General features: G+C 46.4%; 48 protein-coding genes, 1 tRNA gene and 1 pseudogene. 21 read left to right on the top strand and 29 right to left on the bottom strand.

What is annotated here, in order from left to right:
* Positions 1-934: 934 nt before the first annotated feature.
* On the bottom strand, positions 935-5,488 hold the full coding sequence (locus Q4Q57_RS17510; protein ID WP_311891548.1) for a biotin carboxylase N-terminal domain-containing protein: 4,554 nt from the start codon (positions 5,486-5,488) through the stop codon (positions 935-937).
* 121 nt (positions 5,489-5,609) lie between these two features.
* Between Q4Q57_RS17510 and Q4Q57_RS17505 the strand changes: the two genes are divergently transcribed.
* Positions 5,610-6,521 carry a LysR family transcriptional regulator gene (locus Q4Q57_RS17505; protein ID WP_311891547.1) on the top strand — a complete coding sequence of 304 codons (912 nt, stop codon included), beginning with the start codon at positions 5,610-5,612 and terminating at the stop codon, positions 6,519-6,521.
* Here Q4Q57_RS17505 and blaOXA read toward each other — a convergent pair.
* Entirely contained in the window at positions 6,518-7,405 is an 888-nt protein-coding gene (gene blaOXA / locus Q4Q57_RS17500) for an OXA-548 family class D beta-lactamase (RefSeq protein WP_311891546.1), read from the bottom strand. The genes Q4Q57_RS17505 and blaOXA overlap by 4 nt on opposite strands.
* 333 nt (positions 7,406-7,738) lie before the next feature.
* Between blaOXA and Q4Q57_RS17495 the strand changes: the two genes are divergently transcribed.
* The 10 genes from Q4Q57_RS17495 to Q4Q57_RS17450 all read left to right on the top strand — a co-directional run bounded on the left by Q4Q57_RS17495 (position 7,739) and on the right by Q4Q57_RS17450 (position 19,296).
* Complete coding sequence (locus tag Q4Q57_RS17495) at positions 7,739-8,908, top strand: hypothetical protein (protein WP_311891545.1); 1,170 nt, start codon at positions 7,739-7,741, stop codon at positions 8,906-8,908.
* 247 nt (positions 8,909-9,155) lie between these two features.
* The gene (locus tag Q4Q57_RS17490) at positions 9,156-9,815 is read left to right on the top strand and encodes a SprT family zinc-dependent metalloprotease (RefSeq protein WP_311891544.1); all 660 of its coding nucleotides are present in this window, start codon (positions 9,156-9,158) and stop codon (positions 9,813-9,815) included.
* Positions 9,816-9,988: 173 nt separating this feature from the next.
* Positions 9,989-10,765, top strand: a complete 777-nt coding sequence (gene endA / locus Q4Q57_RS17485) for an endonuclease EndA (protein ID WP_409438197.1) — start codon at positions 9,989-9,991, stop codon at positions 10,763-10,765.
* Between the two features lie 8 nt (positions 10,766-10,773).
* Positions 10,774-11,505 carry a 16S rRNA (uracil(1498)-N(3))-methyltransferase gene (gene rsmE / locus Q4Q57_RS17480; protein WP_311891543.1) on the top strand — a complete coding sequence of 244 codons (732 nt, stop codon included), beginning with the start codon at positions 10,774-10,776 and terminating at the stop codon, positions 11,503-11,505.
* 90 nt (positions 11,506-11,595) lie between these two features.
* Entirely contained in the window at positions 11,596-12,549 is a 954-nt protein-coding gene (gene gshB, locus Q4Q57_RS17475; protein WP_311891542.1) for a glutathione synthase, read from the top strand.
* A 74-nt stretch (positions 12,550-12,623) separates the two neighbouring features.
* Positions 12,624-13,943, top strand: coding sequence for an alkaline phosphatase (locus Q4Q57_RS17470; RefSeq protein ID WP_006083001.1), 1,320 nt, complete (start codon positions 12,624-12,626; stop codon positions 13,941-13,943).
* 171 nt (positions 13,944-14,114) lie between these two features.
* Complete coding sequence (locus Q4Q57_RS17465; RefSeq protein WP_311891541.1) at positions 14,115-15,158, top strand: methyltransferase; 1,044 nt, start codon at positions 14,115-14,117, stop codon at positions 15,156-15,158.
* 478 nt (positions 15,159-15,636) lie between these two features.
* Complete coding sequence (locus tag Q4Q57_RS17460; RefSeq protein ID WP_311891540.1) at positions 15,637-17,325, top strand: FapA family protein; 1,689 nt, start codon at positions 15,637-15,639, stop codon at positions 17,323-17,325.
* A gap of 226 nt (positions 17,326-17,551) precedes the next feature.
* Positions 17,552-17,929 carry a DUF4144 family protein gene (locus Q4Q57_RS17455; RefSeq protein WP_311891539.1) on the top strand — a complete coding sequence of 126 codons (378 nt, stop codon included), beginning with the start codon at positions 17,552-17,554 and terminating at the stop codon, positions 17,927-17,929.
* 224 nt (positions 17,930-18,153) lie between these two features.
* Entirely contained in the window at positions 18,154-19,296 is a 1,143-nt protein-coding gene (locus Q4Q57_RS17450) for a site-2 protease family protein (RefSeq protein WP_006083005.1), read from the top strand.
* Positions 19,297-19,437: 141 nt separating this feature from the next.
* Here the strand turns inward: Q4Q57_RS17450 and Q4Q57_RS17445 are convergent, their stop codons facing one another.
* From Q4Q57_RS17445 to Q4Q57_RS17430, 4 genes are all read right to left on the bottom strand, one after another.
* Complete coding sequence (locus tag Q4Q57_RS17445) at positions 19,438-20,901, bottom strand: efflux transporter outer membrane subunit (protein WP_311891538.1); 1,464 nt, start codon at positions 20,899-20,901, stop codon at positions 19,438-19,440.
* A gap of 7 nt (positions 20,902-20,908) precedes the next feature.
* Positions 20,909-22,942: a MacB family efflux pump subunit gene (locus tag Q4Q57_RS17440; RefSeq protein ID WP_311891537.1), complete on the bottom strand. Its 2,034-nt coding sequence runs from the start codon at positions 22,940-22,942 to the stop codon at positions 20,909-20,911.
* Positions 22,943-22,944: 2 nt separating this feature from the next.
* A complete protein-coding gene (locus Q4Q57_RS17435; RefSeq protein WP_311891536.1) occupies positions 22,945-24,177 on the bottom strand; it encodes an efflux RND transporter periplasmic adaptor subunit in 1,233 nt (410 codons plus the stop codon).
* Between the two features lie 466 nt (positions 24,178-24,643).
* The gene (locus tag Q4Q57_RS17430) at positions 24,644-25,423 is read right to left on the bottom strand and encodes a TOBE domain-containing protein (protein WP_311891535.1); all 780 of its coding nucleotides are present in this window, start codon (positions 25,421-25,423) and stop codon (positions 24,644-24,646) included.
* A gap of 205 nt (positions 25,424-25,628) precedes the next feature.
* On the opposite strand from Q4Q57_RS17430, the gene modA reads away from it, so the two are divergent.
* From modA to modC, 3 genes are read left to right on the top strand one after another with little or no spacing between them, the layout of a single operon-like run.
* Entirely contained in the window at positions 25,629-26,420 is a 792-nt protein-coding gene (gene modA, locus Q4Q57_RS17425; RefSeq protein ID WP_311891534.1) for a molybdate ABC transporter substrate-binding protein, read from the top strand.
* 1 nt (position 26,421) lies between these two features.
* A complete protein-coding gene (modB, locus tag Q4Q57_RS17420) occupies positions 26,422-27,159 on the top strand; it encodes a molybdate ABC transporter permease subunit (RefSeq protein WP_311891533.1) in 738 nt (245 codons plus the stop codon).
* Positions 27,153-28,238, top strand: a complete 1,086-nt coding sequence (gene modC / locus Q4Q57_RS17415) for a molybdenum ABC transporter ATP-binding protein ModC (protein WP_311891532.1) — start codon at positions 27,153-27,155, stop codon at positions 28,236-28,238. The genes modB and modC overlap by 7 nt, the downstream gene beginning before the upstream one ends.
* Positions 28,239-28,324: 86 nt before the next feature.
* Here the strand turns inward: modC and Q4Q57_RS17410 are convergent.
* Positions 28,325-28,411, bottom strand: a tRNA-Leu gene (locus tag Q4Q57_RS17410).
* Between the two features lie 146 nt (positions 28,412-28,557).
* A complete protein-coding gene (locus Q4Q57_RS17405) occupies positions 28,558-30,147 on the bottom strand; it encodes a bacteriohemerythrin (RefSeq protein ID WP_311891531.1) in 1,590 nt (529 codons plus the stop codon).
* Positions 30,148-30,461: 314 nt separating this feature from the next.
* Here Q4Q57_RS17405 and Q4Q57_RS17400 point away from each other — a divergent pair, with 314 nt between their 5' ends.
* Positions 30,462-30,593 (top strand): DUF3149 domain-containing protein, encoded by a 132-nt coding sequence (locus Q4Q57_RS17400; RefSeq protein ID WP_006083014.1) that lies wholly within the window; start codon positions 30,462-30,464, stop codon positions 30,591-30,593.
* Between the two features lie 141 nt (positions 30,594-30,734).
* Here the strand turns inward: Q4Q57_RS17400 and Q4Q57_RS17395 are convergent, their stop codons facing one another.
* The gene (locus Q4Q57_RS17395) at positions 30,735-31,346 is read right to left on the bottom strand and encodes a superinfection exclusion B family protein (protein WP_311891530.1); all 612 of its coding nucleotides are present in this window, start codon (positions 31,344-31,346) and stop codon (positions 30,735-30,737) included.
* 168 nt (positions 31,347-31,514) lie between these two features.
* Between Q4Q57_RS17395 and Q4Q57_RS17390 the strand changes: the two genes are divergently transcribed.
* Positions 31,515-33,146 carry an ATP-binding protein gene (locus Q4Q57_RS17390; protein WP_311891529.1) on the top strand — a complete coding sequence of 544 codons (1,632 nt, stop codon included), beginning with the start codon at positions 31,515-31,517 and terminating at the stop codon, positions 33,144-33,146.
* An 86-nt stretch (positions 33,147-33,232) separates the two neighbouring features.
* Here Q4Q57_RS17390 and tcdA read toward each other — a convergent pair whose 3' ends face one another.
* Positions 33,233-34,042 (bottom strand): tRNA cyclic N6-threonylcarbamoyladenosine(37) synthase TcdA, encoded by an 810-nt coding sequence (tcdA, locus tag Q4Q57_RS17385; protein ID WP_220776173.1) that lies wholly within the window; start codon positions 34,040-34,042, stop codon positions 33,233-33,235.
* Between the two features lie 424 nt (positions 34,043-34,466).
* Between tcdA and Q4Q57_RS17380 the strand changes: the two genes are divergently transcribed.
* Both Q4Q57_RS17380 and Q4Q57_RS17375 read left to right on the top strand, forming a co-directional pair.
* A complete protein-coding gene (locus tag Q4Q57_RS17380; RefSeq protein ID WP_071938617.1) occupies positions 34,467-35,531 on the top strand; it encodes a porin in 1,065 nt (354 codons plus the stop codon).
* A gap of 435 nt (positions 35,532-35,966) precedes the next feature.
* Positions 35,967-37,064, top strand: coding sequence for a porin (locus Q4Q57_RS17375; RefSeq protein ID WP_311891528.1), 1,098 nt, complete (start codon positions 35,967-35,969; stop codon positions 37,062-37,064).
* 175 nt (positions 37,065-37,239) lie between these two features.
* Here Q4Q57_RS17375 and parC read toward each other — a convergent pair whose 3' ends face one another.
* Genes parC through nudF form a run of 7 tightly spaced genes read right to left on the bottom strand, consistent with a single transcriptional unit; the run spans position 37,240 to position 45,185 of the window.
* Positions 37,240-39,516, bottom strand: a complete 2,277-nt coding sequence (gene parC / locus Q4Q57_RS17370) for a DNA topoisomerase IV subunit A (protein WP_311891527.1) — start codon at positions 39,514-39,516, stop codon at positions 37,240-37,242.
* Positions 39,509-40,681, bottom strand: coding sequence for a PQQ-dependent sugar dehydrogenase (locus Q4Q57_RS17365; protein ID WP_311891526.1), 1,173 nt, complete (start codon positions 40,679-40,681; stop codon positions 39,509-39,511). Before Q4Q57_RS17365 ends, parC begins: the two co-directional genes overlap by 8 nt.
* A 54-nt stretch (positions 40,682-40,735) precedes the next feature.
* Positions 40,736-42,622: a DNA topoisomerase IV subunit B gene (parE, locus tag Q4Q57_RS17360; RefSeq protein ID WP_311891525.1), complete on the bottom strand. Its 1,887-nt coding sequence runs from the start codon at positions 42,620-42,622 to the stop codon at positions 40,736-40,738.
* Between the two features lie 56 nt (positions 42,623-42,678).
* Positions 42,679-43,254, bottom strand: a complete 576-nt coding sequence (locus tag Q4Q57_RS17355; protein WP_220592036.1) for a YqiA/YcfP family alpha/beta fold hydrolase — start codon at positions 43,252-43,254, stop codon at positions 42,679-42,681.
* 26 nt (positions 43,255-43,280) lie between these two features.
* Positions 43,281-44,120, bottom strand: coding sequence for a 3',5'-cyclic-AMP phosphodiesterase (gene cpdA / locus Q4Q57_RS17350; protein WP_106649492.1), 840 nt, complete (start codon positions 44,118-44,120; stop codon positions 43,281-43,283).
* A 15-nt stretch (positions 44,121-44,135) separates the two neighbouring features.
* Positions 44,136-44,576 (bottom strand): DUF1249 domain-containing protein, encoded by a 441-nt coding sequence (locus tag Q4Q57_RS17345; RefSeq protein ID WP_311891524.1) that lies wholly within the window; start codon positions 44,574-44,576, stop codon positions 44,136-44,138.
* A gap of 6 nt (positions 44,577-44,582) precedes the next feature.
* Entirely contained in the window at positions 44,583-45,185 is a 603-nt protein-coding gene (nudF, locus tag Q4Q57_RS17340) for an ADP-ribose diphosphatase (protein ID WP_220592034.1), read from the bottom strand.
* A gap of 244 nt (positions 45,186-45,429) precedes the next feature.
* Between nudF and tolC the strand changes: the two genes are divergently transcribed.
* Positions 45,430-46,737 carry an outer membrane channel protein TolC gene (gene tolC, locus Q4Q57_RS17335; RefSeq protein WP_006083027.1) on the top strand — a complete coding sequence of 436 codons (1,308 nt, stop codon included), beginning with the start codon at positions 45,430-45,432 and terminating at the stop codon, positions 46,735-46,737.
* 87 nt (positions 46,738-46,824) lie between these two features.
* Here tolC and Q4Q57_RS17330 read toward each other — a convergent pair whose 3' ends face one another.
* Genes Q4Q57_RS17330 through Q4Q57_RS17320 form a run of 3 tightly spaced genes read right to left on the bottom strand, consistent with a single transcriptional unit; the run spans position 46,825 to position 49,027 of the window.
* Positions 46,825-47,562 (bottom strand): TIGR04219 family outer membrane beta-barrel protein, encoded by a 738-nt coding sequence (locus tag Q4Q57_RS17330; protein WP_006083028.1) that lies wholly within the window; start codon positions 47,560-47,562, stop codon positions 46,825-46,827.
* Between the two features lie 2 nt (positions 47,563-47,564).
* Positions 47,565-48,533 carry a DUF2333 family protein gene (locus Q4Q57_RS17325; RefSeq protein WP_106649489.1) on the bottom strand — a complete coding sequence of 323 codons (969 nt, stop codon included), beginning with the start codon at positions 48,531-48,533 and terminating at the stop codon, positions 47,565-47,567.
* A gap of 11 nt (positions 48,534-48,544) precedes the next feature.
* Complete coding sequence (locus Q4Q57_RS17320) at positions 48,545-49,027, bottom strand: copper chaperone PCu(A)C (protein WP_220592032.1); 483 nt, start codon at positions 49,025-49,027, stop codon at positions 48,545-48,547.
* Positions 49,028-49,060: 33 nt separating this feature from the next.
* Between Q4Q57_RS17320 and Q4Q57_RS17315 the strand changes: the two genes are divergently transcribed.
* Positions 49,061-49,798: an enoyl-CoA hydratase gene (locus Q4Q57_RS17315; protein WP_311891523.1), complete on the top strand. Its 738-nt coding sequence runs from the start codon at positions 49,061-49,063 to the stop codon at positions 49,796-49,798.
* Positions 49,799-49,920: 122 nt separating this feature from the next.
* Here the strand turns inward: Q4Q57_RS17315 and Q4Q57_RS17310 are convergent, their stop codons facing one another.
* The 3 genes from Q4Q57_RS17310 to dusA form a co-directional block, all read right to left on the bottom strand.
* Positions 49,921-50,121 (bottom strand): PspC domain-containing protein, encoded by a 201-nt coding sequence (locus Q4Q57_RS17310; RefSeq protein ID WP_311891522.1) that lies wholly within the window; start codon positions 50,119-50,121, stop codon positions 49,921-49,923.
* Positions 50,122-50,265: 144 nt separating this feature from the next.
* Positions 50,266-50,556, bottom strand: coding sequence for a hypothetical protein (locus tag Q4Q57_RS17305; RefSeq protein WP_006086053.1), 291 nt, complete (start codon positions 50,554-50,556; stop codon positions 50,266-50,268).
* 209 nt (positions 50,557-50,765) lie between these two features.
* Complete coding sequence (dusA, locus tag Q4Q57_RS17300) at positions 50,766-51,785, bottom strand: tRNA dihydrouridine(20/20a) synthase DusA (RefSeq protein WP_311891521.1); 1,020 nt, start codon at positions 51,783-51,785, stop codon at positions 50,766-50,768.
* Positions 51,786-51,906: 121 nt separating this feature from the next.
* On the opposite strand from dusA, the gene Q4Q57_RS17295 reads away from it, so the two are divergent.
* On the top strand, positions 51,907-52,971 hold the full coding sequence (locus Q4Q57_RS17295; RefSeq protein ID WP_311891520.1) for a site-specific integrase: 1,065 nt from the start codon (positions 51,907-51,909) through the stop codon (positions 52,969-52,971).
* Here Q4Q57_RS17295 and Q4Q57_RS17290 read toward each other — a convergent pair.
* From Q4Q57_RS17290 to Q4Q57_RS17265, 6 genes and pseudogenes are all read right to left on the bottom strand, one after another.
* Positions 52,968-53,180, bottom strand: a complete 213-nt coding sequence (locus tag Q4Q57_RS17290) for a hypothetical protein (protein WP_011847761.1) — start codon at positions 53,178-53,180, stop codon at positions 52,968-52,970. The two genes, Q4Q57_RS17295 and Q4Q57_RS17290, sit on opposite strands and share 4 nt — an antisense overlap.
* Before the next feature lie 25 nt (positions 53,181-53,205).
* Complete coding sequence (locus tag Q4Q57_RS17285) at positions 53,206-55,176, bottom strand: hypothetical protein (RefSeq protein WP_311891519.1); 1,971 nt, start codon at positions 55,174-55,176, stop codon at positions 53,206-53,208.
* Complete coding sequence (locus Q4Q57_RS17280; RefSeq protein WP_311891518.1) at positions 55,169-56,077, bottom strand: hypothetical protein; 909 nt, start codon at positions 56,075-56,077, stop codon at positions 55,169-55,171. Before Q4Q57_RS17280 ends, Q4Q57_RS17285 begins: the two co-directional genes overlap by 8 nt.
* Positions 56,074-56,406, bottom strand: a complete 333-nt coding sequence (locus Q4Q57_RS17275; RefSeq protein WP_311891517.1) for a hypothetical protein — start codon at positions 56,404-56,406, stop codon at positions 56,074-56,076. The genes Q4Q57_RS17280 and Q4Q57_RS17275 overlap by 4 nt, the downstream gene beginning before the upstream one ends.
* Positions 56,407-56,410: 4 nt before the next feature.
* Entirely contained in the window at positions 56,411-56,710 is a 300-nt protein-coding gene (locus Q4Q57_RS17270) for a hypothetical protein (RefSeq protein ID WP_012089172.1), read from the bottom strand.
* Positions 56,703-57,206 (bottom strand): annotated as a pseudogene (locus Q4Q57_RS17265) (hypothetical protein); the annotation flags it as partial. The gene Q4Q57_RS17270 and the pseudogene Q4Q57_RS17265, both read right to left, overlap by 8 nt.

Raw genomic sequence — 57,206 nt, 5'->3', positions numbered from 1 at the left:
TTGCTTCATCCCGAAGGAATCAGCGGCTCAATGAATTCTGATTTTTTGTTTCTCGCACTCCCTATAAAAGAAGTGCTAAAACAAACTGTACATATTGCTATGAACACTCATTGTTACATTGATTTAAATTTTTGACTGCCAACCCTAAGGTTAAGCAGTTTCGATTAACTCAACACCTGTGAGTGTCCACACAGATTTCTTGTTTTATCTTGTTAAAGAGCAACTCAATATCCGTAAGAGGAATTGAGTACCACACTGAGCGTCGAACGCTTCCAGTTGGCTAGGGCTGCGTATTCTACGCATTTCCCGTTCTGCGTCAAGGAGTTTTTGCAAACTTTCTCAACACTCATCAATCAGTAAACTCGTCGATGAACTGTCACATCAGGCTGCTTAACGCTGTCTGCCGTGTCAGTGGATGCGCATTATAGGGAGCTGGAGATTTTGTGCAACCCCTATTTTAAGGAAATTTGCAGTTAATTCATATCTTTCAAGCTAACCACATCATACCCACCACTTACCCCCAAAGTTATCCACACACCGCTCATTTTAGACTCAGTTTCAACTTAAAATGAGGTTTGATGAGCCTCTATTACTACGAATAAAGCATGGAGATTCCGTTGATTCTCGAGGCTAGAGGTGGATTCTTGATGCAGCTTGTTCTAATAAATGGGCGAACGACAGATTAAAGAAACTCTTTGCCGACTTAATCAGAAATACAGGTCGTATTGCACAAAGCTGATATTGGCCACTTGTTAGTTATGAGCTTATCTATTAAAGCTAAGTTGATTCATCAAAGACGTCATGCACATTATGAGCGGCATGCTCGCTTGCCTATATTTAGTGACATAAAATTTAGTGGCAATAATTTTGAAGCAAAAAAATACCCGCCAATGGCGGGTATTTTCTTATTTAGCTATGGCGTTAAACGCTAAGCTTATTCTTCTACTGGCGAGACCACGAACAGTAAGTCACCTTGAGACACTTGCTGACCATTGCTGTTCAGGATGCGCTCGATGCGATACTTCTTATCCTCAGGGTACAGAATCGCACTCTGACGGTTAAAGCCGGCTAAGGTCACTTGCGAGAACATCTTCATCGCTTCTGTGAGTGCTAGCGTTTGATCGACTGTGACTATGTCACCTTCTTTCACAAAATCCGCTTCACCCGGTGCAGAAGAGGTATAGAAGATACCTGCGCCTTGGGCTAACACTTTCAGTTCGTTACTTTCACCAACGCGCAGTGACTCAGTGTCCACTTCCACAGTTTCAGCGGCGGCTTCCATTTCAGCGATCAACGCAGGAATGTCCAGCTCAGCCATTAAACGTGGCAGATAGTTAGTATCGTAAACACCTTCGTTGAAGGTACCGTCTTTCAGAATAAGCTTGAGTAACGGAATGTTAGTCGCGATGCCTTTCAGCACTACGCTGTCTAAGTATTCGTACAGTTTGGCAATCACATCCTCACGGTTTTCACCGCGCATGATGATTTGCGCAATCAAGCTATCGTAGTATGGCGATACTTCTTTACCTGGCGCTGCAATCGAAATGATTTCCACATCTGGATGTTCAGGGAACACACATTCAGTGATCTTGCCTGGATTTGGGATCAGTTGCAGTATGCCATGGCTATCGAGCGCCGCTTTCTCAGCCGTCACACGTACTTCCATCGCATAACCAATTTCTTTCGGCTCCAACGCTTCAATTGAACGGCCAGCGGCGATATCAAACTGCGCGCTAACGATATCAATACCTGACGTCGCTTCCGTTACTGGATGCTCAACCTGCAGACGCGTGTTCATTTCCATGAAGTAGACTTCGTTTGCATCTAAGTTATAGATGAACTCAACGGTACCTGCGCCCATGTAATCGGTCGCGTCACCTAAAGCACGGGTATAAGCCAGTACTTGTCTCTTCAGCTCATCTGGCAACATAGTTGAACCAGACTCTTCGACCACTTTTTGGTTGTTACGTTGAACCGAACAGTCACGCAAACCTAATACTTTGGCGTTGCCGAACTTGTCACGCAGTAACTGCACTTCGATGTGACGTAGTGATGTCACATATTTCTCTAGGTACAAGTCACCGTTACCGAAGGCGGCGGCCGCTTCAGTTGCGGTTTTTTGGAATAAACCAATCATGTCTTCAGGACGTTTCACTACCTGAATACCTTTACCGCCACCACCTTGTACTGCTTTAAGCAGTACTGGATAGCCAATTTCGCTCGCCACGTTAACGGCTTGCTCAGCATTAGTCAGAATACCGTGAGAACCTGGCACTACAGGTACATTTTGCGCTTGCGATGTCTTAATCGCGTTCGACTTGTTACCCATAGTCGTCATTGAATGCACGCTAGGACCGACGAAGTTAACACCGTTATTCACACACAGTGCAGCAAACTGCGGGCTTTCTGATAGGAAACCGATACCAGGGTGTAATGCATCCACTTGCTCATACTCGGCCACTTTCAGCACTGAGTAAGCATTCAAGTAACTTTCATCCGAGGTGTTACCACCGAGACAAACTAACTTGTCGGAATCTTTGAGCATGTCCGCTGGCACTGATGTCATATCAGGATCCGACGCCACTAATACCACATTGATATTATTGTCATGCGCCTTACGGATCAATTTCACCGCAGTACAACCACGGGCGTGAACCAATACTTTGTTAATTGGCTTCATTAACTGGCGTGGATCGTTCTGCACGATCACTTCTTCTTCAACAGTTGCTTCAACCACTAAGGTCGACAGTGCATTGATGATCACGTCGTTAATTTTTGCCGAAGGCATTGGCATCAGAGGATCGATACCCGCTAACTGAGAGTCTAAATTGTCGCTGAAAGGGTTATGGACTAAGCCCGCCATTGCGCCAGGTACTTTTGACAAGTAGTTAGACAAGGTTGCCGTTGATGGCAAGTAAGCTGGCACTACCATTTGGCCTGCGAATGGCATGTTAGTGCCAGACAGGTAGTAAGTTTGCACTAATGGGTGAGTCACAAAACTCGCCTGCGCACCACCAGTACAGTCACCAAAACCAAACATCAGTACAGGCAATTCGTTATCACGAATAAAGCGCGTGATACGGTCGTTCACCACAGCCATAGAGAATAGCGCCGCGGCACCTTCTTTAGTCTGCATCCCGCCTGAACTGATAAAGCACACAACGGGTAATTTACGCTTAGCACACTCGATCAACAGCGCTGAGAATTTCTCGGCACTGGCCATATCGAATGCACCGGCTTGGAATGCAGTGTTAGACACTGCCACACCCACACGCACTTTTTGACCTTTTTCTTTAAAGTCAGCAATACCTGTGATCAAACCACATGGGCGAATGCCTTTATCTAATGCGTCTTCAATCGATAAACGGAAGCCTGGGAAGTTGAGCAAGTTAGCCGACATTTTGTCGCCGTTGATCTCTTCGAAATGGGTAAAGAACTGCTTCACCACATTTTCCCAAGTCATGTTGCCTTTACGTTTTTCGTCACGCAGCACTTTTTGGATCAATAGATCCTGATAACCCATGGTCAAGCGGTTCCAGAAGTCCTTACGACGACCGATACGCACAGGGTTGATCGCGCCAGTGTACTTGCTGGTATCGCTTTCACTATCGAAATACTCAGGCAGTAAACGCTCGAAGAAGTAGGTCAGTACCACGAATAGACTGTCGTTAAGTTGTGGGAAACCCACACTCTTCCACTGCTCTACTCGCACCAACAAATCGGCGCGGTTCGATTGACCCATAAAATACTTGAGCCACTTATAGAACTTAGCTTTGTCGTTCGAGGTATCTTGCGTCGACAATGCATGGTCAATTGACTTGTGCAACAGGTTGTTCACTGAGTTACGTGACAAACTCTTCGACATCATGGCTTCTTTCGCGATTGACGCTAAGCTGCCGACAACGTTGTCATACAAGGCATTGAAGATCAGAATGTTATGGCATTGCCAAATAAAGTCTTCACGCAGTTCTTCATTTACTACCACATCCAGCACAGTCAGCTGATTCAGCTCAGGCCATTTAGCTTGAGTCACAGACTTTGGCAAACTTTCTAAGTGCTGAATCAGCCCTTTAAAGTTGTTAGCCGCATTGCTCTTCCAGCGGTGATACAAAGACCAGCTGATGTTAAATAACAGCGCCTTACGTGCTTTCTTATAGTTCTCTTTTGGTTCACCCAAAATCAAACGTGTCAGCATGTTACGCTCGGTAGAGACTTCGTCACGTTTAGCGACAAAGTTAGTCCACAATTTATTCAAATCTTCGTCATAAACTAGCTTGTCAGGGTTAGACAACCAAGCTTGGAACACACGGTCTTGTTCCTGTTGAATACGTGCCAACAGATCACCTTCTGGCACGCTAGCACGTGACAGACGACCATATTGCTCTTGAGAAATAGAATGGATACGGCTACGTAGCGTTAAATAACGCAGATAGCGATAGGCGCTACCGAACAAGTTATGGTGACTGGTCGGGCTCGTTGCCACAGCCAATTCTGCGTTCAGTTCCAAAGCCATCAAGTTTTTAGATGGATTAAGAAAACGAGTTAAACTGCGATCATAATGCTCACGTAAATCTTTAGATTCACGCACAAAATTCATCGCTGCACGCTCAACCGCTTCTACGCTGCTAATAATAGCGCGGCGCAGATTGTGCTGACGCTCGTCGCGATCGCCTGGTGAAAAGTCGATGATACCGTCGATACAACCTGAGGTATAAAGCTCTTCTGGTGATACACCCACAGATTTCGCACATTCTTGCCAAGATAAGTTGTACTTACGGGCAATACTTTGCAGACCTTGTGGCTGGATCGTGTTGAAAATACCGTCACGCAACGACAACAGAATGTTCGCAGCCGCTAATGGAATTGCGCCACCAGAATAACCAGCACCAATTACGATACCGACTGTCGGTACGTCAACGTTGGCACTTTCTGCGATGGCTTTAGAAATTGAATGCGCTTGGTTTTGGCTGTTAGCGATTTCGCCAGCATCCGCCCCTGGGGTATCAATTAAATAGATAATAGGCATAGACAATTCGGCGAAATGACGAATTGCTTTACAAGCGGCGTAATGATGCTCAGGCATCCAAGCACCGTTAGCGGTAGTGCGTTCTTGGGCAATAAAGCCAATACGACGAGTGCGTGAACCAAAGTTCAGCTCGACCTCAGCACTGTAAAAAGAGCCCAAGTGAGTTTCCGTAATCAAACGACCTTTAAGATCGGCAATAATACGTTTTGCACCAGGACGACCTTTATCTTGGGTCGGCTGGATCACTTTAGCAACGTAACCGTCGACATCTAAAGATGCCAAGTCTTTTAAGTTTGCTTGAATAGCATCCTCATTTAAAAGACCTTTAATTTCTTCCGATAAACTCTGTTTACTGTGCTTAGGAAACAGAGAAAAATCTTTTGCCAAATGCTCGGCCTGTAAAAAAAGCGGATCGGGCGTTTGGGCTTGAGTCATGTGTTTGGGCTGATTATTGCTGGTCATCAAAAGATCCTCTGCTTAGCCTCTGAAAATTTTTAGCCAATAAATATAACTTTGTTATCCCGTCAAATGCCATTAAACTGCATAGGACGCTTTGTTCCAAATATGAGACAGTGGGAATAACATGCCAGATTTAAACGGTATGATGCTATTTGCAGCCGTAGTTAGAGCGAAGGGATTCTCCCAAGCTGCACGTGAAACCGGCCACCCAAAATCCACCATAAGTCGCAAAATCGCGCAGCTAGAAGAACAACTTGGCGTGCGATTACTACAACGCGACACCCGTAATTTGAGTTTGACCCAAATCGGGGCACTCTTTTATCAACACTGTGATTCGATTCGCAATGAGGTAGAAGCGGCCAAGGCAGTTATCGAGAATACTCACGATGATGTGTCAGGATCATTACGCATTGCAATCCCAGTGTCATTTAGCCAAGAACTTATCGCTAACCTCTGTAGCGGATTCATGCGTTTATATCCCAATGTTGAATTGGATGTCCAGTTTACCGACAACGATATTGGTTTGGTCGGCGAAGGATATGATATAGCCATCAAATATGGCCCACTTCAATCATCGGACTTAGTCGCACGATTACTGTTTGAACGCCAACCGATTTTAGTCGCGAGCCCAGGTTACTTAAAACTCAAAGGCACGCCCGCAACGCCAAAAGAACTCAGCCTGCACAGTGGTATTTTATTGGGGACTTCTCGCTCGGCGCCGATTTGGCCACTGGGTAAAGGTTCGCGTAAAACCATGGCGAACTTCCAACGTAAAGTGCGGGTCAATAGCCCTATCATGGTGAAGCAATTAGCCATGGATGATTTTGGCATCGCCATGTTATCCAATTCGGCCTGTAAGACCGAACTTGCCAATGGACAACTAGTACCGATTTTACAGGAATGGCCGATTGAACCGTTTAAGGTTTACGGGGTTTATTCGAGTCGACGCCAACTGGCCACCAACATCAGCGTCTTCTTAGACTTCTTCGTAAAACGCTTTAGCAGCCAAGAAAGTCTGCAATCCCTCATGGGCTAAGGAATTACGCGTTCCCGTTTTAAGATTTCCTTAGTAATGGCTTGACGCAATGGTAAACCTGCGGCGTCGGGAATATCCATATTCATCGCAAAAAACCATACATTATCATCGAGTTCAACCCAACCTACCCACCAGCCAATGCTTGGCTCCGCTCTGACTGCATAACCGGTTTTCGCACGGATAATATAGTCAGAATTCGCTTCAGTCAGCATGGCTTGCTTAACAATACGTAAACTGCGCTCAGAAGCGTGTATCTTATTGTGATAAAGTCGGCGCAGGAAATCGATTTGCTCAGTGGCAGAAATCCGAATACTGCCATCGAGCCAAAAGCTATCTAAGTTACCCGAGATATCCTCATTGCCATAATCGAAAGAGGCGATCATCTTCGACATCCGCGCCTCACCAATTTGGCGGGCAAACTCTTGGTAGACGGGCACAACCGAATACTTCATCCCAGTAATCAAGTTATGGTCACGATTCCAAGTGGCGATATCACGACTTTTACCATCCCATTTAAACACTTGGTGCTCATCCTTCACCACACCCAGCTCAAGCGCAATCAAACTGTTAGGGATTTTAAAGGTCGATGCCGGTAAAAAACCTTGATTGGCACGTTTGAGATTGTTGGTATATCCCTGTTGCTTGTTTTCGTTCCACAGCACCACCACGCCCGAGGCTTGTTGGGACTTAGTTTTTTGCGATTTAGCTTGTTGTTGCTTAGCTTGTTGCGATTCAACTTGGTGCTGAGTAAAAATGGCATCCCAACTGCGGGTTTCTTGCCACTCCGTCTTCGCCGCTGTTGAGGCAAAAGTTGGGGCAGCTATGATTGACGACGCTAACAGTGAGGACATCACCAACACAGTCGATATGGCGAACGAACGCATAAAGTCTCCTTGTAGAAAACAAAAAATCCAATGAACTAAAAAAGTGCTTAAGGCTATCACTTAGCGTGTTTGCATGCCCTAGCAAACTGCTGACCAATTGTGGCAAAAAAGAGGCAAGTAAGTTCTGCCACAGAAGTACTGATGCCAGCTCCGCCGCCTTTGAAATAGAAGATGTTGAGATAGAAGATATTGGCATAAGATGACGAAGATCACTGAGCATAACTTTATTACCCTCAGCTTGTAGTGCATACTTTTTGGCATAAGAGCCTTCCGCAGGACGAGATGGACATCATTTCCAATCAATAACGTCTTATCACTACAGGGAAATCAAAAATGTTGAAGCCAGTATTGAAGCCAGTGTTAACGCTAATCCTCGCCAGTAGCTTGATCAATACGGCCAGTGCTATGCAGCTATTTGGTGATGTTGAAGTTTCCCGCCTACCGACAGCCGAAACAACCATGGGTGAAGTCGTGACTCGTTATCAAGCACTCGATGATGGCCTGACCCAGCAGCTAAGCTCTAAGAAAAACGAAGTCGATGCCACCCAATTAGCGGCGCGCCAAGGTCACAGATTATGGCAACAGGCGGTACGCGATGTGCAGTCCGGTCATGTTGACGACCGACCTTTATATTGGGCGCGCCTTGCCATGCTTAATAGTCTTAAGAGCACCAGCGCCAACTTTAAAATGGCCGATTGGCAACAAGACATATTAATGAGTGCGGTTGAAAAGGCCTCTCGGGGTTTTAGCGATATTCAATATGCTGATGATGTTCAAATCAAAATATTCCTCACGGGTTTCGATCCCTTCTTCCTCGATAAAGATATCACCCAGAGTAATCCTTCCGGCTTAGTCGCCCTCGCCTTGGATGGTTTCCGCTTTGATGTAAATGGCAAAACGGCGCAAATCGAAACTGCTATGGTGCCAGTGCGTTTTGAAGATTTTGACCAAGGACTTATCGAATCGCTACTGAGCCCGATATACCGCGATCCTAAAACCAAATTTGTATTTACCGTCAGCATGGGCCGAACTGACTTTGATATTGAACGCTTCCCTGCCCGAAATCGCAGTGCCGCGGCGCCCGATAACCAAAATGTCCTCACTGGCGGCACTAAAACCGCACCGGTTGCCCCCAAGCTCAATGGCAAAGATTTTATCGGCCCGCAATTTGTCGAATTCTCGCTGCCTGTTGCAGCCATGCAAGTAAAAGATGGCCAATGGAAAGTCAACGATAACCACACTGTCACGACCCTTGCTCGCGGTGAGTTTAGTGCAACATCATTGAATGAGCTGCAAAACGAAACGTCGGTCGAAGGCTCTGGCGGCGGTTATCTTTCTAATGAAATTTCCTATCGCGCCATAGTGTTGCAGCAAAAGTTTAATAGCCGTGCGAAAGTCGGCCACATTCACACCCCTAGAGTCAAAGGCTATGACGCCGATACTGAGCAAGCCATAATCGAACAAGTGCGCACTATGGTGATGCAGGCGGCAGCGAGTTTATAAGCCAAGTCACACTGGCTGAAACTGGCATTGTCAGATAGCGTTCGCTATGATGCGAACGCTTGGCCTGACTCTTATTTCAAGCGCTGATTTGGAAGGCTGAGTATAAGAGCGGATTACAAGAACAAGCGTCCGAACGCAGAAGCCAAGCGCCATACATAGGATTGGCTTCATAACTGATGCTTCATAACTAAATGAATGTTAAGCACTCAATGTTTACCTTTAACCGACGAGATCCAACGCTAACCCTATGTTGAAACCTGCAGACTTACTCAATGCTTTACGTCGTCGCAGCAGTGAAGCACTCGCCCCACTGACAAAATCGACATACGCAGCCTTGGGCCAAAGCCAAGATAAGTCGCAGCTGATAACGAGTACACCAGTACAAAATCTGGCTCAGGCACATATTTTCACCGGTTCATCACGCCCACTCTCGTCACTGCAAATACAAGTACTAGAGCGAATTGAAGCTTGTTATCAAGAAGCGGAGATATCGCTTAAGCGCGCTTTCCCGCGCCCAGTCACTCAATTTAGTCTCAGGGGAAAGAGCGCGGGTACGGCTCATCTGCAGCAGAATCGTTTGCGATTCAATCCCGTGTTGCTACGCGAAAACAGCGAAGCTTTTCTAACTGAAGTTGTACCGCACGAAATTTGTCATTTACTGTGTTTTCAGCTTTTTGGCAAAACCAAGCCCCACGGTAAAGAATGGCAATCTTTGATGCTAACGGTATTTAAGGTTAACCCGAGTACCACCCACAGCTTCAATACCACTTCTGTGGCAGGTCGCGACGTGGAGTATCGCTGCGCCTGTGGACCGATTCGGTTAAGTATTCGCCGCCATAACAAGGTGCTACGCGGTGAAAGCCGTTATATCTGTAAACGCTGCAAGACCCATTTAACGGCACTCTAAGCACTCTTAGCGCACAATCCTCACACCCACTCCAAAATTGGAATTTCAGCATTTGGGAATTGCGTGAGTAAAAAGTACGACTCAATTTGCATAAGCAACGGCATTTCCCTTACCATCACGCCATAAAAGACGAGCCAAAGGCTCGCGTAGTGTTTGTTATTTTGGGATAAATTTTGAACAAAACTTCTTTAACCGTTAATTCGCGGCGACTTTTGTTGTGCCTAATCACTTGGGCCACGACCTCATCTGTGCCCGCTAGCGCCTCAGTGTCACACCCCAGCAGTTTCAGCCAAGCGAAAACTAAGTCGCAGGCGCTCTACGCCGGAAGTCGCCAAGGTACTCTACCCGCAGTGAGTTTTTACTGTGGCTGCGATATTCAGATCAAAGGCAAATCGTGGAAACCCGATCTCGCCAGCTGCGGTTATCAAGTCCGTAAACAGGAAACCCGCGCCAATCGTATCGAGTGGGAACACATAGTGCCCGCCTGGGAATTTGGCCATCAGCTCCAATGCTGGCAAAAGGGCGGGCGTAAAAACTGCGCCGATAACAGTAACGAATTTAATAAGATGGAAGCGGACATGCACAACTTAGTGCCCGCTATCGGTGAAGTGAACGGCGATCGCAGCAACTTCCGTTTTAGCCAATGGAACGGTAAAGCCGACCAATATGGCCAATGCGCTATGGTGGTCGATTTTAAGAATCGTCAGGCGCAGCCGCCCGTCAATGCTCGCGGTAAGATAGCCAGAACCTACCTCTATATGCAGCAGACCTATGGGCTTAAAATCGCGTCGAGCCAATTAAAATTGTTTAAGGCATGGGATAAAACCTATCCAGTTGATACTATTGAGTGCAAACGCGATAACGCCATAGCGCAGACTCAAGGCAACCATAATCCCTTTGTGCAGAATGCCTGTAATGCGCCACCACTGCGTCAACAATTAGCCGAGTAAGGTCGACAATGAGAGTCCCAAGAATTTTTCAACCTCAGCCATTAGCCATTAATCAACAGCTGAACTTAGACGAAGATGGCGCGGCCCATATCGGTAAAGTGCTGCGTATGGGTAACGGCGAACATATCAGCCTATTCAATGGCGATGGCCATGATTATCTTGCTGAAATTGTCGATGCGGGTAAAAAGCATGTCACAGTAAAACTGCTTTCCTGTGAGGCAAATTCATCTGAGTCGCCACTCAACTTGCACTTAGGCCAAGTGATTTCCCGTGGCGACAGAATGGAATTCACCATTCAAAAATCGGTCGAGCTGGGGGTTAATACCATTACGCCGCTGTTTTCCGATCGCTGCGGTGTAAAGCTTAATGGCGAACGCCTAGAGAAAAAAATTCAGCAATGGCAGAAAATCGTTGTGAGCGCCTGTGAACAATCGGGCCGCAGTCAAGTACCTGTGGTTCGCCCAGCGATGGACTTACACGATTGGTGCAGTGAGCCAACCTCGGCACTGAAACTCAATTTACACCCACGTGCCGCACACGGTATCAATGGTTTAGATTTAGCGCACACTCGCGTGCGCCTGTTAATTGGCCCAGAAGGTGGTTTGTCGGCGGAAGAAATCGCCATGACAGAAACCTATCAATTTACCGATGTGTTGCTTGGCCCCAGAGTGCTTCGCACTGAAACCGCCTCGCTCACGGCCATTACGGCGCTGCAACTCAGATTTGGTGATTTAGGCTAAACCGCAGCCGCAAGCTACGCTGGCATAACAGACCCATTATCCAATCAATGCTTTTTTGCCTGCAAACGGCAACAAATAAGGAACAGATTAATGATAAAACTCGGCATAGTGATGGACCCCATCAGTGAGATCAACATTAAGAAAGACTCTAGTTTTGCCATGTTAATGGCCGCGCAGGACAGAGGTTATCAGCTGTTTTATATGGAAATGGCCGATCTTGCCATGGTCAACGGCGTGGCAATGGCCAATATGCGTCCGTTAACTGTTATCAATGATGCGAGTAAATGGTATGAGCTAGGCGAAGCGCAAGACACGCCAATGAGCGAACTCGACGTGGTCTTAATGCGTAAAGACCCGCCATTCGATACTGAGTTCATCTACGCCACTTACATGCTTGAGCGCGCCGAAGAACAAGGCGTATTAATCGTCAACAAGCCGCAAAGCCTACGCGATGCTAACGAAAAGCTGTTCACCGCATGGTTTAGCGAATTCACCCCAGAAACGATCGTGACCCGTGATGCCAAACGTATCCGCGCCTTCCACCAAGCTAAGGGAGATATCATTCTTAAGCCTTTAGATGGCATGGGCGGCACCTCGATTTTCCGCGTGAAGCAAGATGACCCTAACCTTGGGGTGATCATCGAGACCTTGACCAGCTACGGCCAACAATATGCGATGGCGCAAGCCTTTATCCCTGAAATTACTAAAGGCGATAAACGCATTTTAGTGGTCGATGGCGAGCCTGTACCTTACACGCTGGCACGTATCCCAATGAAAGGTGAAACCCGTGGCAACTTAGCCGCCGGCGGTAGCGGTGTGGCGCAGCCTTTATCCGACAGTGATTGGGCGATTGCCCGTGCTATTGGCCCTGAGCTAAAAAAACGCGGACTGATTTTTGTCGGGCTGGATGTAATTGGTGACAAGCTGACTGAGATCAATGTGACGAGCCCAACCTGTATCCGTGAAATCCAAGCGGCATTTGATGTCGACATCACGGGCATGTTAATGGATGCTATCGAAGCACGCATTAACGCCAAAGCATAAGAATTTACCAACGAGTTTGTTGATTGTAAGGCGCGAGCACATCGCGAGCGCCGAACCACTTCTAGGGATGTGATATGAGTTTCACCAAAGCGCCACTCTTGTTACTCGGCATCAGTTTGCTGTTATCTACGCCAGTTTGGGCAGATGAAACGGGTCCAACGAAAGCGCCATCGCGACCGAAAAATATCGTCATCATGATAGGTGATGGTATGGGGCCGTCTTACACCAGCGCCTACCGCTATTACAAAGATAATCCTGACACTGAAGAAGTCGAGCAAACCGTATTCGACCGTTTACTGGTAGGCATGGCAAGCACCTACCCCGCGAGCGTCAGTGGTTATGTGACTGACTCAGCCGCGGCCGCGACAGCGCTGGCCACAGGGGTTAAATCGTATAATGGGGCGATTTCGGTCGATACCCAAAAGCAACCACTGCCGACCATACTCGAAAAAGCCAAATCCCTTGGCCTCAGCACAGGGGTCGCGGTAACGTCACAAATCAACCACGCCACGCCAGCCGCCTTTTTGGCCCACAACGAGAGCCGTAAAAACTACGACGCTCTGGCACTCAGCTATTTAGAAACCAACGCCGATGTATTTTTAGGCGGTGGTCAAAAGTATTTTCCTCCTGCGCTGTTAGAGCAGTTCAAAGCCAAGGGCTATCAACACATTAGCCGTTTTGAGGATCTCGCCAGCATCACCCAACCAAAAGTGTTGGGCCTGTTTGCCGAAGTACAATTGCCTTGGGCGATTGATGAGAAAGATGCAAGAAAACTCAGCACCTTAACTCAAAAGGCACTCAGCTTACTGTCGCAAAATGACCAAGGTTTTGTGCTGTTAGTCGAAGGGAGTCTCATCGACTGGGCGGGCCACAATAACGATATCGCCACTGCCATGGGTGAGATGGATGAGTTCTCCAATGCCATTGAAGTGGTTGAGCAATTTGTGCGTGAACATCCAGATACCCTAATGGTGATCACCGCCGACCACAATACCGGTGGTCTATCGATTGGCGTCGATGGCAATTACAGCTGGAACCCTGAAATCCTGCGTAATATCTCGGCCAGCACAGACACTTTGGCCTTAGCCGCCATCACTGGTGAGCAATGGCAAGCCGATCTCGCCCGCGGTTTAGGCTTTGAACTTAGCGAAGAAGAAGTCGCCAAATTGAACGTCGCCAGAATGCAGGGATTAGAAACCATGGCGGTGGCGATTCGCCATGTTATTGATAAACGTACTGATACAGGTTGGACAACCGACGGCCACACTGGCACAGACGTACAAGTTTTTGCCGCAGGTCCGGCGTCTGAGCTGTTTAACGGCCATCAAGATAATACCGATATCGCCAATAAGATTTTTAGCTTATTACCTAAACCGAAGAAACCTAAAAGCTAAGCGTTAATCGATTCCGTTCATTAAAGGCAACCGCATAATGCAGTTGCCTTTTTTATTGGGTCTTTTGATTAGGGATTTTATTAGGTCTTAGCGCAGGGATTCGATGCAAACTGGCTCAGGCGTGAATAACGGGTATAATGCCCACACTTAAGTTTATAGGTGCCAGTAACCGTGTTAACCAATCCATCGCAAGTCATTATTCGTAATCAAGACAGCCTAAGCCAACATAAGGTGTTAGTGCTCAATCATGAAGCCGATCTACTGCCAAAAGCCCTGCTCGATGTCGCGGCGTCGGTCGATGCACTCGCCTTGGACTACCACCATTACTTGCACTTAGCGCCGCACGCCAACTCAAAGCTGCGTTGCTATTTCGGCCATGACCTGCCGCACCAAGACCCGCTTGAACGAGAAAAGTACGATACGGTTATTGTTTATTTCCCCAAAGCCAAACCCTTAGCACCTTATTTGTTTAACCTCGCCGCCAATCATCTTGTGCCTAACGGCCAACTGTTAGTCGTTGGAGAAAACAAAGGCGGGATTAAGTCTTTAGTGAAGCTGTTGCCTGAGTATTTTGCGACTGGAATGAAGCTCGATAACGCTCGCCACTGCCTGTTATTTGGCAGCAGTTTGGAAAGTAGCGCACCAGCGATGAAGCTCAGCGACTGGGTCAGTCAGTATCAACTGACTACACCACAGGGCGAAATCAGTATCTGTAACTTAGTCGGGGTGTTTAGCGAAAAACGCTTAGATCTGGGCACTGAATTATTACTGTCGCACCTGCCGACACTCTCGGGCCGAGTGCTCGATTTTGGTTGCGGCGCCGGCGTGATTACCGCTGCCCTACTCAAGGCACAGCCGAGCTTATCCTTAGAGTGTGTCGATATTAATGCGATGGCCTTGGCTTCCTGCGAACTCACCTTAGCCGCCAATGGAATGACGGCCAAAGTCTATCCTTCCGATGGACTGGCGCAAACCACGGGGAAATTTAACGGCATTATCTCTAATCCACCGTTCCACGATGGCCTTGCAAGCACCACCAGCATAGCGCAGAACTTTGTCACTGATAGTGCCAAGCAATTACAACATAACGGTATTTGGCAAATTGTCGCCAACCGCCACTTGCCCTATTCCGATATCATTGCCGCCGAATTTGGCCAATTAAAAGTGGTTGCCGATAACAACAAGTACAAGCTGTATTACTTCCAACACAAGTAAAACTCTACAGATAACGCGCTTATGCTTTGTTTATAGGCGCGTTATTGACTATGCCTCATACTCACTCGTGTCACTATCCCATTTTTCAGATAAAGCTTATCTTTCCTCGTGTTACAAAACTCAATATTGTGATCTGCCGCATGTCAGCGATTCCCGTAAACACAGTTCCATTTACCTCAAATTGCCGTTCCTAGCATAGGAATTTGATTTAAAACACCAAAATAATCGCTAAAGCGAAAGTTAGCATTAAGTTGCGACTTACACTGTGATTAGTAGGAATAAACCAGAGATAACACTGTTTATCTCATTCAATTTCTTATAAAAAACTAACTATAAATCGCCCAGTAGACCATTAACAACAAAATGCCAACATTTGCTGTTTTTGCAGCCAAAAAGGCTTCTTTACCCTAAGTTTCTACTGTTATACTCAAATCAGCTTCTTAAACAATAATAAAACGCAATTACTAGGAATGCCCCTATGCTGGACCCTGAACTCATAGAGCTAAACAGCGATAAGACCAAAGCTGAATTACGCCTGATCCCTAATGTCCATGGCCCAGTCACCCATGAAGACATAATGCGCCTGTTGTCTTTACCTGAATTCGGTTCCCTGTTTCCTTTAGAGCCAGCTATTACTAAAACCGTCGCTAAAATTAACGCTCTGTGCAGCCAAGATGAGGGGAAGTTTGAGCTATTCGCCACTTTAGCTGAACGCCGCGATGGCACCATAGCAATCGAAATTAGCCCAGATAAAATGCAAGCCAGCCTCAAACTGACCGCAGCATGGGGCGGTAAACAGATAGATTTGCCAGAGATCCTCACCCATCTCAAAAAGAACAACGTCTGCATGGGGTTAAGCAAGCTCAAAATTCAAACCCTACTCAAACAACTTAGCACGCTGAAGCCGGGTGAAGTTTGCCAAAGTGACATCGCCCAAGGTAAAGCGCCGGTCAATGGACTCAATGCGGTATTAGAACGCAAAGTGTTCCTCGCGCGTGAACGCTTACTTCAACCACAAGAGCGGGAAGATGGCAGTGTCGATATGCGTAATCTCGGCTCACTTATCGTCGTCAAAGCCAATGATCTCTTGATGGTTAAACACCCCGCCACCGAAGGCACACCAGGTTACAATATTAAGGGCGAAGTACTTAAACAAAAACCGGGTAAAGATGCCGTACTCCAAGCGGGTACCGGCACAGCTTTGCATCCGCAGGATCCCAATAAACTCATCGCCACTGTGCCAGGCCAACCCGTCGAAACCCGTACAGGCATGAATGTCGATGATATTTTGCAGCTTAAAGATGTCGACATCGGCACAGGCCATATCAGCTTTAAGGGCAGTATTTTAATCACAGGTGATGTCCACGAGGGCATGCTAGTTAAAAGTTCGGGGGATATAACCGTAATGGGCTTTGTGGACTCCGCGACCCTAGAGGCGGAAGGTGATGTCACAGTCAGTAAAGGCATCATAGGCAGACAAATTAAAGCTAATGAATACTCTACCAATATCCATTCTCAAGGCCAGATCAGCGCCCAGTTTGTGCAATATTCCAACTTAGTGGCCAAGGGCAATATCTTAGTCACTAAACAGTTGCTGCACAGCCATACCAAAACAGCTGGCAGTTTAACGGTCAGCGATCCGAGTGGTCGTCGTGGCGATCTGGTGGGCGGTGTCGCACGTGCAGAGAAAGGCATCACGGCGGTTGTCATAGGGGCAACGGCGGGAACCAAAACCGACGTTTATTGCGCAATGGAACATGCCGAACTCAAACAAGCTCTCAAGCTACTCGATGAAAGCGTTAAAGCTATGGTTGTCGCCAGTTTAGATATTGAGGCTCGCCTCAATAAATTACCCCCAAAGTCAGAATGGCAAGGCGACGCGGCGATGATCGAGCAAATCAAGATGATGCTCGACCAGAAGAATCGCATTTTGGATGAGCGCACCCGTGAAGAACTCGAGTTCGATACCTTAAAACAAGAAGTCGAAGGCTATTACGAGAAATACCGTATCGAAGTGCTTAAACACGTATTCCTCAATGTTGAGTTACATATAGGTCCAGCGAATCATCGCACTGCCCGTGAACACGGCACTTGCTGCATTGCCAATGTTAATCAAGAAATTAACTTTGACTATAACGCCAAAGCCAAAGCTGCACCGACGGCTTAATACTCGCGAGGAGTAATGACACATTCACTACTCCTTGCTCATTCTGCCAGACTCTGCGAACGCGTTCAGGCCTCTATCAATCTTCCCTCAGCGTGGCATACTGCTATTAGATAAACTCACGCAGCATGCCAAGTATCTTCTTGTATAATTCTAATCCTTGCCTACTGCCAATGATTGTTCTCAGAGACTGTCTCAGAGCCCATTTTAAACTTCCTAAGGATCTGAAATGACTAGCGTTAAGATGTCGAGTATTGAATGGCCTGCCATTGCAAAATTGACTCAAAATGACGAATTACTTTACCTAGAACACCAAAGGGATTGGCTCGAATTGGCCTGTCTCTATCAGCATCATTTTATCGATACTGACCAATTACTGGACTCCAAAGGCAGGCGCTATCTTATCAGTGCCTGTACGCAAAAAATCCATGAAGATCCCGTCGGTGAACTACCGCGATTAGTACGCCAAAAACAAGATTTATCGCTCAATGAATTTATCAAGTGGGTTCAAAATCATGCCCAAGCACTGGGACAATGTTGCGTCGCTAAGTTGGCTTTCACAACGATTTCCCAAGGGATTGAAATTGTACGCACCCTCGATGAATAAACGGCAAGCAGCTGAGATACCATCTGCCAATAACTCAGTTACTCAATAAAAAACACTATGACCTTAAAAGCTAATATCCTCATAGTGAATTCACAGGCATAATTTGCCGCTGTGTAGTAGCGCCGAATCAACCGACAAAGCGCGGCTAACATGCACTTCAAAATGACCGTTTTCAGCGTCGACTCAAGGGATGACGTTTAAGTTGGCACTAAATATACAAACAGATGGAACCGAAATTGGAACTACTTAAGATTGACTGCTTAGGCAAACAACTGCGCTTAGAAGGCTCACTCGCGGGCTGGCAACAACTCTTCTGGGACAATACCTTAGTCTCACAAAAAGAAGCTTCCGTCGACAATGGCGGCCTCAAGGTTCATGTCTTTGAGCTCACCCACCACAGCAGCCCATTGGCGACCGAAAGTGGCGAGCAAGCCATCGCCATGACAGAAAATAAAATCCAAGTTCGCCTCGAAACCGATCTCGTTTGGCAGCCTTTCCGCCTTGATTACTGCTTGCTGCAGGATGACAAAATTATCGACCAAGGCCGACGCACCGAAAAAGATATCGAACGCCAAACCCCAGAAACGCCCATCGTTAAGCAGCAAAAACTGAGCATGGTTGGACTCGCCTCCCTTGGTTTTAAACTGTTAAAAAGCGCCAAAGTCATAAAAGTTGTGTTAGCGGGCGCCAGCGTTGCCGCTTATTCTTGGCTATTCTCCTTCCAATTTGCCCTCGCGCTCATCGCCTGCTTAGTGTTCCACGAATACGGCCATATCCGCGCGATGAAATATTTTGGGATGAAAACCAAAGGAATTTACCTTATTCCCTTTATGGGCGGACTTGCCCTCTCCGATGAGAAAATTAATACGCGTTGGCAAGATGTGGTGATTTCTATCATGGGGCCAACCTTTGGACTCTTGATGTCCATCGCATCCTTGATTGCTTACCACGCCACGGGCAATGTGTTTTTTGCAGGCCTTGCCGCCTTTAATGCGCTACTTAACCTATTCAATTTATTGCCTATTTTGCCACTCGATGGCGGGCATATTTTAAAGAGCATTAGTTTTTCAATGAACAGCATCATGGGCTTGGTCGCCTGCGCCGCCGGTGCCGCTTTCGGAGTGTATATCAGCTACACCTTAGGCTTAGCCTTATTGGGATTCTTGTTGTTGATCGGCAGCCTAGAAATTATTTTCGAGTGGCGTACTCGCCATCAAAGCCATCTGCTGCCATTAGACAGATACGGGCAAATCTTCTCGGTTATTTGGTATTTGCTCACGGTTGGCGCCTTAGTCGGCATCATCTGGCACTTAGCTGGAACGGGCGATGATATGCTCAGCCTGCCGTTGCAAATACTCCGCAGCTAATGTGGCTTAACGGCTAAGCACAGCGCAAAGGCAATAGCACTCAAAGACTTGCGCTTGCCTGAGTTATATAAAAACGAAAAACCGCTATTAATAGCGGTTTTTTATTTTTCTGTCGCGCTGTGATGCTTTTACAACCGTGCGTTATTCCTTTGCCAAAGGCGGGGCGATATCGCTGCCGCCAAGGGCTTGATAAAGCGTCGCTTGGGCGGTGAGTTGGTTGTAACGATTCTCGAGCAAAGCCGCCTCGGCGCTACGACGATTCTCTTGGGCATCAATCCAATTCTGAATACCGATAGCACCATTGCGATACTGGCTCTCATAAATGGCTTCAACGGCCGCCGCGGCGCTAAATTGCTGCGCCAACTTCTCCCCTTGATAGCGATATTGCTGCTTAGCCGAAATCGCATTATCGACATCTTCAAAGGCGGAATAAAGCGTCTTGCGATAATTCACCACTGCAGTTTGATAATCGATATCGGCAATGTCGTTATTGATTTGCATTTGATTCCACTGCAAAAAGGGCAAGACAAGCCCAGCGCCTAAGCTACCAACGGGATTGCGTAACAGCTCTTTTAACTCTGAGGTCGACTCTCCAATACCACCCGTTAAACTCAGGCTTGGGAAATAACTCGCATAGGTAGCGTCTTTACTCGCCAAGGCGGAGCGCAGTTGATACAAGGAAGCCTTCACATCTGGGCGTCTGACTAACAAATCTGCGGGTACACCCACGCTAACGTCCGGCACTGCCACATCGGGGAGTTGCTTAATCTCAACCCAAGTCTCCCCTGAGGCTAAACTCTGCGCTGGGTTAGCAGCTGGTGCCTGATTGAGTAATATCGCAAGGGCATTTTTAGCCACAGTTAATTGCTGGATAAGCTGACTATGCGCAGCCTCTTGTCCCGCCATACTGCGCTGCGCTTCGAGCACATTCACTTGCGTCACGGCGCCAGAATCATACTGCCTTTGGGTTAAAGCCAGCGTTTGCTTGCTGTACGCTATGCTCTTTTGGCTTAAATCAACCCGTTGATTTAAATAACCTATCTGCCAATACAAGGATGCAGTGGTCGCCACTAGGCTTTGGGTGGTACTTTCTCTATCTTCGGCACTCGCCAGCGCCGCCCATTGGGCTTGGTCAATATTGGCCGACACTTTGCCCCACAAATCCACCTCATAACTGACAGACAAGTTGGCTTGATAACTCTTAGTCGCGTCGCCGCCATCAAGTGGCTGATTACGGGAAGCGCCAAGATTGGCCGATAATTGCGGGTACAGATCGTCCCGCGTTAGCCCTGCCTGCAAACGCGCTTTACGCAGGGTTAAGGTCGCTAGAGTTAAGTCATTGTTAGTGCTCAACACTTGGCTAACCAGCTTATCAAGCTCAGGCTGATGAAACTGCTGCCACCAAGGATCGACCTTTACTTGCTCGTTCACTGTGGTGTTTTGCCACTGTTCAGGAATCGCCAATGCGGGCGGTTCAAAGTCTGAACGCATAACACTGCCACAACCACTCAACAGGGCTATGCACAGAGCTGGTCCCAAAGCCGTGCAAACAGCAATAGCACAGCTACGAGGCGAAAATATTCGATTAAATAGTTTATTATTCATGGTGTTATTATTCTCTGGCTAGTGCATCAACGGGATCTAACTGCGCCGCATTGCGGGCGGGTAAGAAACCAAATAGCACACCAATTAAGGTCGAGCAGGCAAAGGCGGCAACGATGGAGGTGGTGGAATAAATCATTTGGAAACTGCCCCCCGTTTGAGCAAACACCACGCCAATTAAGTAGGACAAGGCTATGCCTAAGGTGCCACCACACAAACACACTAAAATGGCTTCGATAAGGAACTGGCGCAAAATATCACTCTGGCGCGCACCCACAGCCATACGAACACCGATTTCACGGGTCCGCTCAGTCACAGACACTAACATAATGTTCATCACCCCAATTCCGCCAACGACAAGGGAAATCACCGCGATAGCCGAGATCAGTAAGGTCATGGTTGCTGTGGTTTTTTCGATGTTCTGCCTAATGGTATCGGTATTGATGGTGAAGAAATCTTGCGTGCCGTGGCGCATTTTAAGCAGCGTGATAATACCCTGCTCCGCCGCGTTACTCGGCACAGTTTCATCGAGTCGAACGGTAATACCATCCAAATAATTTTTACCCACCATACGGCCAGAAACTGTGGTGTAAGGCACCCATACATTAAGCGCATCGCTGTTACCAAAAGCACTTTCTTTGGGCTTCGTCACACCTATGATACGTACGGGTAAATCTCCAAGGAAAATCACTTGCCCTATCGCCGAGTTATTGTCGGCAGCGCTGTTAGGAAAAAGCTCCTTACGGGTGTTGTCATCAATCACCGCATCTTGGGCGAGCGATGCGACACTGGCATCATCCCAAAATTGGCCCTGCGCTAACTCGTACCCTCTTACACGGAAAAACTCAGGTCCCACCCCATTCACCGATGCCGATACCGCTTTATTACCAAAACGAACCGTTGCAGTAGAGCCAATGCTTGGCGTCACGCTATCAACATAGGGCAGATTTTTAAGGGCATTGGCGTCCGTTGCGGTTAAGGTGCGCACCCGCGCCGAGCGTCGATCGCCAAAACCAGAACCGGGGCGAATATCAATCGTGTTGGTTCCCATCGAACTGATACTTTTGAGAATGGCCTGCTGCGAGCCTTCACCTAAGGCCACTACAGAAACCACAGAGGCAATACCGATAATAATCCCGAGCATAGTCAAGAAGGTACGTAACCTGTGGGTCGACATCGCCACTAGCGCCATTTTAAGCGCTTCGACATATCTGTCCCACGAAGCCACCCGCGCACGCGAGCTGTCTTTTGCTGCCACTGTTTTGGCGACCACAGTGCCGCTAGGCTTTTGTGGCGCCATATTTTGTAACGTTGAGCTTTGCGACATCGAAGTTTGCGACTTAGCCGTTTGTTTATCCAGACTGCGCTCATCGCTGATGATTACGCCGTCTTTGATTTCGATAATGCGGTCGGCATATTGGGCCACGTGCATATCATGGGTCACGATAATGATGGTATGACCGTCGCTGTGAAGCTCCTGCAACAACTGCATCATTTCTTCGCCGCTGTGACTATCCAGCGCACCGGTCGGTTCATCGGCGAGGATCACATCGCCGCCATTCATCAAAGCGCGCGCCACACTGACCCGCTGCTGTTGACCACCACTGAGCTGATTGGGTTTATGATCAAGCCTGTCGCCAAGGCCTAAACGCGTCAACAAATGCTCGGCTCTGTCTTTACGCACCGAGCGTTCTTTACCCGCATACACGGCGGGCACTTCGACGTTGCCTATGGCGGTCAAATCACCCAGTAAATGATAACGCTGAAAGATAAAGCCAAAGTGCTCGCGGCGCAGCTGAGCTAATTCGTCCACGTCCATAGTTGAGGTATCTTGGCCATTGATAAAATACGCGCCCTTTGACGGTTTATCTAAACAACCAAGAATGTTCATTAGGGTCGATTTACCCGAGCCAGAAGCGCCTACTATCGCCACCATCTCACCACGGCCAATCGACAGGTTCACATTTTGCAAGACTGTGAGTTGCTGCTCACCCGCCTGAAAAGTGCGATAACAACCTGAAATTTCAAGTAATGCCGTTGTCACTGTTAAAACCTCACGCTAGGTGGACGACGGAACTTGCTGCTGCCATCATCGGCGGACGGCATGCCAAGCACGACTTGATCGCCCTCATTCAAACCAGTGGTGATTTCGGCATTGATTTTGTTGTTAATCCCAACCGTGACATCCACATATTGCACTTGGTTATCGACTAACACAGGTACTTGATACTGCGGGCCACTGGGGGCTTTACGCTCGCCAGACTTAGCCTCTGGCGCCGCGGATTTCTCCCTCGGCTTTATACGCAATATCTGCGCAGGCACTAATAGCGCATCATCGGCCTTAGCTAACACTATAGACACCTGCGCCGTCATGCCGATACGCAAGGTGCGGTCAGGGTTTTCTACATCAAACAAACCATGGTAGTAAATGGCGTCTGAGTCGCTAGAACTCATATTGCTATCGTCGCCATCCATCGAAATCGGCCCAGGCTCAATCGCCCTCAAAACGCCACGGTAGGGATGATTCGGCTTGCCAAGAACCGTGAAATACACGGCTTGACCCGGATGAACATTGACGACATCGGCTTCGGAAATCTGTGCTTTAACTGTCATGGTATCGAGCTGCGCCATTTCCACGATTGTCGGCGTCGTTTGATTAGCGTTAACGGTTTGCCCCACTTCCACCGCGGAATACACCACAGTGCCATCCATAGGTGCGGTAATTTTGGTATAACCTAAATCGATTCTGGCACTGTCGACGTTAATCTCAGCCTGTTGTTTTTGCGCTTCTAATTGCTCAAGCTCGGCTTGATAAACCGTTAGATTAGCATCGGCCACTTCATAATCGGCACGGGAACTTGCCTTATCGGCAAGCATTTGCTGCTGGCGGCTAAATTCCAACTTTGCTTGACGGATCTGCGCCTGTTTAGCGCGGAACTGGGCATTGATACTCTTGAGTGATGCGAGAGCATCCTTCAAATTATTCTGCTGCGCTAGGCTGTCAATTTGAGCAATCAAATCGCCTTTCTTTACTTCATCACCCAGTGCCAGCGGCAAACTTAAAATTTGCCCCGATACCTGCGCGCCCACACTCACCAGTTTAGAGGCCTGCAACATGCCATTGGCCAACACTGAGTTTTCGATATCGCCACGGCGCACCGCTTCAGTCACATAGGTAGGTGCCGTTTCAGGCTTATGCCACATAAAATAAGCACCGCCACTCAGGAGTATTAAGCCGCTTAACGCGAGCAGCAATTTACGCTTTGAGGATTTTTTCATCGGTATTGTCGTGTCCATCAATGCTAAAGACAGCAAGCATTAATCTTGCTAAGGAACTGAAATTGTTCCAACAGTATATAGAGTTAGCCAAAGACAGTAGACGAAGGAAGTGTCGTTAACAGGTAAAGATTTGCAAATATCTGTGTAGAAATTTGCAAGGGAAGCACAGCTGAGCATTAGGTAGCAATGCCGATTGAGTGCGATACCAAATCGTTAGGCGGTAAATTGTAGGGGTTCGACGTTCTATGATTGTGCCACTTGTGGTAGTTCTGCCATTCAAACGAATCTAGATACAGACTTCATTTGATTCTTTTTCAAGAAAGATCAAGGTCGTGGGGTGAAGCCTTATGACTTTGATGTCGATTTAAATACAAAAACGACCAACCCGCTACGAAACATTCACGCCAAGTACTGACCATCCCCAGTGAATAACCCAATGATTAATCGAATTAATCACTCAATTCGACTAATTCATGCTGGCGAGGATCACCTGCGTGGCATCAAAACAGGCAAAACATGGCTCGCCGACAGCCAACGCCTGCGTTTGGGTAAGTGGCATCACTGAATAGATGATGTCTTTACTATTAATATCTATGGCTAATTCGGCCTTATCGCCAAGTTCAGTCACACTCAGCAAACGGCCGCTGAGGCAATTTTGCCCATCCAGTTCACAGACATGTGTCATAGCCCGTACTGCGGGGGCTTTAAACAGTAACAACACAGATTTATCCAAGGCTAACTGTAAGCGCTCGCGGCTCGAATGGGTCACTGAAATCTGAATCTGTTGCCCGCCCGCTAAGGTCACGCTGATGTTGTCATTTAATCCAAATGAATCAATGCCATTGATACGACCCGTTAACTGATTACGGGCGCTAGTATTGAGTGAGAAATGCGCCATCACATCCAATAAACTGTGCATGTCGACGGACTCATCAAGCAAGGCGGCCAAGGCCATTGCTTGTACTTGGGAGGTGATGGAATACACCTTGAGCAAACGCTCGCCAAATTCGGTGAGTTTCGCGCCGCCACCGCCTTTGCCGCCCTTTTCGCTGCACACTACGGGTTCGGGCATGGCGGTGTTCATCTCATTGATCGCGTCCCACGCCGCTTTATAGCTGATCCCCGCAAGCTTGGCGCCTTGGCTGATCGAGCCAGTGTTGGCGACCTGCTCAAGCAGGCTTATCCGCCTAGGATTGGCGAAGGGCTTATCCCCGAGGGAAAGCGTAAGTAATGCATGTAAATCCATCGTTTATCCCGCACCCAAATCTGACTTGAGTCCTATTGTCCTTCATCGTCTTGAGGATACCAATAAGATTGCCGAGATATTTCAGCGGATCAATACCATTAATCAGCAAGAAACCACACACAGATCACTAATTGATTGCTTAGGGCTTGAATGATCGATATATAGATTGGTATATATCGATCACTTTTTATCACGGAGGAATACAATGAAATCCATTCACCTTAAGCAATTACTGCGTTTTACCACGGCTTCATTATTCACAATGGTACTGACATCTAGCCCAGTTTTTGCGGCAGACAATGAGCAAGTGACTGTTTTTGCTGCGGCATCGCTCACCAATGCCCTTAACGAAATCGGCCAGCAATATGAAAAAGAACACAATACTAAGGTGGTCTTCTCCTTCGCCTCTTCTTCAACACTGGCAAAACAAGTGGCCAATGGTGCGCCCGCCGATCTGTTTGTCTCGGCGAATCAAAAGTGGATGGATTATCTAGTCGAGGCCAAAGCGGTCGATGTTAACAGTCGTAAAACCTTACTAAAAAATACCTTGGTCTTGATTGCCGAGAAAAATAGTCCCATCACAGAGGTGGTGCTCAATGGCGATTGGGATATTAAAACCGCATTAAAAGGCGGCCGTATGGCTGTTGGCGACCCTGATCATGTGCCCGCTGGACAATATGCCAAGCAAGCCCTCGAAAATCTTAAGCTATGGCAAGTCGCTGAGCCCTTACTCGCCCGCGCTAACAATGTCCGCGGCGCCCTCGCCTTAGTTGAACAGGGTGAAGCGCCGCTAGGCATAGTGTATTCAACCGATGCGAAAGTCGCCCAGAAGATCAAAATCGTGGCAACCTTCCCAGAGACGAGCTACAGCCCAATTGAATACCCTATCGCCTTAGTCAAACAAGAATCGACGGCAAGCGCCAAAGCGTTCAATGAGTATCTGCAAGGCCCAAGCGCAAAAAATGTGTTTGAAAAATATGGCTTTGGAGTGAATTAGGGTGCTGAGTGGTTCTTTGTTAAGCGGCTCTCTGCTAAGTGGCTCTCTTTTAAGCGACTATGAAATTGCCGCACTGCTGCTCAGCTTAAAGGTGTCATCCGTTGCCGTTATCGCCAGTTTACCCTTGGGCATTTTATGCGCTTGGTTGCTGGCCAGAGTCGAGTTTCCTGGCAAGGCAATATTCGACAGTGTGCTCCATCTACCACTGGTGTTACCGCCCGTGGTAGTGGGTTACCTCCTGCTGATCAGCATGGGCCGCCAAGGTTTTATCGGCCAGTGGTTATATAATTGGTTTGGCATCAGTTTTAGCTTTAGTTGGCGCGGGGCGGCCCTCGCCGCGGCGATAGTATCTTTCCCGCTGATGGTCAGAGCCATACGCCAATCCTTTGAAACCGTTGATATTCGACTCGAGCAGGCCGCACGCACGTTAGGTAGCAGTCGATGGCGGGTATTTCTCACCATCACACTGCCGCTTACCTCTCCTGGGATAGTGTCGGGCATGATTATCGCCTTTGCCCGCAGCCTAGGGGAATTTGGTTCGACCATTACCTTCGTTTCTAATATCCCCGGTGAAACCCGTACGATTCCGCTCGCCATGTACTCTTTTATTGAAACCCCAGGGGCCGAATATCAGGCCATGCGCCTGTGCATTATCTCGATAGTGATCGCGCTCGCGTCTTTACTCGCTTCCCAATGGCTGAGTAAAAAAGCCCTGCAGAGGACGGCAAGCGTATGTTAACAATCAATATTGAAAAACGGCTCGGACAACTGCAACTAAAAGTCGATACCCAATTGCCATTGCAAGGCGTGACAGCCGTTTTTGGCCGCTCGGGTGCGGGTAAAACCTCGATCGTGAACCTGCTCGGCGGGCTTTCGACCCCAGATAACGGTGAAATCCGCCTCGGTGACAAACTGCTTTATCAGCAAGGCAAAGTGAACCTTCCCCCAGAGAAGCGCCAAATTGGCTATGTATTTCAAGAAGCACGACTGTTCCCGCACTACAGCGTGAAGGGCAATCTCAACTATGGTGTGCGTAAAGCCAACCCAGTGTTATTCGATAAAATTGTGCAGTTACTGGGAATTGAAAAACTGCTCAGTCGGTATCCCAGCACGCTATCGGGCGGAGAAAAACAACGGGTTGCCATTGGCCGTGCCCTGCTAACATCGCCCGACATGCTGTTGATGGATGAGCCGCTGGCGTCACTCGATTTACCCCGTAAACGCGAGTTACTGCCCTACCTGCAAACCTTATCGCAGGAACTAAAACTGCCGATTGTGTATGTGAGCCACAGCTTAGATGAGATCTTACAACTGGCGGATTATATGCTGGTGCTGCATCAGGGAAAATTGATCGCCCAAGGCGCCTTAAGTGAAGTGTGGAATAGTGAGCAAATGCGCCCTTGGGTGCCATTGCAGGAGCTCAGCTCACTCCTCAGTGCAAAGGTTGCCGACAGACATCCCGACTACCCCATGACGCGACTCGTGATGGATGATGGTAACCATCTATGGGTAAGCGGCTATCTGGCTGAAACGACAAAGAAACTCAAAGTGCGTATTCAGGCAAACCATGTCTCGGTTTGCACTGAGATCCCCAAAGGATCGAGTATCCGTAACCTATTGAAGGGAGAAATTAAAGACTTATACCCCAGCGATAATGGTGAGCAAATCCAATTAAAAATCGCCCTAGGCCGTGATGAACTTTGGGCCAACATCACCCCATGGGCCTGCGATGAACTGCAACTCACTCATGGAAAAGCGATTTATGCACAAATCAAAGGCGTGACTATGACGCAAATGGATATCGCCGAATCCCACTAGCTCACCCTAAAGCACCGAGCAAAAACCAAATTTCAGGCACAAAAAAACCGACGCTAGGTCGGTTTAGTTCCTTCATAAGAAGGATTTGGTACCAGTGGCCAGACTCGAACTGGCACGCTTTTAAGGGCGGGGGATTTTGAATCCCCTGTGTCTACCGATTTCACCACACTGGCATATCAAATATGCACTTAGAAGCAATCAAAACAACTGGCTGTCTCTAAGTGCTGGGAATTATACCTTTGCCCATGACAATGGCAAGTCTTTTGCCGCGACTTTAATACAAATTGCATTTAACCGCTCAAAAATCATGCTCTTGGGGTTATTCTGCGCCATGGGATAACAAAAAGGCGGTATATTCTTTATCACTTTTTTGGATATGGTTAACCAACCAAGCCTTCAAGAAAGTCATTAATTCGTCGGCAACATCTTCCCCTTTTACAACCCGCTTTTGAAAATCAAGTACTTGCCCGACTAACTTGCCGTGTTTTTCCTTATGACTGTCAGTTTGTGGGTAGCCAAAGCGGGCAAAGAGCTCTTCTTCATAGGCAAAGTGGTTGGCGGTGTAATCCACCAGCCCTTGCACGATACGTTTGATGGCTTCGAGCCCATAGTCTTCATTTAATGTACGATGTAATTCATTGATCAATGAGACTAAGCGCTGATGTTGACGATTGATCTCTGGCATCCCTATGTCTAATTCAGGCCCCCATTTCACAAACAGTTTATGTTGTGCCTGAGTCGAATTAAAGAAAGCCGCATTCACATGGAATCGATGCAACAAGGAGCCGATTTCCTGCGACATGTTATACACTTTCAAGCTCGATAGGTTAGTGTTGTTGGTGTGAGATGCATTACTCAGCGCGAGTTCTGCCATCACAGTGATATTTTTATTAATCTCTTCAGCAACAGTGTGTTGTTGCCCCGATGCCGTGGCGATTTGATGGGACATATCGGTAATGGTCTCCACCTGAGCGACAATCTGCCCGAGTGCACTGTGGGCTTGATCAACCATATCAGCCGTTTCGTCGGCAATAGCCACGTTTTTCAACATGACTTCAACACCATGTTGTGCACCTTTTTGTAAGGCGGCGATTTGTTGTTGGATTTCAACCGTGGCTTCAGATGTCCGCTTAGCGAGATTACGCACTTCATCGGCGACAACGGCAAAGCCGCGACCATGCTCGCCAGCTCTCGCACTTTCAATGGCAGCGTTTAAGGCGAGCAAGTTGGTTTGCTCGGCCACCTGCGAAATGGTTTCGATAATGCTACTGATATTGTTGCTGTCGGCGGCCAAGTGCTCAATCACGGTTCGAGTGCTATGGATCTGCTCTGACATAGCGCCAATTTTAATGACTATACCATTCATGATTTGGTCGCCATGCTTAGCAGAACTTTGGGCAATGTCGGCAGCTTTCGCCGCACTGACTGCATTTTGCGACACAGCTTGCACGCTTGAAACCATTTGCGTCATCGCACTGGCGGCCAGTTCAGTTTGATGCTCTTGCTCTAACACACCTTGTTTGGCCTGCTCACTGATGACCTTAATATCTGAGGCGACTTTTTTCATGCCTTCGCAGGTATCAGACAAAGATAAAATGGTGCGGCTGACATCCTCGCCCATACGATTAATGCTATGCACAACCTTAATGAAGATGCCCGCATCTTTCTCTTCTAATTGATAACTTAAATCCCCTTCGCCTAAATGATGGGCGGCGCGCTCAAGCTGCCTTAAATTGCGAATTAATTTATTGATGTTGAAAATTAAAATGCAGGCGAGCGCGCTTAAACACAGGATGGCGACAAAGTGCCCTGTGGCAACTAAACAATAGAGTGGATAAATCAGCAACAGCAGTGGCGCAAAGATAGAATTATATCCCATTGAATCCTTACGACTTTTATTAGAATCCATTTTTTACTCCTTTAAAAAACTGATATTGCCGCATTCATATTAAACAAGGGCGAATAGATGGAATGCGCGTTAACTAAATAAATAACGAACTCATTGAGTAGGTTAATCCTAGACGCTAACAGAAGATGAAACAAAGCCAAGTTATTTGAACTCATCACTGTTAAGCATAGCCTTAAACTTGACCAAGATCACAGAGTTAACTAAGAGTTATCGCTTTGTATTCCTATGTCGATTTTTTATTGATCGAGATCAGTATTTTGGCTATCGAATATCGCTAATTTAGAGAGGACTTCACAGGAAAGAGGATTTCAGTCATGGCATTTTGGTTAGATCTAATGTTTGGTAACCCCATAGGCTTACTTTCAATGATCGTTATCTTTAGCACAATAGGGATAGTGTCCTATATCACTTGGATGTTCATTGTGAAGTCGGCACCGAAACAATAGTTTTTGCTCCAGTTGTTCTTCATGTTCTTGTATAAATGCAAAATCTAGGGGGTTTTTATCACCCCCATTTTTTGTTATCTCACTTTTCCGATTACTGCAACTTACCTAAGCCAGCACTCATGCGAGCGAGGCAAAACACGCCTATGCGGCGTGTTTTCTGTTTTGTACTAGACCATTTAAAAACTGCGGACGTGCCTTAATCAACGACTGCATTTCCTCTTGGCTCGGCTCACCCGCAGGTAAACGCAGCACATCGCGGTTGAGGTACATGCGAGCCTTCATAGCAATCTTATAATCGGCTGTCGGTCCCTGAATCGCATAATGGCGCTCGTTACCTAGCTTTTCTAAGATACAGGCATTCAATAAACTTTTTACGGCAGGCTCATTTTGCGGCAGAGTCAAAATCGTGGCGCCCTGAAGAAAAAACTCTCTGACTAACGCCCGCTCAGCGGGATCAAGCAACTTCACTTTAGCTTCAATCGTCTCAATAACGCGCTTATCACTTAAATGACGAATTGATTCATCTAAGCCTAAGTTAATCAGCTGACTCAAAAAATAGGCGATAGAGATGATTAGACCTAATCCAACAAAATGAGCATGTTCGGGCACAAATTTATCGAGCGCCAGCACTGCCAACGCATTAGGAGGAATAAGGAGTAAGACAGTACAACTCACCATTAGCCACAGCATGACTCTAAACATCATTTTCTTCGGGCTAAAAAACTTAACTGAATCCAGCTTGAGTTTAAACATAGTGCTATCCCAGTGACAAAAAATTGAACTTATTGGCTAATAAGCAAATTTAATGCCACAAATGAAGACATATTTCATTGATTTTATCTGCGAGAAAATGCACTTTCTGGATCTGTAGGTCTATGCTTATAAGCATCTCAAGCCGCTATTGCATAAAGAAAATTTAAGATGCTGACATTCTTTAGCCAACTTATCAAAAGTCCCATAGGCAGGCACCTGACCTTGTCTATTGTACTTTTTAGCTCTGTTATCACCTTAATCACCACTGCGTATCAATTGATCAGTGATTATCGCAATGACGTTGTGCGTATCGACAGAGTGTTTTCCAATATGGAAAAAGTGAATTTAGATGTGCTCGCCGCCAGTATTTGGGTGATTGACGAGCGGCTGATTAACACTCAGCTCAATGGCTTAATTCAGTTGCCCGATATTAACTACATTTCGATTAAAGATGACAGCGGCCAAGCATGGAATGCAGGCGAGCAAAAGCAAGAACACTCCTTAGATAAAACCTTCCCGCTAGTTTATAAATCCCCGACCGAGAGCATTAATGTCGGTACACTTGAAATACAAGTCGATGTCGATGCCATCTATCAGCGCTTGTATGATAAAGCTATTATCATTTTGCTCTCTAACGGAATAAAAACCTTCTTAGTTGCTGGATTTATTCTGTTTTTAGTATGGTTCAATATCACCAAACACTTAGATAAACTCAGCCAATACTGTAAAAATATCGACCTAGATCACGAATACGAGCCACTGCAATTTGCCCGCCAAGAAAAAATTGATGAGTTCAAACAAGTCGCCGACTCCATCAATAGCATGCAAGTGCAACTGAGAAGCTCCTTTGGCGCCTTAAAGAAATCTAAGACTGAACTGCAAACGGCCCTGGAAGACAGAGAGCGGCTACTCAAGCTCGAACGTAGCTATAAAGAAGAACTCGCCAGGCAAGTTAAAGAGAGAACCATAGAGTTAGAACAATCCCTTAGCGCGCTAAAACGGGCGCAACAAGTGCTGGTTGAGCAAGAGAAAATGGCGGCCTTGGGAGGATTGGTGTCGGGGGTTGCCCACGAGATCAACACACCGATTGGCATTTGTTTGACGGCGGCGAGTGCGCAGCTGAGCCATATTGAAGAGCTGATCGACCTGATCCACAGCGATCAAGCCACCTTAGACGAAATCAATGAGATCCTTAATGAGTATCAAGAAAGCTGTGAACTCATAGTCCGCAATATCACCAAAGCCAGTAGTTTGATCCAAAAATTTAAGACGATCGCTATCGATCGCAGTCATGAAGAACACCAACCTTGTAACTTAAGTCAGCAACTCCACGAGATTTTGGAGTCAACATTGATTATGCATCCGCATGTCAACGCCGTTACTGAAATCAGCGTAGAACCCACACTCAATATTCAAACCAATATCAGCTTATTGAATCAGATTGTTAGCAATATTCTGTCGAACGCCTTTACCCATGCTTTCCATGGACGCGAAGATAATCTTATCCACATCAGCGCCACAGTGGATGAAGATTCGATTCTAATTAGCATCCAAAATAATGGTTTAGAAATTCCAGCCGATGTCGCTGAACACATGTTCGAGCCATTTTTCACCACCAATCGTAATAAAGGCGGCACGGGCTTAGGATTATCAGCAGCCTTTAATGCCGCCACGCTGTTGAAAGGCACTATGAGTTATCGCGCAGACTCAACACTTGGTGGCCCGCAATTTGATATCAAATTTCCGTACACTCAATGTGAGCCTACGGTCCCCAGTGTCCAACACGATTTTTATATCTAGATATAATGCAGTGGAATGACCAATATTGAAGTGATACTCACCGCTCATACGAGCGGTGAAATCATGGGTAGAAAAACCTTAACCCTTTAAAACGTTTCTTGAGCCTGTAGTGCCAAACGCGCTAATACTCGACTTGCCGCCACAAAACCAAATGTCCCAGTGACCATAGTGACAGCACCAAAACCCGACGCACAATCCATTCTCATGCTGCCATCGGCCGCGGCTTTAGTACCACAAACAGAGCCATCGGCTTGCGGATACACTAACTGCTCACTGGAAAAAACCGCATCAATAGCAAAGCGGCGTTGCACGTTTTTAGAGAAGTTATATTCACGGCGCAAAATATTGCGCACTTTGGCTAACAAAGGATCTTGGTAAGTTTTAGCGAGATCTGTTAACTGAATTTGAGTCGGATCTGTCTGCCCACCCGCACCGCCTACCGTAACAATCTTGATTTTTTGACGTTTACACCAGGCAATTAACGCAGCCTTTTGCTTAACGGCATCAATACAATCAATAACATAATCAATGTTGCCGCCCTCTTTAGCCCCGAGCAAATACTCGCCTAAATTATCCAATGTAATAAAATCTTCTATTTCATTCACTTGGCAATCAGGATTAATCTCACGGATCCGCTGCGCCATCACAGCGACTTTAGAGCTGCCGATAGTGGAACTGAGCGCGTGAATTTGACGGTTAGTGTTAGTGACACAGATATCGTCTAAATCCATCAAGCTTATCTGTCCGATGCCGCTTCGCGCTAAGGCCTCTGCCGCCCAAGTACCTACGCCACCAATACCAATCACCACCACGTGGGATGTGGCAAATTTAGCCAGAGCCTTTTGTCCATACAAACGGCCAATTCCGCCAAATCGATTTAGATAGGCCTCAGTCATAAATACTTACCTTATATTACCCAATAACAGCAGGAGCGCTTGCCCTAGCATCGAATGGATGCCAACAGGGCAGCTTAATAGCAACACCAGAAATGTGCGGTGGATTCTAAACGATCTGGACATAAATCGAAATCAGATCCGCAGACACATAACGCCAGATGCAAAGAGATACGATTGCCATGCAAGCGTAATAAATGCAAAGACTCATAATGCATGACCGAACAACTCGGTAATCAACATAATAAAAGCTGTATTTTACTTGTAAAACAATATGTTGAATAAACAGCTCTTTATATGAAACTTGATCCAGATCACACTTTATTGCTGAAAGTCTGTGCAGACTTTGCCACACAAAAGCTCAACAGCATGCATAGATACTTAAGTTATCCATGCATATAACAGCGATAAGCACAGGAAAATGAAGATGAAAAAGACTCTGCTGACTACGGCCATTATTTCTAGCCTCACACTCTATTCATTCACAGCACTCGCCGATGGCCCTGAATTCTATGGTCATGCTGATCTTGCTATTACCAACTCAGACACAGGTTACGCAACTCAGAACCAAAAGGACGGCACTGTCCTTGAAAACAACTTCTCATGGTTAGGCGTAAAAGGTTCTGAAGCTGTCAGCCCCTATTTTGACATCATTTATCAAATGGAATTTGGCGTCGAAAACTTTGATAACTCAAACAAGACGTTCAACGCCCGTAATACTTTCCTTGGTATCAGAAGTGCGGCTGGTACTGCCTTAGTGGGCCGTAACGACACCGTATTTAAAGCCGCTGAAGGTAGCTTCGATCTTTTCGGTAATACCAACGCCGATATCGACTTACTGGTTGCAGGCCAAACACGCTCCGCCGATGGCATTTCTTACTATTCACCTAAAATTGCCGATCTGGTGACGCTTAATGCCACCTATCTGATGAGCGATAACTATGATCAAGTGGATAGCAATGGCGACGAGGTGTACAGCAAAGATCACATGTATGCTCTGAGCGCCACCTTAGGGGATAAAGCCTTTAAAGCACAAAACTACTATGTCGCTGCCGCCTATAGTGATGGTATTGATAACGTTGAAGCCTACCGTGGTGTGGCCCAAGCTAAATTCGGCGATGTTATCTTAGGTGCCTTATATCAACACAGTGAACATGTGGATGATAAGTTTGCCAATCTCTCAGGTGATACCTACTTCGTCAACGCAGCCTACTTAATTGGCGACTTGAAATTGAAGATGATGTACGGCAAAGATGACTCAGGTTTAGGTAAATACGTGAGCCGTTATGTCGGTGACCAAAACAACAGCGGCTTAGAACAAGTCCGTGATGTTGACCTGCAACAGTTCAGTGTGGGTGCCGATTACCGTCTGAGCACTAAGACTATGGTCTATGGTCACTACACGCGCTTCGATGGCGATCTTATGTTGGCTGATGTGAAGCAAGACCTGAATGACAACATCTTTACTGTTGGTTTACGCGTTGATTTTTAAATAGATTAATCAACTAACCACAAGGTTATTTCTTGATAAAAAAGCGGCTCCGGCCGCTTTTTCTGCTTAGATATCGTCCCCAAACACATATCCACAGCCGATATGACAGACTTGCTACAGTATTAGTATATGCTACAGTTACCCTCGCCGACCCACTGTCTAAGGCAATCCGCCTTATCTACCACTTAAGTAGTAAGTGAAAAATACAGTTTTGCAGCTTTCAGGCAAATTTGCAGTCAAGGTATAAGGAAATATCCTAGAAATAGCCCGAATATGGACAAGGAGAGCCAAAAACATGATCTGCACCACAGCCTGCGAGTCGTAAAACTGTAAAAATCGGCGGCAACTTTGTTACCGACTCAGGTGACAAATGCGTTAAACCACACAAAAACCATGAAAAATGGAAAAGAACTTAGGTTCGAGGGAGCACAAAACATGAAAAAGACATTCATCTCTGCATCAGTTGCATCAGTATTGGCATTGGCTTCATTCGGTGCGCTAGCCGAAGGCCCAAGCTTCTATGGTCGTTTAGAGCTTGCTTTAACCCATACTGACACTGCTGCTACCCTACAAGGCGGCACTAACGGTATCGATACCACTAACTATGCCGATGAAAATAACGCTGGCACATATTTAGAAAACAACTTTTCTCTGTTAGGTGTAAAGGGTTCAGAAAAGATTGCTGATGGCTTTGAAGCTATCTATCAAATGGAATTCCAAGTTGAAAATACATCAACAACGGGTGATGTATTTAAAGCGCGTAATACTTATTTAGGTTTAAAAACTAACGCAGGTACTGTGTTAGTGGGTCGTAACGACACAGTATTCAAACAAGCCGAAGGCGGTGTGGATATTTTCGGTAACACTAACGCCGATATCGACCGTTTAATCAGTGGCCAAACTCGTAGCGCTGATGGTATGTGGTACTACTCGCCAAAAATCGCTGGCTTAGTAACACTGAACGCAACTTATTTGTTTGATGATAACGACACGACTGCAAAAACTTCTGAAAGCTTATATGCATTAAGCGCGACTTTAGGCGATAGCAAGTTTAAAGAACAGAACTACTATGTCGCTGTAGCCTATAACAAAGGTATTTCAGGTATTGATGCGTACCGTGGCGTGGCTCAAGTTAAATTAGGCCAATTCAAAGTCGGTGGTTTATTCCAACAATCAGAAAACGTTGTGAATAGCGATATCGATGGCAATACTTACTTCGTGAACGTTTCTTATGATCTGAACGGCGTAAACCTGAAAGCTGAATACGGTGTTGATGATGCTGGCTTCGGTAACTACTACAAAAACGTGAACAAATATACCGAAACCGTTAATGGCAATGTAGTGAACAGGACTACAACTGGCACTGATATCAACGTACAAAACTTCAACGTAGGTGCTGACTACCGTTTAGCTAAATCAACTATGGTATACGGCCAATATGCTATGTACCGCGGTGACCATGTTGTTGCTGGTAACAAAGTTGATCTACAAGATGACAACGTATTCTCTGTAGGCGTACGTTACGACTTCTAATCTCTTAACCCAGAGATAATTAAAAACCTACTGTAGCGATACAGTAGGTTTTTTTATGTCTCAAATCGAATGAAGGTCGAAACTCAGGCGATAGAAACAAAAAAGCCACCCAAGTAAACTCAGGTGGCTTTCATTTATGTCTTCAATGCTTTATTGCATTGAGTCCATCAAAATATTAAATGCTCGGTAATGGCTCGCCGCCGTCACCTAATTCAACGCTATCGACACGTTGTAAGCCTCTAGGCAACTTAGCGCCACGACGACCACGTTCACCACGATAATGCTCAAGATCGCTAGGCTTAAGTGTGAGTTTGCGTTTACCCGCCCACAAGGTGACTGGCGTATCACTCGGCACTAATTGTAAGTGCGTCATCAGCTCTTCACGATTCTTGGCTCTTTCCGTAGGGATACCGATAATTTTGTTGCCTTTCCCCTTAGATAACTGCGGTAAGGCTTCTAGCGAGAACAACAACATTCGACCTTCGTTCGTGATCGCCAAGAGTGACATTTCTTTAGTGCGGTCGATCAACTTAGGCGTTAATGACTTAGCGTTTGTCGGCAAACTCAGCAAGGCCTTACCCGCCTTATTGCGCGACACCATATCATTGTACGAGCAAATAAAACCGTAACCCGCGTCAGTTGCCAACAGGTAACACTGGTCTTCCTCACCCATCAACACATGCTGCATCGTTTCGCCAGGTGCCATATTGAAGCGAGTCGTAATAGGTTCACCTTGGCTACGTGCCGAAGGCAAAGTATGGCTATCGGTCGCAAATGCCCGCCCGGACGAATCAATAAACACCGCCGCCTGATTACTGCGCCCCATGGCACTGCACAGGTATTGATCGCCAGACTTATAGGAGAGCGATAACGGATCGATATCGTGGCCCTTAGCACAACGCACCCAGCCTTTTTCAGACAAGACCACTGTCACAGCCTCAGTCGGCGTTAATTCTTGCTCAGTTAAGGCGCGAGACTCGTTGCGCTGCACTATGGGTGAACGACGATCATCACCGTAGGTTTGCGCATCTTGAATTAATTCTTTCTTGATCAAGGTCTTCAAGCGACGCTCTGAGCCCAATAACTGCTCAAGTTTCTCGCGCTCAGCTTCAAGCTCATTCTGCTCGGCCGTGATCTTAAATTCTTCTAACTTAGCTAAATGACGTAACTTTAACTCGAGGATCGATTCAGCTTGTTTATCACTGAGTGAAAAACGGGCCATCAACTCAGTTTTAGGATCATCGTGAAAACGAATAATCTCAATCACTTCATCAATATTGAGGAAAGCGATCATTAAAGCTTCGAGTATGTGTAACCGCGATACGACTTTATCTAAACGGTATTCCAAACGACGTTTAACCGTGTCAACGCGAAACTCTAACCACTCAGTTAATAAGGTTTTCAGTCCCTTCACCCGTGGACGGCCATCGAGACCCAGCACGTTTAAGTTAACTCTAAAGCTTTTTTCTAAGTCGGTCGTGGCAAACAAGTGCGCCATCAATTGATCGCAATCGACACGATTGGAACGGGGCACCACCACTAGACGCACGGGACTTTCATGGTCTGATTCATCCCTCAGATCGGCCACCATAGGTAATTTCTTCGCCTGCATTTGACTGGCGATTTGCTCTAAAATTTTACCACTACTGGCTTGGTGCGGCAGCGCAGTAATGATGATTTCACCGCCATCGACTGTGTAAACCGCGCGCGCTCTTAATGACCCACGGCCCGACTCATAAATCTTTGCAATATCGGCAGACGGGGTAATAATCTCGGCTTCCGTTGGATAATCAGGCCCAGGCACAAAGGCCATTAATTGCTCGAGTTCAAGCTTAGGATCATCGAGCAATGCCACGCAAGCTGAGACTAATTCCCTGACGTTGTGCGGCGGAATATCCGTCGCCATACCCACGGCAATACCGGTAATCCCATTAAGTAAAATATGCGGTAAACGTGCAGGCAGTACTTTTGGCTCTTTTAACGTGCCATCAAAGTTAGCGCCCCACTCGACCGTGCCTTGCCCCAGCTCGCTGAGCAGCACTTCAGAGAATTTGGATAAACGCGCTTCGGTGTAACGCATAGCCGCAAATGACTTAGGATCATCGGGTGCCCCCCAGTTACCTTGACCATCGACTAACGGGTAACGATAGGAGAATGGCTGCGCCATCAATACCATAGCCTCATAACAGGCGCTATCGCCGTGGGGATGGTATTTACCCAATACGTCACCGACCGTACGGGCCGACTTTTTATGCTTAGATTGAGCCGATAAACCTAACTCACTCATCGCATAAATAATTCGACGCTGTACCGGTTTAAGCCCATCACCAATGTGTGGCAGGGCTCGGTCCATAATGACGTACATGGAATAGTTCAGATAAGCCTCTTCGGTAAAGCGCCGCAACGGCATTTGCTCTACTCCATCGAGACTTAACTTGATAGCGTCACTCATTTTCTTCTAGTTCCTGTGGTTCTTCAGTACTATCGCCCTTATAGAACAAACGATACACGTTACCTTTTAAATCATCTGAGATGTACATAGCACCGTCGGCAGCCGATAACAGCGCAAAGGGGCGAGCGACGGGAAACTCACCGTCAAGGAAACTAACAACCGTTTCACGACTCACCACTTTTTGGTTTTCAATCTTGAGCATAACCACTTGGTAACCGACTTTGCTCGAACGATTCCACGAGCCATTTTCGGCTACAAACAACTGATTATGGTACATATTTGGAAATTGACTGCCGCGATAAAACGCAAGCCCTGTGGGTGCAACATGGGCAGGTAGTTCATATACTGGTAGCGAAATTTTTAGATTTTTTGGCTTTTCATAGGCAGGCTCAACCACAGTACTGGCATGTAAGTAAGGGAAGCCATAATGACTCCCTATCACATCGACGCGGTTAATCTCATCGGGTGGCAAGTTATCCCCCATCCAATCTCGGCCTTGATCGGCAAACCATAATTTTTCGTCAAGCGGCGACCAATCAAACCCACTCGCATCACGTACACCGGCCGCAATCTGCTCACTCGCGCCAGTATCGATATTGATGGCTATGATACTGCTGTAAGGCACTGGTGCTTCACAGACGTTACAAGGCGCACCAATAGACACGTATAAGCGGCCATCTGGGCCAAAATTAATTGACCGAGAACTCTTCTTCTCAGAGTAAGGCAAGTCACTGTAGATTTCTTTGGGTCGACTCGGGCGGCGCAACCTTTGCTCAATATCAACAAAGCGCACTACCTGATTTTCAGTGGCGACATATAAGTCGCCATTGTGAAATGCAATCGCATCGGGTGATTCAAGCCCTTTGGCTATCACGTAGCGCTTATCGACACGGCCATCTTGATTGCTATCGACTAAGGCATGAATTGTGCCGCTCTTATGGGAGCCGACAAATAAAGTGCCATTCGCGCCCATCGCCATTTGCTTAGCATCGCCAATATCCGAGGCATATAGCGATAAGCCAAACCCCTTAGCGACGGTAATCATGATCGATTGGGACCCCGCAAAGGCGCTATTGCAGAACAATAACGTTACACTCGCTAGGAGCGTAAAACCGGCAGAAAACACCTTTAAGCAATTATAATTATTAGTTTTAATACACAACATTGTAATTTTCTTTATGCCTATGTTTTATTGTTATCGGCAATATAGTGCACAACATTAAAGTAAAGCCATGTCACCCTTATCTTCAAGCCAGTTTTTACGGTCCGGCGAACGCTTCTTAGCGAGTAACATATCCATCAAAGCATCTGTCTCTTCGATATCATCTATGGTCAACTGTACTAAACGACGGGTGTTCGGATCCATCGTTGTTTCACGAAGTTGTAAAGGATTCATCTCACCCAAGCCTTTAAAGCGGGTGACTTGTACCTTACCCTTTTTATTCTCAGCGGCAATGCGATCTAAAATTCCCGCTCTTTCAGCCTCATCTAAGGCGTAATACACCTCTTTGCCGATATCGATACGGAACAACGGCGGCATGGCAATATACACATGACCCTGTTCAACTAAGATACGGTAATGCTTCAAAAATAGCGCGCATAACAAGGTAGCAATGTGCAGTCCGTCCGAGTCAGCATCCGCAAGGATACAAATCTTGCCATAACGCAGTTCAGAGATATCACTGCTATCGGGATCGCAACCAATTGCGACCGAAATATCATGGACTTCCTGTGAGGCTAATACTTGTGAAGCATCGACTTCCCAGGTGTTTAAGATTTTGCCACGCAGCGGCATAATGGCTTGAAACTCGCGATCGCGGGCCTGTTTCGCACTACCGCCCGCAGAATCCCCTTCCACGAGGAATAACTCTCCGCGCATCGGATCTTGGCCACTACAGTCCGTTAGCTTACCCGGTAGTGCAGGCCCTGAAGTCACCTTTTTACGGGCGACTTTTTTAGCGGCCTTTAACCGACTCTGGGCGTTATTAATGCACATTTCGGCTAACGATTCAGCGAGTTCAGTATTAGAGTTCAACCAAAGGGAAAAGGCATCACGCACTACGCCAGACACAAATGCAGCGCATTGGCGGCTCGAAAGCTTTTCTTTGGTTTGGCCAGCAAATTGCGGTTCTTGCATCTTCACCGACAAAATAAATGCGGCGCGATCCCAAATGTCTTCGGGTGACAGTTTAATACCGCGGGGAATTAAGTTTCTGAACTCACAAAATTCGCGCATTGACTCCAATAAACCTTGGCGAAAACCATTCACATGGGTACCACCGAGCGGAGTCGGAATTAAGTTAACATAACTCTCGCCAATAGATTCGCCGCCTTCAGGCAACCAAGTAATGGCCCAATCAGCGGCTTCTAGCTGGCCCTTAAAACAACCGACAAACGGCTCTTCTGGCAACCTTAAATTGTCGCCAATCGCTGCCTTCAAATAATCAGTTAGGCCGCTTTCATAGAACCATTCATGGACTTCGTTTGTCTGTTTATTGGTGAATTTGATCCGTAAACCTGGGCACAGTACCGCTTTAGCACGAAGTAGATAAATCAGTTTTGAATTTGAGAAGTTAGCCGAATCAAAATAGCTCGCATCGGGCCAAAAATGCACTCGAGTCCCAGTATTGCGACGACCACAGGTCCCCGTTGGGCGTAACTCTTCAACCTTAAAGCCATTTTCAAATGCGATATCATACACTTGGCCATCACGGCGAACTGTCACTTCAACACGGCGCGACAGCGCGTTAACGACTGAAATCCCCACACCATGCAAACCGCCAGAGAACTGGTAGTTTTTATTCGAAAATTTACCGCCGGCATGCAATTTGGTCAGGATTAACTCGACCCCAGGAATGCCTTCTTCAGGGTGGATATCCACCGGCATACCACGGCCATCATCGGTGACTTCGAGGGAGTTATCTGTATGTAGAACAACTTCAATTTTGGTCGCGTGGCCCGCTAATGCTTCATCGACACTGTTGTCTATGACCTCTTGGCCCAAATGGTTCGGTCTGGAGGTGTCGGTATACATACCTGGACGGCGTTTAACAGGATCGAGTCCGTTGAGAACTTCAATGGCGTCAGAGGTGTATTGATTCGTCATAGGGCACGCTATAGGTTGTTATATCCGGCCATGTTGCGGCTCGGCATGTCTGTTTGTCAAGGTAAGTGTAAAAATTGGCTTACAGTTTGCAGATGCGATTCGTAGCCAACAAAACTGTGATCGCCTCCCGCTTCAATTCGCAATTGGCAGTGATGGTACTTATTGAGCGCTTCGCGATAATCCAGCACTTCATCACCCGTCTGCAATAATACCAAAAAACGATCCGGATTGCGGATAACAGCCGTATTAAATTCAGCAACTTCCCGCTTATGCTCGGGCACGACAAGATAATGCTGTTCGGTATAGGGATTAAATTGCGGCCCCATAAACTCATCAAACAATTCAAAGGGTTTTACCGCTGGATTGACTAACACAGCCTTGCCGCCATAGGTTTCGGCTAAATAGCTGGCAAAATATCCGCCTAAGGATGAGCCTATGTAAGTTAATGGCTCATTGGCATCGACAGCCGCCTCAACATAAGTGGTTAACAGTGCCATGGCAGCCTTGGGCGTATTGGGTAATTGCGGCTGATAAAAGGTCACACTCGGGTGATACTGCGCCATGTACTCAGCCGTCATCACAGCTTTATCTGAAAAAGGTGAGCTATTAAATCCGTGAATATAAAGCAGCATATTTCCTCAGGCTGCGGTTATTCGCGTTAATAACCGCTAGAGTTGTTGTCGGGGGAAAAATGGTTACCCGGTACGCGATACACTTTAGTGTTGATGCTACCATCGGCTCTCAACTCCAGCAAACGATAACCCGGTTGGACGCTATCCAAAGCAAAATAAGGCGATAACGGCTTAAATTGAATACAAGTGGAAGGTGTCGCCATTAGCTGCATGCTGCCATGAGGCCCATTATGATGGGTATCGATACATTGGTGTACATGACCCCAGAGTAATCCTTTGACCTGCGGATACTTTGCTACTCGCGCAATAAATTCGGCGCCATTGTCCATGCAGTGCTGATCCAGCCAAGTGCAATTCACGACAATGGGATTGTGGTGCATCACCAATAAAGTGTGGCATTCGGGATGTGCGGCAATGGCTTTATCAATTAATTCAAACTGAGTCTCGGCCATATTGCCGCCGGGCTTTCCCCGCACGGTTGAATCCAACATGAGAATTTGCCAGTTTCCGGCCAGAATACGCTGCTGTCCAAAAATCTGTTCACCTTGCATGTGCAGATACATAATCCGCGGATCATCATGATTTCCGGGAAGATAATGGCAAGGTAAACCAATAGGAGTGACGGCTTTCACAAATTGCTGATAGGACTCAGCCGAGTAATCTTGACTTAGGTCACCCGTGGCAAGCATCAAATGAGCGGGATAGTCCACAGCTCTAATTGTATTTAATACGGCAGCAAAACTCTTGCTAGTATTGACTCCTAATAGCTGAGCTTCAGGATCGGCAAAAAGATGCGGATCTGTGACTTGCACGATACGCACGCTTTCCCCTTCAGCTATGGAGTAAGAGACAGCCTCTTTCAGCACATTGAATACCCAATTCTAAGACTGGCACACGACACTATGGTGGTAACCAATCTTTAATAACTCTTCCAGGAATGCATTCACCTGGTGCTTTTCATCACTTTGATACATACGTACATTGGGATAATCATACACTGGGCGTAATTGGTAAATCTGTTGACCAGTTAACACTTCTGCTAATTTAGCATCGTGATAAATTCTCACTAACACCTTGGGAATATTGATAAACTCCTTGATTGCAATGGGGCGTGATATCTCAACTAATTGAGTATATTTGGTATTTTCTAAAATTCGCACTACTAATATACCAAACTCACCTTCGAGTCGCCATGACTCACCGATAGCTATCTCTAACGGTAACCATTTCAACATGTAGCCATAATTTCGCCCGCACAGTGCAAGAAAGTCACTGACATTGGGTTTATAGCGTCGTTTTAGACTCGAAGTAGCCAAATTCATCCCAACTTAAACCAGTTGTTGATAGTTTAATTGTAACCATTGTAATCCAATGACGGTCGACGCATTATCGATCTCGCCCGCAACCACACTATGATAAGCTTGCTCGCGGCTTAGGACATGCAATCGAATATCTTCGTGCTCTTCAGCTAATCCATGCAATCCTTGAGCGTCGTTCGAATCAACATCGGCCCAATAGAAATAAAAACGTTCTGTGCTGCCACCTGGGCTGGCGAGATAACTATTCACACTGTGCATTTGCTTAGCGACCAAACCGGTTTCTTCCATTAATTCGCGGTGCGCAACGTCCAGAGGCGTTTCTTCGGCTGCAATCATACCCGCGACCAACTCGAGAAGCCAAGGAGATTTAGTGGTTGCTAATGCAGGAAAACGTACCTGTTCGATAAGCACCACTTTATCTTGTCTGGCATCATAGGGTAGAACGACGACGGCATGACCCCGCTCAAACACTTCGCGGGTGACAGGTTTGCTCCAGCCGCCTGCAAACAATTTATGTTTAAAAGTGTATTCGTCCATTGAGAAAAACCCTTGGTATAGGGATTTTTTTTCTAAGATCTCAATATCCGTTTGCGAAAAAACAGGGGGTTTCATACTCTATCCTTAAAAGTTGAATTTGCGCCTATAATCAAGGCAATTTGAGCACATTTTTAAAATAAAATCTGTTACACTTCGAATTTGACTTGAAAGTGTCAGAGTTCTTAGACTCTAGGTCATTAAGTTTTAGCTGTATCGGGAAGCGTCGGGAAGCGCAAACCGCCTTGGTAAAGGCATTACTTAGTCTAAACGAAGTTAAAATATTCCTCCGTGGGGGGATTTTGTCTAATAAGGACAGCAAATGAAATTTAAGATCCATAATTTATGCGCAGCATTAACACTTGCGGCTTCCGCTTCAGCGGTACAAGCAGATGATTTGTTGCAAATTTATCAACAAGCACTGACCAGCGACCCGCTCGTATTACAAGCCCAAGCCCAGCGTAATGGTTTATTTGAGAAAATCGAACAAAACCGTGCTCCGCTATTGCCAACCATTAGTGCAAACGTCGGTTATGACAAAGCTTGGAATGATCCTAAGGATGATTCAAGCGGTCTAGTGGGTAGCCTGAAATTAAATCAAGTGATTTATGATCATAGTGCTTGGGTCGGTTTAAGCCTTGCTGAGAAAGCCGCTTCTCAAGCTGATTCCGCCTATGCTTCAGCATTACAAAACTTGATTACTCGTATCACTACAGCCTATTTCAACGTATTAACGGCGAAAGATAACTACGAGTTCCAAGGTGCAGAAAAACGTGCGATCGAACGCCAACTTGAACAAACTAAACAACGTTTCGCTGTGGGTTTAACCGCCATTACCGATGTGCATGAAGCCCAAGCGCAATATGACTTAGCCTCAGCCACTGAAATTTTAGCTGAAAACACACTCGCTAATAGCTATGAAGCTTTACGTGAAATCACTGGCATCGATCACAAGACAATTAACGTGTTAGATACCAATCGTTTCTCGGCTGTAACGCCAGCGCCAACGTCGTCAAACGAATGGTTAAAGATTGCTGAAACCAATAGTGTCGATTTGATGACTCAACGTATCGGTAAAGATATCGCTCAAGAAACCATTAAGCTTTATCAAGCAGGCCACATGCCTTCTTTAAGCTTGAATGCAGGTTACAACAAAGGTCTTGAGCAAAAAACCGGTAATATCAATGAGCCTGACTTCGATAACGTCAGTGTGGGTGTCAACTTAAGCATTCCGATTTTCGAAGGCTTTAAAGTAAGCTCACAAGTTAATGAAGCACAATTTCAATATGTTGAAGCGAGTGAAAAACTTGAGCAAACTTACCGTGGTGTTGTGAAAAACGTCCGTAATAACTACAACAACGTAGGCGCTTCTATCAGCTCAATCAAGGCCTATGAACAGTCAGTTATTTCATCAGAAAGTGCATTGAAAGCCACTCAAGCGGGTTTCGAAGTGGGAACTCGTACTATCGTTGACGTACTGAACCGTACTCGTGACTTGTACGATTCAAAACGTAAATTATCCGATGCACGTTATAGCTACATCAACTCGGTCATTGCCTTGAAGCAAGCAGCGGGTACATTGAATGAAGATGACGTAATTGCCATCAACAATGGCTTAATTGCAGAGTAATCTCTTACCGTTAGCAGATTTAAAGTTGTTAGATGTAAAAAACCGCCGATAGGCGGTTTTTTTATATTCAAACGTTACATCAACAGATTAGAAGTTAATTTCAACGCCCGCGAAGTAACCTTTAAATTTAGTATCGGCACTCACACCCGAGAAGTTACTCACGTCGAATAAAAACTCACGGTAGCCTACACGTACACGGGTATCGACAGCCAAACCATCGAACTGCCAACCTAAACCAATCGCATAGTCGTGAACGCTTGATTCATTTACGCCCTGCATCAAATCAGCAAAACCGTATAAACCTAAGCCAGGCATGCCCACATGCGTACTGGCATAACCCATTACAATGCCGCTATCGACATCTTTCTCTTCAGGGTGACCAGGATCTTGCACGCGCAGGGAGCCATTCATTAACTTGTAAGCAGCACCGAGATCCAATGACACTATATCGTTATCTAATATTTCGTAATACAGCACGAAATCTGTGTTGCTCAGATCGGTATAAGCAGTCACATTACCTTTAAAATCATGACCATTGAAGTTGAAATCAGCACCAGACATGCTGCCTTTCTGATCTAAGCTATTTTCACGGATTTTAATATTAGGGACAAATGGCAATGGATGCTCAACCGCAATCCAGTAGCTACCTTGAGCCGATGAACTGTAATCAAATGTTTGCTGTGGTTGACCTTTATCGGCAAAAGTACCGCTAGTATCGGCGCGCCAGTAGTCACCGCCAATTGTGAAACCGACCACAGTGGCCGCTTGGGCTGATGTGGCCATGCATAATCCTAATACCGCACTGGCGAGGAGAGTTTTTTTCATAATTAACCTTGAGATAGCAAGTTCGTTAAATCAATCACCGCGGCATTCGCACGGGATACATAGTTAGCCATAACCAATGAATGATTAGCGACTAAGCCAAAACCGCTGCCATTAAGCACAACAGGGCTCCAGACAGTTTGCTGAGTCGCCTCCAGTTCACGAATGATCTGTCTTAGGCTCACTTCAGCATTTTTCTTCTTTAAGACGTCGGCAAAATCAACTTCAACGGCGCGCATAAAGTTCAGCAAGGCCCATGAAGCACCACGACTCTCATAGAAAACATCATCAATTTTCCACCAGCTGGTTTTCACCTGATGGCTTGCCAAGTTAGGCGTGGATTGACGCGCCGCATTATCGCCGGCTAAATCGGTATTTAAACGCTCTTGGCCAACACTGGCCGATAAACGTTGTGACATGCTGCCCAGACGCTTTTGCACTTCTTTCAACCATTCATTGAGGTTGTCGGCGCGGGCATAAAACTGTGCATCTTGATTGTTAGGGTCCATCATGCGAGCACGGTACAGCTTCAGCAATTTAATGGCATCGCGGTATTCGCTTTCGGCACTTGGCACTAACCAGCTAGTGTGATCGATATTGAGCTTAGATTGGGCTTCGCCTAAATCTTTATCCGCTGCAGATTGTGACTGCGAGCGACTAAACTCTTTACGCATAATCAAGGCTAAATCACGGGCTTGCTCCAAAGCACCATATTCAAATGCGGGCATGTTATCCATGAAGATGGAAGGTGGCATCACATCGTTTGATAACCAACCGCCTTGCTTATCCAGCAATGTTTCGACTGTGAGGATAAGCGAAGTGGTGGTTGCGTATCCGACCACATTTTTATCGGTAGCCGTTAATTGTTGAGGATTGATAGGATCGGGCTCGATACTCCACCATACACTCACGCCATAACCGATTAATACTAAAAATAAACCGACACCGGTAACTTTTTTCCATGTAATTTGCATCAAGCGACTCCTTAATGATGGTGATGATGCTCTTGCTCTGCGGCGTTTTCTGCTGCCTTACTCACAGGCAGTGTAATCGCCATTTTCTCGCCATCGTCAAACTCTAATTGCAGTTCAACCTGCTGCTCTAACACCAATGGCGCTTTTAAGCCGAGCAACATGACGTGATCCCCTGACGGCGTTAACGTTAATGCGCCATGGGATGGGATATCAAAACCTTCAACATGGCGCATCTTCACCATGCCTTGGTCTTCGATAATAGTGTGTAATTGGGCATCCTTTGCCACATTAGTACTGACGCCGATAAGACGAACCGCTTTATCTGTGTGGTTTTCAAGCGTAAAGTAAGCGGCAGTATTTGGTACTGTCTCAGGCATGGCGCGTACATGGCCTTCTGTCACTATCACGCTCGCCAACGCTGAAAATGATGCACAAGATAAAACTAGACAATTAAACAACTGTTTGAATATTGGTTTCAATGTCTTAAACTCCATGTCTACCCAATGTCGTCGTAAAGGAAACAACCCATGAGTCATATACAGGTTCAGGATGATCAGGGCGTACGTATTATCAGCTTTAATCGCCCCGATAAACGCAATGCACTTGATCTTAATATGTATAAACAACTGACAGAATACCTGATCGAAGGTGAAGCAGACAACGACATTCGTGCCTTTATGCTCCATGGCCAAGATAATTGCTTCACCTCGGGTAATGATGTTGCAGACTTTTTGAAAAATAGCGACTTAGGGCCAAATCACCCCGCTGTACGTTTCTTATTTTGCCTGTTGGAACTCAAAAAACCATTGGTTGCCGCAGTTTCTGGCGCAGCCGTCGGCATTGGCACAACCGTACTGCTACATTGTGATCTGGTATATGCCGATAACACAGCAAAATTTCAACTACCGTTTGTCAACTTGGCATTGGTGCCAGAAGCGGGTGCTAGCCTACTGTTACCCGAACTCGTGGGTTATCAAAAAGCGGCTGAATTATTGCTACTCGGCGAAAGTTTTAATGCCGAGACGGCCCACAGACTCAATATGATCAACGAAATTGTGGCCCATGAAGACCTACTCAGTTATGCATTGTATCAGGCTAAAAAGTTGGCAAATCAACCGCCACAAGCCCTACAAATCACACGTCAATTAATGCGTCCGCATAAAAATCGTGTACAACACCAAATGCATCAAGAATTAGAACAATTTAGCGCTAGGCTAAAAAGTGATGAAGCCAAGAGCAGATTTCAGGCTTTTTTGAAGAAGTAGTCTGCAAGCAGTATGCACACACATGTCGCATGAGGGTCACAGGCCCTCTTGTTGGTTGCCTTTAAAAATTAATTCAATTTTTCAATCAAGACAAGCCTCAAATATAAGCCATCACTGCAGACTTAAACGGGTCTTTTCCATTGATCAACTAACAAGGCTAAAACAAAGTAAATCAACAAACTCACGCCAGGCATAAATACCGTCGCCCCAGCCCACACCACTCGAGCCCAAAAGCAAGACCACCCAAATTTCCATGCCATACCAGCGGCAACACCACACACTAATCGCTCTGGGCTCTCTATACGTGCTTTTATTCGTTTCATCTAAAACCTCGACTCAATTGATTGTAATTTATTTATCACTATGCCACTGAAACCAGCAAATAATGCCTGAAAACAACGCAAGACTAATTACAGGTAACAGTAGCAAAGTCATTAAAGGTGCTACAAACCACATAAGCAGATCCCCTACTTAGCGCTATATTCATCGGCACTTGCCGACTCACCTTCATTCTCAGCGCTTAAGCCAAGTTGACTGTTGAAGTCATAAATACTTTCAGCGAGTTGTGTTTGCAATGACATCACAAACTCACGCTTAGCACTGACTAACATTTCTTGTGTTTGGGTAGTTAGCGTTTGCTCAATGGTTCCGACAACATCCGATATTGGCGCGGCTTCTGCGTGTACTGCAACGCTACCGACTAACGCACCTAATAACACACTCATTTGTACTGATTTTTTAATGGTTAACGTAAACATGATGGCATCCCTTTCGATTAATTAACTTGACGAAAGGAGTATTACAAACTGCGTGCCAACTTATAAAAATATTTTTAAGATTATGATTTTAATCATTTTAAAAAATTTTATGTGGACAAGATGAGATATAGGGATGGATTGAAAAATAACAAGTGGTGAAAAATACTACTCAAATTAGTAAATTTCACCATCTTTTAAGTCGAGTGGAATTACTCTGTAACTTCAGCCTGAATATTCTGAAAGGCCTGCTTTACCACTTCTATCCCAGCGCCGTTTTTATGGGCATTTTCGCTCAAATAACGACGCCACGCACGGGCACCCGGTAAGCCTTGGAATAACCCTATCATATGGCGAGTAATATGATTAAGTCGCCCACCCGACAGCAAATGTGCTTCGATATAAGGCAACATTGCCTCAATCACATCCTCACGGCTGATCACCGCCTTTTGGCTGCCACATAAAACTTGGTCCACCTGCGCCAGAATATAAGGATTCTGATAGGCCTCACGCCCCATCATCACGCCATCGAGCTGCGCCAAATGGAGTTGCGCTTGCTCAAGTGTGGTGACGCCGCCATTAATACCAATATTGAGCGCGGGATAATCGCGCTTGAGTTGATATACACGATCATAATCGAGCGGCGGGATCTCGCGATTCTCTTTCGGACTCAAGCCTTGAAGCCAAGCCTTACGGGCATGAATAGTAAAATCCGTACACCCTTTTGCACTGACCACATCGATAAACTGGGTTAAAAACGCATAACTGTCTTGTTCGTCAATCCCGATTCGTGTCTTAACAGTCACAGGAATATCAACCACTTGCTTCATGGCATCAACGCACTCAGCCACTAATTCAGGTTCAGCCATCAAACACGCGCCAAAGCGACCATTCTGCACTCGATCGGAAGGACACCCCACATTGAGGTTCACTTCATCGTAGCCACGCTCAGCGGCGAGTTTAGCGCAACGCGCCAAATCGGCAGGATTAGAGCCACCTAACTGCAACGCCAAAGGATGTTCTTCTTGGTTATATGCCAAGTAATCCCCACGACCATGCAATATCGCCCCAGTCGTCACCATTTCCGTATACAACAATGCATTAGCCGACATCAAACGCGCAAAATAACGGTAATGACGATCCGTCCAATCCAGCATGGGCGCAATGGAAAAGGTTCTATCGAGGGTTTTAGGCGCTAAACCTTGGTGTTGCTGGGTTTTATCTAAATTCATTACAATCCGAAAAGTTAATATTTTTGCTAATTTTTGTACGTTTTTGCATGTTTTGCATTGCTCGGGGAACCTATAGTGATCCACAATGGATTGGACTGAGGGGTTCGGGGAACCAAAAAACATGGCATCTTATAGCATTCAAAAACGCGAAAAAGCCGACGGCACTGTACGGCATCGCTGCCTAGTTCGTGTAAAGAAAAACGGCAAAATATTATACACGGAGCAACGTACCTTTACCAAATATGCCGCTGCCGAGGCATGGGGTAAAGATCGGGTGATTGATATTGAGTCAAACGGGTTTGCGACTGAGGATACGGCTTCTATTACATTGGGCAGCATCATCAGCAAAGCCCTGACAGATGAAAACATCGACAACAGCATTGGTCGTTCGAAGCGCTTTTGTTTACGGCTGTTATCGGATTGCGATATTGCTAAATTGAATCTGACTGATATTAAGCCGCACCACATCATCGATCACTGTAAATTGCGACGCAGCGCAGGCACAGGGCCATCTACTATTGCAGTTGATGTAAGCGTGATCCGATGGCTGCTACGAATCGCTAAATCAAATTTTGGGCATGAGGTTTCACAAATTTCGGTTATTGAGGCTTACGATGCACTGTATAGTCAAGACTTGATCGCTAAATCTGGGAAGCGTTCTCGCCGGCCGACTACGGATGAGATTGAGAGGTTAAAAGTTGGATTAGCTGCAAGAGCAGATCAACGAGCTGCGCATATTCCTTATATTGATTTGCTCGATTTCTCGATACTGAGTTGCATGCGTATTGGTGAGGTATGCCGGATAACATGGGACGATGTAGATGAGGCACAAAAGGCCGTAATCGTTCGGGACCGCAAAGACCCACGTAAAAAAGCAGGCAACCACATGTTGGTGCCTATGTTGGGTGGGGCGTGGGAGATACTGCAAAAGCAGCCGAGGAATGATGCGCGGGTTTTCCCCTACAACGAGCGCAGTGTTACTGCAGGGTTTCAGCGGGTGCGCAACGAATTGGGAATTGAAGATTTACGCTATCACGATCTAAGGCGTGAAGGTGCCAGCCGGCTATTTGAGAAGGGCTATAGCATTGATGAAGTGGCGCAAGTGACAGGACATAGGAACATTAATACACTATGGCAAGTGTATACCGAGTTATTCCCTAAGCGATTGCATGATAAGGATGTTTAAACCTCTATCTCCACAAATGGCAAGTCGGGTGCCGTCCCTAGCACCCTGCCATCTTGTACGTAGATGTGATCACCAACCGTTCCCGAGCCAATGGCGCGGATAGTGTGGCCGCTGGCACTGCTGGCGGTGACCGTTCCATCGGCGTTTACTGCAGCTACAGTCATGATCATCCGTGGCAGTACTAACGCTGTTTGAAGTTGTTTAAGCATGGTGCCTCGCTGGCTGTTAGCAGGGTTACGCGATTGAGCGGATCACTGTAATGGATTGTTCGATATCGATATCACCGCGATCACTGACGCTGGCGCGGATGCTCCAACTGTCACACGTTCCTTTAAAGACTTCGGCACCTTCACGAATACCAATTAACATGCCAGGCGTTGCGGGTGGCAAATCAACCATGACGGGCAAGGATAGCGTGACGTTCAGCTTGTCGCCTGTATCTGCCAGCGCATTGGTGCCAGCGATGCGCGCCGCTTGGTTATCTACGATCAACTGAGCGCTAATATCAGCAGCAGGAATATTGCCCGCGCTGCCGGTGCGTTTCACCTTGGCGCTAATCCCCTGTTGTTCACCACGCAGCCACACTACATCACACAAAGGATTGCGGGAGACTGATTCGCTGTAATTGGTGATCACAGCATCGTGCACTGTTAGGTCCGGTACCGCTGTTGCCATTTCCCACGGCACGGTTGGCCAGCGTGGAATGATAGTCAATTTACGGGTGGCATCATCCGCTAAGATCATGCAGCCCAATTGGCTCGCTGCTTCATTAATCGCGTCGATCGGTGACTTGTTACCCACACTGAACGCGCCTGCAGGGACGCTAAAATCTGGTATCCCGCTTAGCTCTGCAGTCCAGCCTGTGTTTTGCAACAGATCACCAATAATACCGCCAAGGCTGCGCAATACAGTGTTGGTGTAGCTGATAGGCAAAAGGTAAGGCGATGACAGCTCTGCGGCGCGTGATCGGCCTGTGCTGCTGTGGGTTTCAATACCAAAGGCTTTGCTGGCGCTTGGCTGCTCGGTAATGGCATAAAACTCATAACCGTTGATGGTGATCAGCAATAGTTCATTGTGAGCACGCTGCGCATCGATACGGCTTGAGAACTCAAGGCTAACCGACCTCGCCCACTGTCCACGGCTTTGGCTAATGCTCACACTGGTGATCACAATCGGTAAACTATCTGATACTCGCACGCATGTGATCGTTGGCTGCATTAAGTAGTACCTGCGGATTTGTGGTTCAATCGGGATTTTAAAATCGATATTGGGTAACGGCGGATTGGCATCAATGAGGCCGCCGCCATCGTCCCAGTAGCACACGTTCGGTGAGGCAGTAAATCTAAGCTGTGTTGGGCTGGTTGAGTTAATCCAAGGCTCACTAAAGCGCAGCGTGACCTTACCCACTGGCGGTACGTATTTACTGGAACATACCCAACGCGCCGCATGGGGAGCCCATGTCACAACCTTGTTATCACCTTGGCTTTGAATGTCGGTATAACTAAGCGCTATCTCAGTCGCTAGTTGCTCGCCGACATGCAGTTTAACGCTAATTTGCTGGCTCTTGGCGGCGGCTTGTGACCACTGCATTTCAAGCATTGTCTGCTGCGGCTCTGGCACTATCCAATTGCTTATGGCTTGCTGACAATGGGCCTCTGGTACTAACCAATTCATATTGAGTTGAAAAGGTACCAGCGTATTCCATTGCCAGTTAACAGCAAATATTTCGCCAGCTAATGGCGGCGTATTCCATACCATTACAATTTGCTGTTTTAAGCTAAAAAAGCTATCCCATGCAAACACTGCATTGGCAGCATGTGATTGACTGCGCTGGCTTAGTGTAAGTTGCTGCTCGATAATTTCACTTGTTTTGAAAATCACCCCGCAAGCCATTCCAATGGTTCCTACACGTATAGGATCTGGCTGCTCTGGGACCTGTTCATCACCAAACCGCAAAGTTATCGGTGATGTAGCATTGAGCCAAGATGTATTAAATCTTAACTGTATCGGTTTGGTTATGCGTACAGTTGTTGAAACTTCAACTTTACTCTGTACAGATAAACTAAATCCCTGCAAATAATTTTCATAAACATTGATAGTTAAATTAGACGTAACTGCAATGACTCGATCTGCAGAAAACTGAAAATCTACAGCTTCACCGTTTGGCGGGAAATAAGCCCCTTGAGGAAACTTGAAATCAATCAATTGGGATCACCCTGTCAAAGACTAAGGCATTAAGTGCGGAACTATCCTCAGCCAAACAAACCACATAATGTTCATCTGGATATGCAGTTTCAATGAGGTAGTCACCCGAACTATCAGAAGTGGTTGAACCAACGAGCAAACCACTACTGCGGAGATATGCTCTAATATCGGTGATGATACCGGTACCATTCTCACCAATCACTTGACCAGATATTTTCTTTAGTGACACAGACCTGAATTGGTACGTGTTGGATGGTGTTAGCTGTTTGCCAAAATTGCCATTTCCGACTAATGCTTGACCAGATGCAGAGGTCGAGTCCATGATAAAAAACTGAAGATAACTGCCTGCATCAGTACCCGCAGTGCAAACCAGTTCAATATTACCTCTCGAAAATTTGATCGCGAGGTCGGTCTTATTTAAATTGCTGTTACCGTATTGCGACCAACTGATAAATAGAATTGCAGCATCTGCCGTTTTATACCACTTGGCATTGTACGATTTACTATCAACATTGGGGCTCTTACAGTTAATAACAAATGAAGGGTTGATCGTGGCGCGTGATGTATAGGCACGAGGTACACTGACTTGACTGGGTGCAACGGCTATTATAGCACGACCAGACGATGAGACAGAGCCCGGTGGTTCGTCAACATAAATACCGATTGATCCCTCAGTTGATTGCATTATTTTGGATGATAGCCCATCTATTGCTGTTGGAAACCCTATATCTATTTCCGTTGCAGCATCATCAGCCTGAACCAAGCCGGGTAAAGTGGCAGTATCACTGAGGCCAAGCTCAGTAGCCCATGCGCTGTATGCGAGCAATGCATTAGCGTGTAATGGTGTTATTTCAACAATGTCATTGAAAATTTGCTTGCCAGTTTTAGGGTCGATAATCATAGTGACACCCTAGTGTCTGCACTTAATAACGTAAACGTACCTGTTGCACTGTATACCAAATCATTAATTTGCTGAGACAAGTGAAACGTTGTGCCCCCCCAATAGCTAATATATTTGACAGTAGAACCAGCAGTGACGGTAAATTGCACATCATTCACTAATGAAATAGCACCATTGCTTGGGGCAGAGAAAACGCAATCTTGGCGTGGCGAACTCAATTCATTATCAACACCATTAGCACCTGGCTCACCACTGTGAATAGCAATTTTATCGATAGCGATAGCACCAAGAAGGATGTTTTTTGTAGCAACGCTTATTACCGTATTCATGCCGTTAATATCCAATTTCAATATCATTACTATTGACAAGTGGCAGACGTACACCATCTGCAACCACTGCATTGAATGTTTCATTATCATCAATCATTAGCACGATCACGCCATTGATAGCATAGCTTTTGCGAACCAAGTGCCTAACTATTACACCCGGCTTGATACCACCTTGCCAGATCAATTTCATAGTCACTCGGTCTAAAATGGCATATCGCTCAGCAGCAACATCGGCATCCAGTTCAAACAACCCGACAAGGTAATTCGAACGCTCAATGATTGGTTTAGCAATAAAATCACTCATACCAATCACCTGTTGAAATCCACAAATTACCTGCACCAACATGATTAATAGGCATATGATAGAATGCCACACCATTTACAGTTCGAATCAGTGGTAATAGTGAATCACAATACCCAGTGAATGAGGATTGAAGCATCCCGGGCAGATAACCTCTAAATGCAGGATGGAGATTACTGTTACACATGTTTTGACCAGTAGAGTCCAAAAATGTAGAAGAGTTGGATGCAGGGTTGATAGAACTGGCCTGAATTTTGGCGGGTGTAAATAGCATTGCCAAACCATCGCTAGGTAATGCGGTAATTCTGGTGGTCTGGAACGTATCAGATGAAAGAGATATCACCATCTGTTTTGGATTATCAGTACCGTCAGTTTGGTGCATTTTAGCAACGTTTGTGCCGTTACTTATATACCCAATCCCGTAAGACCAATCTGGCGTGGTTGAATCGAGCGCATCCACATAAGACGGATACGAATATGTGATAAAGCGGTTAAAATC

Source organism: Shewanella sp. SP2S2-6, from assembly GCF_031931965.1.
GTDB lineage: Bacteria > Pseudomonadota > Gammaproteobacteria > Enterobacterales > Shewanellaceae > Shewanella > Shewanella baltica.
Note: the sequence above shows the minus strand (reverse complement) of the source record. Positions and strands in the feature narration are given on the sequence as shown.

What these genes read in the sequence shown, in the direction of transcription:
- Q4Q57_RS17510 (WP_311891548.1), bottom strand. Translation starts at nt 5,488, where the DNA reads ATGACCAGCAATAATCAGCCCAAACACATGACTCAAGCCCAAACGCCC.
- Q4Q57_RS17505 (WP_311891547.1), top strand. Translation starts at nt 5,610, where the DNA reads ATGCCAGATTTAAACGGTATGATGCTATTTGCAGCCGTAGTTAGAGCG.
- blaOXA (WP_311891546.1), bottom strand. Translation starts at nt 7,405, where the DNA reads ATGCGTTCGTTCGCCATATCGACTGTGTTGGTGATGTCCTCACTGTTA.
- Q4Q57_RS17495 (WP_311891545.1), top strand. Translation starts at nt 7,739, where the DNA reads ATGTTGAAGCCAGTATTGAAGCCAGTGTTAACGCTAATCCTCGCCAGT.
- Q4Q57_RS17490 (WP_311891544.1), top strand. Translation starts at nt 9,156, where the DNA reads ATGTTGAAACCTGCAGACTTACTCAATGCTTTACGTCGTCGCAGCAGT.
- rsmE (WP_311891543.1), top strand. Translation starts at nt 10,774, where the DNA reads ATGAGAGTCCCAAGAATTTTTCAACCTCAGCCATTAGCCATTAATCAA.
- gshB (WP_311891542.1), top strand. Translation starts at nt 11,596, where the DNA reads ATGATAAAACTCGGCATAGTGATGGACCCCATCAGTGAGATCAACATT.
- Q4Q57_RS17470 (WP_006083001.1), top strand. Translation starts at nt 12,624, where the DNA reads ATGAGTTTCACCAAAGCGCCACTCTTGTTACTCGGCATCAGTTTGCTG.
- Q4Q57_RS17460 (WP_311891540.1), top strand. Translation starts at nt 15,637, where the DNA reads ATGCTGGACCCTGAACTCATAGAGCTAAACAGCGATAAGACCAAAGCT.
- Q4Q57_RS17455 (WP_311891539.1), top strand. Translation starts at nt 17,552, where the DNA reads ATGACTAGCGTTAAGATGTCGAGTATTGAATGGCCTGCCATTGCAAAA.
- Q4Q57_RS17450 (WP_006083005.1), top strand. Translation starts at nt 18,154, where the DNA reads ATGGAACCGAAATTGGAACTACTTAAGATTGACTGCTTAGGCAAACAA.
- Q4Q57_RS17445 (WP_311891538.1), bottom strand. Translation starts at nt 20,901, where the DNA reads ATGAATAATAAACTATTTAATCGAATATTTTCGCCTCGTAGCTGTGCT.
- Q4Q57_RS17435 (WP_311891536.1), bottom strand. Translation starts at nt 24,177, where the DNA reads ATGAAAAAATCCTCAAAGCGTAAATTGCTGCTCGCGTTAAGCGGCTTA.
- Q4Q57_RS17430 (WP_311891535.1), bottom strand. Translation starts at nt 25,423, where the DNA reads ATGGATTTACATGCATTACTTACGCTTTCCCTCGGGGATAAGCCCTTC.
- modA (WP_311891534.1), top strand. Translation starts at nt 25,629, where the DNA reads ATGAAATCCATTCACCTTAAGCAATTACTGCGTTTTACCACGGCTTCA.
- modC (WP_311891532.1), top strand. Translation starts at nt 27,153, where the DNA reads ATGTTAACAATCAATATTGAAAAACGGCTCGGACAACTGCAACTAAAA.
- Q4Q57_RS17405 (WP_311891531.1), bottom strand. Translation starts at nt 30,147, where the DNA reads ATGGATTCTAATAAAAGTCGTAAGGATTCAATGGGATATAATTCTATC.
- Q4Q57_RS17400 (WP_006083014.1), top strand. Translation starts at nt 30,462, where the DNA reads ATGGCATTTTGGTTAGATCTAATGTTTGGTAACCCCATAGGCTTACTT.
- Q4Q57_RS17395 (WP_311891530.1), bottom strand. Translation starts at nt 31,346, where the DNA reads ATGTTTAAACTCAAGCTGGATTCAGTTAAGTTTTTTAGCCCGAAGAAA.
- Q4Q57_RS17390 (WP_311891529.1), top strand. Translation starts at nt 31,515, where the DNA reads ATGCTGACATTCTTTAGCCAACTTATCAAAAGTCCCATAGGCAGGCAC.
- tcdA (WP_220776173.1), bottom strand. Translation starts at nt 34,042, where the DNA reads ATGACTGAGGCCTATCTAAATCGATTTGGCGGAATTGGCCGTTTGTAT.
- Q4Q57_RS17380 (WP_071938617.1), top strand. Translation starts at nt 34,467, where the DNA reads ATGAAAAAGACTCTGCTGACTACGGCCATTATTTCTAGCCTCACACTC.
- Q4Q57_RS17375 (WP_311891528.1), top strand. Translation starts at nt 35,967, where the DNA reads ATGAAAAAGACATTCATCTCTGCATCAGTTGCATCAGTATTGGCATTG.
- parC (WP_311891527.1), bottom strand. Translation starts at nt 39,516, where the DNA reads ATGAGTGACGCTATCAAGTTAAGTCTCGATGGAGTAGAGCAAATGCCG.
- Q4Q57_RS17365 (WP_311891526.1), bottom strand. Translation starts at nt 40,681, where the DNA reads ATGTTGTGTATTAAAACTAATAATTATAATTGCTTAAAGGTGTTTTCT.
- parE (WP_311891525.1), bottom strand. Translation starts at nt 42,622, where the DNA reads ATGACGAATCAATACACCTCTGACGCCATTGAAGTTCTCAACGGACTC.
- Q4Q57_RS17355 (WP_220592036.1), bottom strand. Translation starts at nt 43,254, where the DNA reads ATGCTGCTTTATATTCACGGATTTAATAGCTCACCTTTTTCAGATAAA.
- Q4Q57_RS17345 (WP_311891524.1), bottom strand. Translation starts at nt 44,576, where the DNA reads ATGAATTTGGCTACTTCGAGTCTAAAACGACGCTATAAACCCAATGTC.
- nudF (WP_220592034.1), bottom strand. Translation starts at nt 45,185, where the DNA reads ATGAAACCCCCTGTTTTTTCGCAAACGGATATTGAGATCTTAGAAAAA.
- tolC (WP_006083027.1), top strand. Translation starts at nt 45,430, where the DNA reads ATGAAATTTAAGATCCATAATTTATGCGCAGCATTAACACTTGCGGCT.
- Q4Q57_RS17330 (WP_006083028.1), bottom strand. Translation starts at nt 47,562, where the DNA reads ATGAAAAAAACTCTCCTCGCCAGTGCGGTATTAGGATTATGCATGGCC.
- Q4Q57_RS17325 (WP_106649489.1), bottom strand. Translation starts at nt 48,533, where the DNA reads ATGCAAATTACATGGAAAAAAGTTACCGGTGTCGGTTTATTTTTAGTA.
- Q4Q57_RS17320 (WP_220592032.1), bottom strand. Translation starts at nt 49,027, where the DNA reads ATGGAGTTTAAGACATTGAAACCAATATTCAAACAGTTGTTTAATTGT.
- Q4Q57_RS17315 (WP_311891523.1), top strand. Translation starts at nt 49,061, where the DNA reads ATGAGTCATATACAGGTTCAGGATGATCAGGGCGTACGTATTATCAGC.
- Q4Q57_RS17310 (WP_311891522.1), bottom strand. Translation starts at nt 50,121, where the DNA reads ATGAAACGAATAAAAGCACGTATAGAGAGCCCAGAGCGATTAGTGTGT.
- Q4Q57_RS17305 (WP_006086053.1), bottom strand. Translation starts at nt 50,556, where the DNA reads ATGTTTACGTTAACCATTAAAAAATCAGTACAAATGAGTGTGTTATTA.
- dusA (WP_311891521.1), bottom strand. Translation starts at nt 51,785, where the DNA reads ATGAATTTAGATAAAACCCAGCAACACCAAGGTTTAGCGCCTAAAACC.
- Q4Q57_RS17295 (WP_311891520.1), top strand. Translation starts at nt 51,907, where the DNA reads ATGGCATCTTATAGCATTCAAAAACGCGAAAAAGCCGACGGCACTGTA.
- Q4Q57_RS17290 (WP_011847761.1), bottom strand. Translation starts at nt 53,180, where the DNA reads ATGCTTAAACAACTTCAAACAGCGTTAGTACTGCCACGGATGATCATG.
- Q4Q57_RS17280 (WP_311891518.1), bottom strand. Translation starts at nt 56,077, where the DNA reads ATGATTATCGACCCTAAAACTGGCAAGCAAATTTTCAATGACATTGTT.
- Q4Q57_RS17275 (WP_311891517.1), bottom strand. Translation starts at nt 56,406, where the DNA reads ATGAATACGGTAATAAGCGTTGCTACAAAAAACATCCTTCTTGGTGCT.
- Q4Q57_RS17270 (WP_012089172.1), bottom strand. Translation starts at nt 56,710, where the DNA reads ATGAGTGATTTTATTGCTAAACCAATCATTGAGCGTTCGAATTACCTT.